General features: G+C 44.3%; 61 protein-coding genes and 2 riboswitches (1 of these 63 cut by a window edge). Of the genes, 55 read left to right on the forward strand and 6 right to left on the reverse strand.

Translation table 11 applies throughout. The features are described from left to right. Positions 1-155 precede the first annotated feature (155 nt). Positions 156-1,121, reverse strand: a complete 966-nt coding sequence (locus tag J2Z34_RS13470; protein WP_209460386.1) for an aldo/keto reductase — start codon at positions 1,119-1,121, stop codon at positions 156-158. Positions 1,122-1,391: 270 nt separating this feature from the next. Between J2Z34_RS13470 and J2Z34_RS13475 the strand changes: the two genes are divergently transcribed. After that, entirely contained in the window at positions 1,392-2,288 is an 897-nt protein-coding gene (locus tag J2Z34_RS13475) for a hypothetical protein (protein ID WP_209460387.1), read from the forward strand. 246 nt (positions 2,289-2,534) lie between these two features. After that, a complete protein-coding gene (locus J2Z34_RS13480) occupies positions 2,535-2,693 on the forward strand; it encodes a zinc-ribbon domain-containing protein (RefSeq protein ID WP_209460445.1) in 159 nt (52 codons plus the stop codon). Between the two features lie 259 nt (positions 2,694-2,952). On the opposite strand, the gene J2Z34_RS13485 is transcribed toward J2Z34_RS13480, so the two are convergent. Further along, on the reverse strand, positions 2,953-3,729 hold the full coding sequence (locus J2Z34_RS13485; RefSeq protein ID WP_209460388.1) for a DeoR/GlpR family DNA-binding transcription regulator: 777 nt from the start codon (positions 3,727-3,729) through the stop codon (positions 2,953-2,955). 534 nt (positions 3,730-4,263) lie between these two features. Between J2Z34_RS13485 and ulaG the strand changes: the two genes are divergently transcribed. From ulaG to J2Z34_RS13610, 25 genes are all read left to right on the forward strand, one after another. Further along, a complete protein-coding gene (gene ulaG / locus J2Z34_RS13490; protein WP_209460389.1) occupies positions 4,264-5,328 on the forward strand; it encodes an L-ascorbate 6-phosphate lactonase in 1,065 nt (354 codons plus the stop codon). Positions 5,329-5,402: 74 nt separating this feature from the next. Beyond that, positions 5,403-5,843, forward strand: a complete 441-nt coding sequence (locus J2Z34_RS13495) for a PTS sugar transporter subunit IIA (protein WP_209460390.1) — start codon at positions 5,403-5,405, stop codon at positions 5,841-5,843. Positions 5,844-5,855: 12 nt separating this feature from the next. Continuing rightward, positions 5,856-7,337, forward strand: a complete 1,482-nt coding sequence (locus J2Z34_RS13500; RefSeq protein WP_209460391.1) for a PTS ascorbate transporter subunit IIC — start codon at positions 5,856-5,858, stop codon at positions 7,335-7,337. Between the two features lie 17 nt (positions 7,338-7,354). Next, positions 7,355-7,648: a PTS sugar transporter subunit IIB gene (locus J2Z34_RS13505; protein WP_209460392.1), complete on the forward strand. Its 294-nt coding sequence runs from the start codon at positions 7,355-7,357 to the stop codon at positions 7,646-7,648. Between the two features lie 88 nt (positions 7,649-7,736). Then, positions 7,737-8,774, forward strand: coding sequence for a hypothetical protein (locus J2Z34_RS13510; RefSeq protein WP_209460393.1), 1,038 nt, complete (start codon positions 7,737-7,739; stop codon positions 8,772-8,774). A 14-nt stretch (positions 8,775-8,788) separates the two neighbouring features. Next, positions 8,789-9,490 carry an L-ribulose-5-phosphate 4-epimerase gene (locus J2Z34_RS13515; protein WP_209460394.1) on the forward strand — a complete coding sequence of 234 codons (702 nt, stop codon included), beginning with the start codon at positions 8,789-8,791 and terminating at the stop codon, positions 9,488-9,490. Beyond that, the gene (locus J2Z34_RS13520; RefSeq protein ID WP_209460395.1) at positions 9,491-10,327 is read left to right on the forward strand and encodes an L-ribulose-5-phosphate 3-epimerase; all 837 of its coding nucleotides are present in this window, start codon (positions 9,491-9,493) and stop codon (positions 10,325-10,327) included. Positions 10,328-10,515: 188 nt separating this feature from the next. After that, positions 10,516-10,707, forward strand: coding sequence for a YwbE family protein (locus J2Z34_RS13525; protein ID WP_209460396.1), 192 nt, complete (start codon positions 10,516-10,518; stop codon positions 10,705-10,707). Between the two features lie 209 nt (positions 10,708-10,916). After that, positions 10,917-11,333 (forward strand): universal stress protein, encoded by a 417-nt coding sequence (locus J2Z34_RS13530; protein WP_209460397.1) that lies wholly within the window; start codon positions 10,917-10,919, stop codon positions 11,331-11,333. 203 nt (positions 11,334-11,536) lie between these two features. Beyond that, the gene (locus J2Z34_RS13535; protein WP_209460398.1) at positions 11,537-11,923 is read left to right on the forward strand and encodes a DUF302 domain-containing protein; all 387 of its coding nucleotides are present in this window, start codon (positions 11,537-11,539) and stop codon (positions 11,921-11,923) included. 163 nt (positions 11,924-12,086) lie between these two features. Further along, a complete protein-coding gene (locus J2Z34_RS13540; RefSeq protein WP_209460399.1) occupies positions 12,087-13,259 on the forward strand; it encodes an MFS transporter in 1,173 nt (390 codons plus the stop codon). Between the two features lie 463 nt (positions 13,260-13,722). Next, complete coding sequence (gene tnpB, locus J2Z34_RS13545; protein ID WP_209460400.1) at positions 13,723-14,871, forward strand: IS200/IS605 family element RNA-guided endonuclease TnpB; 1,149 nt, start codon at positions 13,723-13,725, stop codon at positions 14,869-14,871. 319 nt (positions 14,872-15,190) lie between these two features. Beyond that, entirely contained in the window at positions 15,191-16,093 is a 903-nt protein-coding gene (locus J2Z34_RS13550) for a metallophosphoesterase (protein ID WP_209460401.1), read from the forward strand. Positions 16,094-16,177: 84 nt separating this feature from the next. Further along, the gene (locus tag J2Z34_RS13555) at positions 16,178-17,296 is read left to right on the forward strand and encodes a M20 metallopeptidase family protein (protein ID WP_209460402.1); all 1,119 of its coding nucleotides are present in this window, start codon (positions 16,178-16,180) and stop codon (positions 17,294-17,296) included. Positions 17,297-17,580: 284 nt separating this feature from the next. Beyond that, positions 17,581-18,567 (forward strand): phosphate ABC transporter substrate-binding protein PstS family protein, encoded by a 987-nt coding sequence (locus tag J2Z34_RS13560; RefSeq protein ID WP_209460403.1) that lies wholly within the window; start codon positions 17,581-17,583, stop codon positions 18,565-18,567. A gap of 89 nt (positions 18,568-18,656) precedes the next feature. After that, a complete protein-coding gene (gene pstC / locus J2Z34_RS13565) occupies positions 18,657-19,583 on the forward strand; it encodes a phosphate ABC transporter permease subunit PstC (protein WP_209460404.1) in 927 nt (308 codons plus the stop codon). 20 nt (positions 19,584-19,603) lie between these two features. Beyond that, a complete protein-coding gene (pstA, locus tag J2Z34_RS13570) occupies positions 19,604-20,524 on the forward strand; it encodes a phosphate ABC transporter permease PstA (RefSeq protein ID WP_245250770.1) in 921 nt (306 codons plus the stop codon). Positions 20,525-20,539: 15 nt separating this feature from the next. After that, on the forward strand, positions 20,540-21,319 hold the full coding sequence (gene pstB, locus J2Z34_RS13575; protein WP_209460406.1) for a phosphate ABC transporter ATP-binding protein PstB: 780 nt from the start codon (positions 20,540-20,542) through the stop codon (positions 21,317-21,319). 10 nt (positions 21,320-21,329) lie between these two features. Then, positions 21,330-21,983 (forward strand): phosphate signaling complex protein PhoU, encoded by a 654-nt coding sequence (gene phoU / locus J2Z34_RS13580; protein WP_209460407.1) that lies wholly within the window; start codon positions 21,330-21,332, stop codon positions 21,981-21,983. A gap of 153 nt (positions 21,984-22,136) precedes the next feature. Next, positions 22,137-22,787, forward strand: coding sequence for a phosphate signaling complex protein PhoU (gene phoU / locus J2Z34_RS13585; protein WP_209460408.1), 651 nt, complete (start codon positions 22,137-22,139; stop codon positions 22,785-22,787). A 156-nt stretch (positions 22,788-22,943) separates the two neighbouring features. After that, positions 22,944-23,441, forward strand: coding sequence for a flavodoxin family protein (locus tag J2Z34_RS13590; protein ID WP_209460409.1), 498 nt, complete (start codon positions 22,944-22,946; stop codon positions 23,439-23,441). 119 nt (positions 23,442-23,560) lie between these two features. Beyond that, the gene (locus J2Z34_RS13595; protein ID WP_209460410.1) at positions 23,561-24,190 is read left to right on the forward strand and encodes an MBL fold metallo-hydrolase; all 630 of its coding nucleotides are present in this window, start codon (positions 23,561-23,563) and stop codon (positions 24,188-24,190) included. A 16-nt stretch (positions 24,191-24,206) separates the two neighbouring features. Beyond that, on the forward strand, positions 24,207-24,539 hold the full coding sequence (locus J2Z34_RS13600) for a DUF2568 domain-containing protein (RefSeq protein ID WP_209460411.1): 333 nt from the start codon (positions 24,207-24,209) through the stop codon (positions 24,537-24,539). Between the two features lie 34 nt (positions 24,540-24,573). Further along, complete coding sequence (locus J2Z34_RS13605; protein WP_209460412.1) at positions 24,574-24,960, forward strand: metallopeptidase family protein; 387 nt, start codon at positions 24,574-24,576, stop codon at positions 24,958-24,960. A 179-nt stretch (positions 24,961-25,139) separates the two neighbouring features. Continuing rightward, complete coding sequence (locus J2Z34_RS13610) at positions 25,140-26,789, forward strand: Na/Pi cotransporter family protein (protein ID WP_209460413.1); 1,650 nt, start codon at positions 25,140-25,142, stop codon at positions 26,787-26,789. An 88-nt stretch (positions 26,790-26,877) separates the two neighbouring features. On the opposite strand, the gene J2Z34_RS13615 is transcribed toward J2Z34_RS13610, so the two are convergent. Then, entirely contained in the window at positions 26,878-28,248 is a 1,371-nt protein-coding gene (locus J2Z34_RS13615) for an alanine/glycine:cation symporter family protein (protein ID WP_209460414.1), read from the reverse strand. 100 nt (positions 28,249-28,348) lie between these two features. Further along, positions 28,349-28,424, reverse strand: a riboswitch (glycine riboswitch). Between the two features lie 3 nt (positions 28,425-28,427). Beyond that, a riboswitch (glycine riboswitch) is annotated at positions 28,428-28,503 on the reverse strand. Between the two features lie 371 nt (positions 28,504-28,874). Between J2Z34_RS13615 and J2Z34_RS13620 the strand changes: the two genes are divergently transcribed. Next, complete coding sequence (locus J2Z34_RS13620; RefSeq protein ID WP_209460415.1) at positions 28,875-29,447, forward strand: xanthine phosphoribosyltransferase; 573 nt, start codon at positions 28,875-28,877, stop codon at positions 29,445-29,447. A gap of 91 nt (positions 29,448-29,538) precedes the next feature. Here the strand turns inward: J2Z34_RS13620 and J2Z34_RS13625 are convergent, their stop codons facing one another. Then, positions 29,539-30,420 (reverse strand): helix-turn-helix domain-containing protein, encoded by an 882-nt coding sequence (locus J2Z34_RS13625; protein ID WP_209460416.1) that lies wholly within the window; start codon positions 30,418-30,420, stop codon positions 29,539-29,541. 157 nt (positions 30,421-30,577) lie between these two features. On the opposite strand from J2Z34_RS13625, the gene J2Z34_RS13630 reads away from it, so the two are divergent. The 23 genes from J2Z34_RS13630 to J2Z34_RS13740 all read left to right on the forward strand — a co-directional run bounded on the left by J2Z34_RS13630 (position 30,578) and on the right by J2Z34_RS13740 (position 51,402). Then, positions 30,578-31,966: a deoxyribodipyrimidine photo-lyase gene (locus J2Z34_RS13630; RefSeq protein WP_209460417.1), complete on the forward strand. Its 1,389-nt coding sequence runs from the start codon at positions 30,578-30,580 to the stop codon at positions 31,964-31,966. Then, positions 31,941-32,540 (forward strand): hypothetical protein, encoded by a 600-nt coding sequence (locus J2Z34_RS13635; protein WP_209460418.1) that lies wholly within the window; start codon positions 31,941-31,943, stop codon positions 32,538-32,540. The genes J2Z34_RS13630 and J2Z34_RS13635 overlap by 26 nt, the downstream gene beginning before the upstream one ends. A 131-nt stretch (positions 32,541-32,671) precedes the next feature. After that, on the forward strand, positions 32,672-33,478 hold the full coding sequence (locus J2Z34_RS13640) for a tryptophan-rich sensory protein (RefSeq protein ID WP_209460419.1): 807 nt from the start codon (positions 32,672-32,674) through the stop codon (positions 33,476-33,478). Continuing rightward, complete coding sequence (locus J2Z34_RS13645; protein ID WP_209460420.1) at positions 33,475-33,876, forward strand: DUF2177 family protein; 402 nt, start codon at positions 33,475-33,477, stop codon at positions 33,874-33,876. Before J2Z34_RS13640 ends, J2Z34_RS13645 begins: the two co-directional genes overlap by 4 nt. A 10-nt stretch (positions 33,877-33,886) precedes the next feature. Beyond that, positions 33,887-35,680, forward strand: a complete 1,794-nt coding sequence (locus J2Z34_RS13650; RefSeq protein ID WP_209460421.1) for a DAK2 domain-containing protein — start codon at positions 33,887-33,889, stop codon at positions 35,678-35,680. Further along, a complete protein-coding gene (locus tag J2Z34_RS13655; protein WP_209460422.1) occupies positions 35,680-36,456 on the forward strand; it encodes a DUF1295 domain-containing protein in 777 nt (258 codons plus the stop codon). The genes J2Z34_RS13650 and J2Z34_RS13655 overlap by 1 nt, the downstream gene beginning before the upstream one ends. A gap of 210 nt (positions 36,457-36,666) precedes the next feature. Further along, on the forward strand, positions 36,667-37,356 hold the full coding sequence (locus tag J2Z34_RS13660) for an N-acetylmuramoyl-L-alanine amidase (RefSeq protein WP_209460446.1): 690 nt from the start codon (positions 36,667-36,669) through the stop codon (positions 37,354-37,356). Between the two features lie 417 nt (positions 37,357-37,773). Further along, the gene (locus tag J2Z34_RS13665; protein WP_209460423.1) at positions 37,774-39,426 is read left to right on the forward strand and encodes a peptide ABC transporter substrate-binding protein; all 1,653 of its coding nucleotides are present in this window, start codon (positions 37,774-37,776) and stop codon (positions 39,424-39,426) included. Between the two features lie 102 nt (positions 39,427-39,528). Next, the gene (locus tag J2Z34_RS13670; RefSeq protein WP_209460424.1) at positions 39,529-40,470 is read left to right on the forward strand and encodes an ABC transporter permease; all 942 of its coding nucleotides are present in this window, start codon (positions 39,529-39,531) and stop codon (positions 40,468-40,470) included. Beyond that, complete coding sequence (opp3C, locus tag J2Z34_RS13675; protein WP_209460425.1) at positions 40,463-41,503, forward strand: oligopeptide ABC transporter permease; 1,041 nt, start codon at positions 40,463-40,465, stop codon at positions 41,501-41,503. The genes J2Z34_RS13670 and opp3C overlap by 8 nt, the downstream gene beginning before the upstream one ends. 8 nt (positions 41,504-41,511) lie before the next feature. After that, positions 41,512-42,591 carry an ABC transporter ATP-binding protein gene (locus J2Z34_RS13680; protein ID WP_209460426.1) on the forward strand — a complete coding sequence of 360 codons (1,080 nt, stop codon included), beginning with the start codon at positions 41,512-41,514 and terminating at the stop codon, positions 42,589-42,591. After that, entirely contained in the window at positions 42,581-43,510 is a 930-nt protein-coding gene (locus tag J2Z34_RS13685; protein ID WP_209460427.1) for an ABC transporter ATP-binding protein, read from the forward strand. Before J2Z34_RS13680 ends, J2Z34_RS13685 begins: the two co-directional genes overlap by 11 nt. Before the next feature lie 63 nt (positions 43,511-43,573). Continuing rightward, positions 43,574-43,900, forward strand: a complete 327-nt coding sequence (locus J2Z34_RS13690) for a DUF1904 family protein (RefSeq protein WP_209460428.1) — start codon at positions 43,574-43,576, stop codon at positions 43,898-43,900. A 166-nt stretch (positions 43,901-44,066) separates the two neighbouring features. Beyond that, positions 44,067-44,741: a molybdopterin-dependent oxidoreductase gene (locus J2Z34_RS13695; protein WP_209460429.1), complete on the forward strand. Its 675-nt coding sequence runs from the start codon at positions 44,067-44,069 to the stop codon at positions 44,739-44,741. Positions 44,742-44,757: 16 nt separating this feature from the next. Then, positions 44,758-45,204, forward strand: coding sequence for a SoxR reducing system RseC family protein (locus tag J2Z34_RS13700; protein WP_209460430.1), 447 nt, complete (start codon positions 44,758-44,760; stop codon positions 45,202-45,204). A 3-nt stretch (positions 45,205-45,207) separates the two neighbouring features. After that, entirely contained in the window at positions 45,208-46,182 is a 975-nt protein-coding gene (locus J2Z34_RS13705) for a hypothetical protein (protein ID WP_209460431.1), read from the forward strand. Further along, a complete protein-coding gene (locus J2Z34_RS13710) occupies positions 46,179-47,012 on the forward strand; it encodes a nitroreductase family protein (protein WP_209460432.1) in 834 nt (277 codons plus the stop codon). Before J2Z34_RS13705 ends, J2Z34_RS13710 begins: the two co-directional genes overlap by 4 nt. A gap of 105 nt (positions 47,013-47,117) precedes the next feature. Beyond that, positions 47,118-48,497, forward strand: coding sequence for a radical SAM protein (locus J2Z34_RS13715; RefSeq protein ID WP_209460433.1), 1,380 nt, complete (start codon positions 47,118-47,120; stop codon positions 48,495-48,497). After that, positions 48,481-49,071 (forward strand): methyltransferase family protein, encoded by a 591-nt coding sequence (locus J2Z34_RS13720; RefSeq protein WP_209460434.1) that lies wholly within the window; start codon positions 48,481-48,483, stop codon positions 49,069-49,071. The genes J2Z34_RS13715 and J2Z34_RS13720 overlap by 17 nt, the downstream gene beginning before the upstream one ends. A gap of 3 nt (positions 49,072-49,074) precedes the next feature. Continuing rightward, positions 49,075-49,536, forward strand: a complete 462-nt coding sequence (locus J2Z34_RS13725) for a DUF4395 family protein (protein ID WP_209460435.1) — start codon at positions 49,075-49,077, stop codon at positions 49,534-49,536. After that, positions 49,529-50,260 carry a prolipoprotein diacylglyceryl transferase gene (locus J2Z34_RS13730; RefSeq protein ID WP_209460436.1) on the forward strand — a complete coding sequence of 244 codons (732 nt, stop codon included), beginning with the start codon at positions 49,529-49,531 and terminating at the stop codon, positions 50,258-50,260. Before J2Z34_RS13725 ends, J2Z34_RS13730 begins: the two co-directional genes overlap by 8 nt. Then, positions 50,250-50,552 (forward strand): hypothetical protein, encoded by a 303-nt coding sequence (locus J2Z34_RS13735; protein ID WP_209460437.1) that lies wholly within the window; start codon positions 50,250-50,252, stop codon positions 50,550-50,552. Before J2Z34_RS13730 ends, J2Z34_RS13735 begins: the two co-directional genes overlap by 11 nt. Before the next feature lie 235 nt (positions 50,553-50,787). Continuing rightward, complete coding sequence (locus J2Z34_RS13740; protein WP_209460438.1) at positions 50,788-51,402, forward strand: TetR/AcrR family transcriptional regulator; 615 nt, start codon at positions 50,788-50,790, stop codon at positions 51,400-51,402. A 76-nt stretch (positions 51,403-51,478) separates the two neighbouring features. On the opposite strand, the gene J2Z34_RS13745 is transcribed toward J2Z34_RS13740, so the two are convergent. Continuing rightward, positions 51,479-51,805: a cupin domain-containing protein gene (locus J2Z34_RS13745; RefSeq protein WP_209460439.1), complete on the reverse strand. Its 327-nt coding sequence runs from the start codon at positions 51,803-51,805 to the stop codon at positions 51,479-51,481. A 91-nt stretch (positions 51,806-51,896) separates the two neighbouring features. On the opposite strand from J2Z34_RS13745, the gene J2Z34_RS13750 reads away from it, so the two are divergent. From J2Z34_RS13750 to J2Z34_RS13765, 4 genes are all read left to right on the forward strand, one after another. Beyond that, positions 51,897-52,595, forward strand: coding sequence for a Crp/Fnr family transcriptional regulator (locus tag J2Z34_RS13750; protein WP_209460440.1), 699 nt, complete (start codon positions 51,897-51,899; stop codon positions 52,593-52,595). Between the two features lie 44 nt (positions 52,596-52,639). Next, positions 52,640-53,449 (forward strand): MerR family transcriptional regulator, encoded by an 810-nt coding sequence (locus J2Z34_RS13755; RefSeq protein ID WP_209460441.1) that lies wholly within the window; start codon positions 52,640-52,642, stop codon positions 53,447-53,449. Between the two features lie 149 nt (positions 53,450-53,598). Continuing rightward, positions 53,599-56,049: a Lon protease family protein gene (locus J2Z34_RS13760; RefSeq protein WP_209460442.1), complete on the forward strand. Its 2,451-nt coding sequence runs from the start codon at positions 53,599-53,601 to the stop codon at positions 56,047-56,049. A 73-nt stretch (positions 56,050-56,122) separates the two neighbouring features. Next, positions 56,123-56,830: a hypothetical protein gene (locus J2Z34_RS13765; RefSeq protein WP_209460443.1), complete on the forward strand. Its 708-nt coding sequence runs from the start codon at positions 56,123-56,125 to the stop codon at positions 56,828-56,830. Between the two features lie 68 nt (positions 56,831-56,898). Here the strand turns inward: J2Z34_RS13765 and J2Z34_RS13770 are convergent, their stop codons facing one another. Continuing rightward, positions 56,899-57,346: the 3' portion of a DNA alkylation repair protein gene (locus J2Z34_RS13770; protein ID WP_209460444.1), read on the reverse strand. Its footprint extends 236 nt past the window's final position; 448 of the gene's 684 nt are visible here — the last part of the coding sequence; its start codon lies off the right edge, out of view — the gene reads right to left on this strand; the stop codon is at positions 56,899-56,901.

The following is a 57,346-nucleotide window of genomic DNA, read 5'->3' on the forward strand; positions in this document are numbered from 1 at the left end:
GTGCCTGAGCTTGTCTCAGCTCTCCTGTCCTGTTCCTATTCCCACTCTTGTTAGTATCTTAAGTCATGTATAAACACAAATTAAAATACACTACCACGAGCAGAGCTCTTCAACATAATATGACCTGATTGAAATGGAAAGTCACTACGACCAGCTTATCTGATTTTTGAGTTTATTGTCTCAAAAAGTCCATCTGGTGCCTTCCATTCTATAGCTTCAACAGCATCGGTGACATGATAAGGCTTGCTTGCGCCTATTATCGCGGATGACACCTGCGGATGGCTTACCACCCATGACATGGCAAGCTTTGGAAGAGTCACATCATTGGCCTTTGCAATTTCTGCATATGCTTCTACAAGTTTGTAGTCACGTTCTGTAAAATAGTTCTTCAGCAGCTGTTCACCATGTGCACCACGACTGTTCTCTGGAAGTTCGGAACCCATTCTGTATTTTCCAGTCAGCATTCCCCGGCCAAGCGGACTGTATACCATTATTCCTACTTCCTCAGACTTGCAGAACGGCATGATCTCATTTTCAATTTCTCTTCGAAGCAGGTTATACTGGGACTGCACTGCGATATACTTTTCAAGGTTCATCTTGTCACATATTGAATTGCTCTTGGCTATCTGCCATGCAGCGTAGTTGGAGCAGCCGATATATCTGACCTTACCCTGTCTGACCAGGTCATTTAGCGTGCGAAGCGTTTCCTCAAGAGGAGTATCTGTTCCGAACCGGTGGACCTGGTAATAGTCGATGTAGTCAGTCTGCAGCCTTTTCAGCTGATGCTCCACTTCCCGCATGAAATGGATTCGTGAATATCCATAGTCATTCTGACCTCTTCCCATTGGATTGCCGACCTTTGTGGCGAGGACTACCTTGTCTCTTCTTCCCTTCAGTGCACGTCCAATAATTTCCTCAGACTCTCCAGTTCCATATTTGAATTCCTCGTCCTGTCCCTTTCCGTAGAAATTCGCCGTATCAATGAAATTTATGCCTGCATCAAGTGCAATATCGATTATTTCACTTGATGCTGCCTCATCAATCCATCTCCCGAATGCCATAGTTCCAAGGCAAAGCTCTGATACATTAAGGCCTGACTTTCCAAGTCTTTTATACTTCACCGGTATCCCTCCCTGTATTCTGGTTTCATTTCATCACATATTCTGTTTTTGACTCTCTAAGTTAATCTTGTCATTCATGGGAGACACAGTCAACAGATATCGTAATATGATGTGCAGCGTTAGGTTTAGACACCAGAGGTGATTTCAGAAATTCAATTATTTTGGATATCAGGCGATATAATTATGTTTACTTGTGTGATATGATGACAATGGTGAAAAGTAACATATATCATTGCTGCAAGCATTGTGACTGATTATGTGAGGTGTCGAATGAAGAAACCATCCATTGTAATCCCACTAGCATTACTAATACTGCTTCAGGCTATTTCACTCTTCCGGATAGGCAGTCTGCAGTCTCAGATAACCGATTTGAACAATCAGATATCTGGTGTACAGACAAGCCAGTCAAGTCTGGCCAATTCAATTTATACAAATGTTGAAAACCTGATGAAGAAACAGGCAAGCATAATTGATACTTACGATTTTACATTTGGCGATGTCGATAAGACCAATTATGCGGTACCTGTAACGTTTATTGTCACACCTAAAGTATCCAGTGCTGATACTATGGCTAAACTTGTGCTCCCGAATGAAACTGTCACCATGGAACGTACTGGAACAACTTATAAAGCGACAAGCACTGTAAGCATTTTTGAAGCCCTCTCCGCTACAGTGATACTTTCCGACAATGGTGTGGACAAGACCGAAAAGCTGGGCGAGTTTGGATTGCTGATGGAAAAGTTCATACCGTCATACTTTGTTACCTTCGATGGCTACAGCGGTTATAATAAGAAAAATGGAGAAGCGGCGGGAACGTACGAAAGAAAAGGTAACATTACACTTGATTTACATAATTCAGGAGATGCTTTATTTAAGAAAGCTTCTTTGATAACAGAAATTGACGGAGTGGCTGTATCTGAGCATCCCCTGGCTGATCGGCAGGTTTTTAAAGTAGACGAGAAATTTGACCTATCAGCTGGACAGACTATAGTGATGTATGTCAGGGCAATCGATTCCCTTGGCTTGGTCCATAAGAGAATCACAAATGAATTCTCAATAGATTCAGAGGGGAATCCCTACGACGAGGAAAACTGGAACTGGAATAACAAGGAAACCATACTCGATGAAAATGGCAAAATACTTCACACTTCAACAGATGGTCATTAAGAATACCAGCGAATATATTTGAATCCTGGAGGCAAAGATGACTGGAATTTAATTTTTCAAATTAGGCTTCAAAAAATAATATAAATAATTCTGGATTTGCTCTATCTTTAATCTGGGTTATCTGTTATTATAAGAATTGTCCGTAAGGAACAAAATAAATAAGTGCAGTTTATCATATGTATTTGTCTGAAATCTTTGGCTTCAGTAAACACAAAAGAAACTGTAGCTAAGGAGGATGTCATTATGATGGCAGATAAGAACATAATTTGCAGAGATTGCAACAACGAATTCACTTTCACAGTAGGTGAGCAGGAATTCTACAAAGAGAAAGGCTTCGAAAATGAGCCGGTAAGATGCCCTGATTGCAGAAGAGCTAAGAAAGCTCAGAGCGGCAACAGAAGATAGTATCAATTGAGCAGAAGGAAACTTCTGCTCTTTTATTTTTCGCAGAATTTCGGGTTAAGGCTATTCATCGCCATTGGAATATCCAGTGAAGCAAATCGTCAACTTCAATCTGATTATTACTGATAAAAACCTGTAAGGGTTTGATCAAGTCTTAATTAATTGAGTGAACCTATTATTCTAGTATTTTAAGATTCAAGATTGAAGATGACAAAACCAGGTGTAACTGCACCTGGTTTTGTCATCTAATGAGTTCAGAAGACTATTCTTCTACTTGTATTACCTTGATTCCTTTTGCTTCGAGCCGTTTCACTGCGTCAGGATTGGCGGAGCTGTCGGTTATCAGATGCGTAATAAGAGGAAGCTCCGCTGTGAGGAAATTATGTTCGATTCCTACCTTAGGTCCTTGAGCTACAATTATCCTCTGCCCTTTGCACCTCTCGAGCATCACTCTGTTTACTGCCACTTCCTGAATGACTGAAGTGGTGATACCTCTTTCGTTGATGCCGGAAACTCCGATTATGCATTTTGTAGCTGAAATCTTGTTGAATATCGAGATTGCATAATCACCTACCATGGACTGTTTGCGTTCGTATACCTCGCCGCCGGTAAGTATCAGGTCGATATTGGGATTCTTTGGGATGCTCAGTGCCTTTCCGTTGTTTGTAATGACAGTAGCCCTGTTTTCGATGTTTGACATGGCAAGCAGTGCGGTGCTTGAGGAGTTTATGAATACAGTATCACCAGCTTCTATCAGGCTTGCAGCTGCTTTGGCGATTGCGATCTTTTTATGGTCCAGTTCTTCATTTGTTGGAAGATAAGTCGGATCTTCTCCGAGAGCATCCTGAATAAGTGTAGCTCCGCCGTAGAATCTTTCTACAAGTCCTCTTTCTTCAAAGCTCTGAAGATCCCTCCTTATTGTAAGAGGAGATACGCTGAAAATCTTCGAGGCATCATCAACTTGAATAGACCCGTTCTCCTTCAGATATTGGATTAGCTTTTCCTGTCTCTTGGTTACAATCCCGATACTTGATTTCATAAAAATCCCACCATTCTTTTCACGAGTTCGCTAATACCAGTGTAAATCATCACGGGTCATATTTCAATCAAAACATTCAAAAAGTTCATAAAATCCCTGTCTTTCATTTGCTTCTCAGGTTGAAAGGGCATTTGTATGTTTTGAACCTTTCATATTGATGAGATGATAATGATTGAATCGATTCAAATTGTATGTACCAGCAGATCCACTTCACATGCTGTCGCTGATACACTTCTGATCTTTTTACTATCTAGATTCGATAACTCGGTGTCCCAATATGACTTTAAGAGAACACTCATTGTGAGTGCTATAATATATGCTGTTTTTTATATTTTTATCAAAGAATTCAAAACGTTCATTTAGTATGATTCATGAACAATGTCAGGGTAAAAACTGGGAAAACCATTGATAGACAAGAGGTTTAACGATTTCAAAGCACAACGGCAGACTCTTGCCAAATGATCATTAATCGAATAATATTAGGTTAAACAAATTTGTTTAAGAATGTTATGAATGATTTAACAGGAGGAGAAAATGGCAAGCATCGATAAGATAACTAGAGAGTCCTGGATCCTAAGTACTTTTCCCGAGTGGGGAACATGGCTGAATGAAGAGATAGAACAGACTGTTGTAAAGAAGGGTACATTCTCAATGTGGTGGCTGGGATGCACAGGCATCTGGATCAAGTCCGAAGGCAATGCCAACCTTTGCATAGACTTCTGGGTAGGTTCAGGAAAGAATACGATGAAGAACCCGTATATCAAGCCTGAGCATCAGATGGCCAGAATGGCAGGTGGAAAGAACCTTCAGCCGAATTTGAGAAATGCTGTTTTCGTAATGGATCCTTTTGAAATAAGGGAAGTCGACGCAATACTTTCAACTCATGACCACAATGACCACATCGATGTCAATGTTGCTGCAGCAGTCATGAAGAACTGCAAGGAAGATGTTCCGTTCATCGGCCCGAAGACATGTGTTGAAAAGTGGATAGAATGGGGAGTGCCTGAAGAGAGATGCAGGGTTGTAAAGCCCGGAGATGTTGTTAGAATTAAAGATACCGAGATAGTGGTACTTGATTCATTCGACAGGACAGCACTGATAACAGTACCGAAGGGTGTTACCCTTGAAGGGAACATGCCTGGTGAAATGGACGTCAGAGCGGTCAACTACCTGATAAAGACACCAGGTGGAAGCCTCTATCATAGTGGTGATTCACACTACTCGAATTATTACGCTAAGCACGGCAACGACCATGAGATAGATGTATGTCTTGGCTCCTACGGTGAGAATCCAAGAGGAATAACAGACAAGATGACTGAGACAGACATTCTCAGAATGGCAGAAGCTCTTAAAGCTAAAGTAGTCATTCCTTTCCATCACGACATATGGACTAATTTCCAGGCTGACCCCCAGACGATAGTTGCGCTCTGGGAAATGAAGAGATACAGGCTTCAGTACGGATTTACTCCATATATATGGCAGGTAGGCGGAAAGTTCACATTCCCGGATGACAAGGACAAGAGGGAATACCATTATCCGAGAGGCTTTGATGATGCTTTCACAGGTGACATCGACCTTCCGTTCAGATCATTCCTGTAACAAAATTCCTTCCTGGAAACAGGAAGGAAAAAAATAAAAGCGAAGTAAACGATTGAAAACTGGAGATGACGAGTTTGATAAAGGAAATCATAGAAAAGAAGAGATTTTCATTCCATGAAGGTTTCGACAGCTGGGAGGAGGCAATACGGGCAGCGTGCGTACCTCTTGTGTCGGATGGTTCGATCGAGGATTTCTATCCTGACGAGATAATAGCAAATGTCCACAAGTTTGGACCGTATATTGTGATAGCTCCCGATGTCTGCATCCCGCATGCGCAGGAAGGAAACGGAGTCAACGAAACAGCGATATGCTTCATGAAAACTGAGAGACCTGTTGACTTCGGACCGGAAGCAGAATATGATGCAACGATTTTCTTTGTACTTGCATCAACTGACAATGATGAACACATGAAGAATCTTGTAGCTCTGGTAGAGCTGCTGGAAGATGAAGAAAAGTTCGAAATACTCAAGGGTTCAAAAAAAATCGAGGATCTGTATCCTCTAATTAAAGAATAAGGATGTGTAATAATGGATCAGGTATTCAATTTTATGATTGGGATATGGAAATTCTTTCAAATCAACATTCTCACTAACCCTGCATTCTTTGTCGGTTTCATAGTATTCATAGGTTATTTGCTTCTACAGAAGCCCATATATGATGCATTTGCTGGATTCATAAAGGCCACTGTCGGTTACCTTATATTGAATGTCGCAGCAGGTGGACTTGTTTCGAACTTCAGACCGATACTTGCAGGACTCAAGGACAGGTTCAACCTGACAGCTGCGGTCATCGACCCCTATTTCGGACAGGCTGCAGCCCAGAAGGCCATAGAGAATATAGGCAGGTCTTTCGGCATGATGATGTTGGTCCTCCTGGTGGCGTTCATCTTCAACATCATCCTTGTAATATTCAGGAAGATCACGAAGGTAAGGACTGTATTCATAACAGGACATATCATGGTACAGCAGAGTTCAACGGCACTTTGGCTCATACTGTTCGCATTCCCGGCACTTCAGGATACGAGCATAGTGCTTATGCTAGGATTGCTGCTCGGCGCTTACTGGTCAGTCTCATCAAACCTGACTGTGGAATGCACACAGGAGCTTACTGACGGCGGCGGATTTGCAATAGGACATCAGCAGATGTTTGGAATATGGGCAGTTGACAAGCTTGCCAAGAAGATGGGCAAGAAGGGAAGGTCCATTGAAGAACTTAAGCTTCCCGGATTCCTCTCCATATTCAATGACAATGTTGTAGCAACCGGAACACTGATGATCCTTTTCTTCGGAGCTATCATGCTGATACTCGGAAAAGACCTTATGATCAAAATAGACCCAGCAGGACTTACAGCTGAAAAGAGCTTCCTGTTCTACATAATGGGTAAGGCACTGATGTTCTCGGTATACCTCAGCATACTCCAGCTTGGTGTAAGGATGTTCGTTTCAGAACTTTCAATATCCTTCCAGGGAATATCCAACAAGCTTCTGCCTGGATCAATGCCTGCAGTAGACTGTGCAGCAGTATACGGCTTCGGACACCCTAATGCTGTAACCTTTGGATTCCTCTTCGGAGCACTTGGACAGCTGCTGGCGATTCTTGGACTGATAGTCTTCAAGAGTCCGGTTCTCATAATTACAGGATTCGTACCTGTATTCTTCGACAACGCCACCTTCGCGGTATATGCGAACAAGAGGGCAGGACTTAGAGGCGCCATGCTGTTCCCATTCCTCTCAGGAATCATACAGGTACTTGGTGGAGCATTCGCAGCATTCTTCTTCGGTCTGTCGCAGTATGGCGGATGGCACGGAAATTTCGACTGGGCAACTGTATGGCCGGTAATAGGAGTCATGATGAAATATTCAGGATACTTAGGTTTCGGAGTAGCATTTGTTCTCCTTATGGCAATTCCACAATTACAGTATCTGAAAAACAAAAAGAATTACTTTACAATAGCTGAGGATTACGACAAGTACAAGGAAGATTTGGAGCTTGAAAAGAAAGCGGTCTAAATGACAGGGAGGTCAACATGTTAAAGGTATTAGCAGCCTGCGGAAGCGGGATGGGTTCAAGTCAGATAATAAAGATGAAGATAGAGAAGGTCTTCAAGAAGCACAACATTCCTGTGACTATACACCACTGCAGCGTTAGCGAGGCCAAGTCACTCATAAGGGACTATGACGTAGTGATCAGTTCTCTGGCTCTTATCGATAATTTCAAGGATGCGGAAAAGTATAACACGATAGTTATCGGACTCAGAAATCTTCTGTCAGAGCAGGAAATCGAAGAGAAGATCTTAGAAAAGATAGTCAATAAAAAATAGTCCAGCATAGGATGAGGGGATACTGAGAAATACAGTATCCCCTCAGTGAAAGCGGAACACGTTCAAGTGATGATAGGAGATGGTATAGATGAGATTCGAGAAGAAACATCTGACAGACATGTTCAGATGCTATTCGACACAATATGTTACGGTCGACGGTGAAGAGAGAGTTCTTTTGGCAACCGAAGGTGAAGGCCAGGCGCTGAGCTTTTCGGGCAAGGACTATGAAAAGATGGAAACCGTATGGGATGCACCAGGCGGAACCATGTCAATGGTCCCGATTCCGGGGAGAAATGGTGCATTCCTGGCAGTCCAGAATTTCTTTCCAACATTCCAGGCGGAAAAATCCATTGTAGTCACAGCAGTCCCAAAGGAAGACAGGTCATGGGAAGTAACAAAATTCCTGGATCTTCCTTATCTGCACAGATTTGACATATTGACCGGGGGAGACAAGCTGTACTTCATCGGCTGCACGCTTTGCACATCAAAGTCCAGCAAGGAAGACTGGAGCGATCCGGGAAAGATATATGTCGGTGAGCTTAAGGTCGATACGGATACTCCAATCGAGCTTAAGGTAATCGCAGAGGGTCTTGTCAGAAACCATGGGTATTCCAGAGTAAACTGGAATGGCACAGAGTGCGGATTCGTTACCTCAGACCAGGGCGTTCTTGTAGTCACACCACCACAGAAGGACGGAGACGACTGGAGTGTTGAAAAACTTCTTGATGTGCCTGTAAGTGACATTGCAGTCATCGACATCGATGGTGATGGAGAGGACGAGCTGGTTACGATTGAAGCATTCCATGGAGGGAACTTCCTCATAAGGAAAAAGATTGACGGCGAGTACAAGATAGTCTTCAAATACCACAAGCCAATGGATTTTGGACATGTGGTGTGGGGCGGCAAGCTCAGGGGAGTACCGACAATTATCGGAGGCTACAGGAGAGAGGCAAAGGAGCTGTTCTGGATACAGGCGGATCAAAATGAACCTCTTACCTTCAGGACAGGAACAATCGATGAAGGCACCGGTCCAAGCAATGTTGCAGTAATCAACCATGAGGACAGGGATATAATAATAGCTGCTAACCGGGAGATCGGTGAAGCTGCACTGTACTTTGTATACTAGTAGGAGGTATGGACATGTACGAAGATATGAAAAAAAGGGTGCTGGAGGCGAACCTCCTGCTTCCAAAATATGAGCTTGTAAAATTCACCTGGGGAAACGTATCAGAGATTGACAGGGAGCGTGGAGTCGTAGCCATAAAGCCCTCAGGAGTAGAATACGATGTAATGAAGGCTGAAGATATAGTAATAGTCGATATGGAGGGTAACAGAATTGAAGGTGACCTTAATCCGTCATCGGACCTTCCTACTCATCTGGCACTTTACAAGGCATTCAAGAACATCGGTGCAGTGACGCATACACATTCAAGGTGGGCGACTATCTGGGCTCAGGCCGGGAAATCGATACCCGCACTTGGAACTACCCATGGAGATTATTTCTATGGAGAAATACCTTGCACGAGACTGATGACACCTGCGGAGATAGCAGAACAGTACGAGCTTGAAACAGGAAATGTCATAATTGAGACCTTCAGCGGGAAAAATCCTGATTACATGCCAGGCGTGCTTGTACATTCCCACGGTCCTTTCACCTGGGGAAAGGATGCAATGGAAGCCGTCCACAATTCTGCTGTTCTGGATGAACTTGCAATGATGTCATGGCACAACAACATGTTAGACCCTAAATTGCCGCAGATGCAGCAGGAGCTTCTTGACAAGCACTATCTCAGAAAGCATGGCCCGGATTCCTATTATGGCCAGAAGAAGAAAGTGGTTTAGATGGACAGTGTAAGAATCGGGCTTTACGAGAAAGCCATTCCAAACCATGTGCCGATGAAGGAAAAGCTGAGGCTTGCCAGGAAGCATGGATACGATTTTCTTGAAATGAGCATAGATGAAACACAGGATAAGCTATCCAGGCTGGATATGACAATGGATGAGAGAGCCAGAATGGTCAGTGACATGTTTGAAGAAGGGCTTTTCATCAGGTCCATATGCCTCAGCGGTCACAGGAAGTATCCTCTTGGATCGGAAGATCCGAAGACAAGGGATTTATCCCTTGAAATCATGAGAAAAGCCATAATCCTTGCATATGACCTTGGTGTAAGGATCATCATGATAGCCGGATATGATGAGTATTACAAAGAATCAAATGAAGCGACAAGATCCAATTTTCTTGTAAATCTCAGAAAGAGCGTTGAAATGGCAGCGAGATACGGAGTTATCCTTGCATTCGAGACCATGGAGACAGAGTTCATGAATACAATCGAAAAGGCCATGTATTATGTGAATGAAATCAATTCGCCGTACCTACAGGTTTATCCGGATCTGGGCAACATAACCAATGCAGCAGTGATGTATGGCAAGTCAGTGACAGACGACATCAGTCTTGGAAAAGGGAACATCGTTGCCTTCCACCTGAAGGAGACTGTTCCAGGAGTATTCAGAGAAGTTCCTTATGGAACTGGACATGTGGATTTCAAGAATAGCCTTAAGACTATTTTGGATTCAGGGATCAACCTGTTCGTATGCGAGTTCTGGGACACAGGGAAAAGTGATTTTGAAGAAGACCTGAAGTTTGCACGTGAATTCATCCTGGAAAACCTGAAAAGCTAGTGAAAAACACAGAAGACTTGAGAAGGAAATCAAGTCTTCTGTGTTTTTATCATATTCTTGGGTCAAAGGCATTTGAAAGGCATTTGGAATTTACATATAGGTCATCGTATCTGTCTCGTTTTTTGAAGTGTGGTATAATGTTCCGGGACAGAATGTTCTTTAAATAATATGAAGGCTAAAGGTGGATCATGGACGGTAAAAAGCGCGCAGACATAAAACCGGGGATAAAGGTTCAGATAGTAAAGAAAGAGGACCAGAGATCCGGGAAGCTCACAGAGGGAATCGTGAAGGATATCCTTACAAATTCCTCGAACCATCCCCATGGAATTAAGGTCAGGCTTGAGGATGGTACAGTGGGTCGAGTCCAAAGCATAGTTTGAGAATTAAACGTCTGAGCTGAAAATGCAGTAATTCCAAAGCAATAGAATAGTTCACTCATAGTTTACAAAGTATTCAGGGCAGTTGTTTGATTACTTGCTTCTTGTGTGTTTTAATGAAGTCAAAGAAGGGATTTTTTTAATCCAGGTATTTGTATTAATCTTCAAATCGGTTATCTGATTCCATTTGAACATGATGGGGGAGATGAATCATGTACAAGAAGATATTGGTAGCTACTGATGGTTCGGATTATTCGAGACGGGCGTTTGAGGTTGCGCTGGAGATGGCGAAGCATTTTCAGTCTGAATTGGAGATCCTTCACGTAATTCAAGATTATATGAAGGGTGAGTCAAATGTTGAGGTTAAGATAACAAAGGAGCAGGTAGAGGCTGTAAGCAAGGAAATTATGGAGAAGACGAAGGGTGAAACAGATACCGGTGAGGTCCGCATAACAACGAAGACAGCATTCGGATACCCTGCCTCTGTGATCATAGAGGAAGCCAATGCAGGCTTTGATTTGATTGTGATGGGTACGAAGGGACACGGGCCATGGGGCGGAGCTATAATGGGAAGTGTTACTCAAAGGGTAGCAGGTGCCGTTAATTGTCCTGTGCTGGTTGTAAAATAGGTTCCAATTTTGATTTATGAAGCAGGCTTTCGCTTAAGATGCGGCAGCCTGCTTTTTTTGGTGTTTGGAATCGGAGAGAAGAAAAGTGTAATTGTATGGAGACTATGTATTAACACTCAATGAACAATGAGAGATACAATTGATATTAAAATTCAAAATGTTATGATTCAATTATAAGTAAAAACTACAACAGGAGGTTTAAAATGGATTTCGTATATGAGATGAAGACAGGAAAGGACTTTGAAACTGCTGTCGAGGATATCAGGAAGGCACTTGGTGCCAGGGGCTTCGGAGTACTTTGGGAAATGAACTTCAAGGACAAGCTCAGAGAGAAGGGGCTTGAATTTGATATCAACTTCAAGGTCATGGAGGTCTGCAATCCTCCCAAGGCCAAGATAGTATTGGACAGGGACATAGAGGCAGGTTATATGCTTCCATGTAAAATGGCAGTCTATGAGAAGGATGGAGAAGTAAGGATTGGCATGCTTAAGCCCATGTCCCTTGTGGGACTTCTAGGGAAAGAAGGTCTTCAGGATATAGCTGAAGAGGTTGAAGGTATACTGAAATCAGCTATTCTGGAAGCTGTATAGAAAAGAAGGTATAGGCCGTCATTGTAAATGCAAGTGACGGCCGTATCACTTAATTCCATATTTGGTGCATTTCAATTTTCAAGAAATGCAAATTACAACAGATCTCTAAAAAGAGGTGTATACTTTATAAAGGTTCAAGAAACTTGATATTCGGGAGGCAGCAATGAAGAAAAAGGATGTTCTGACAACAAATTTGAAGCTATCATATTTTCTTATTTTCGGATCCTTTGCATGCTTCTTTCCATTCCTTACATATTATATGCAATCCAGGGGATTGAGCTTTACGCAAATTGGAATACTCTTTGCGGTATATTCCATTACTGGCGTATTCACTCAGCCTATCTGGGGATTCTTAACGGACAAGTATCTCAACAAGAGAATTACCATAATGATACTTATAATTGGAAGTGCGATACTCATAACAAGCTTCATATTCGCCAATTCATTCATAGCCATACTCCTCAGCATTGTATTGTTCCTAACTTTCCAAAGCCCGATAATTCCTGTTTCTGATGCGTTCACATATGAGATCATGGAGAAAAAGCGTGAGATCCAGTATGGAAGGATCCGCCTCATGGGCTCAGCAGGATATGCGTTCATGGCCCTTATTTCAGGCCAGGTAGTATCCAGGGTAGGGATAAACGTTGCATTCATAATGTACTCGGTGATGATAATGGTTGGCTTGATTTTCATATACAGGATCGATTTTCAGGGCAAGAAGACAAAGGTGAAGATCAACGTCAAGGACATCTCCAAGCTTTTCAGGAACCGGAGGTTCCTGATATTCATGCTTGCGGTATATACGATCAACATAGCAATCGGCAGCAACAATTCGTACATTTCGCTTCTGATACAGAAGACCGGCGGAACTGTGGCACATATTGGAGTATATGGGTTCATGGTTGCAATAAGTGAGCTTCCTTCAATGTTTTCAGGGCATAAGCTGATGAAGCGATTCGGTGAGCTTAACCTATTCGCCATAGGAATATTCTTCTTTGTGCTCAGATACCTGCTGGACTCACTAAGTGTTTCCTATCAGATGGTACTTGTTGTGCAGGTTCTTCAGGGAGTATCCTTTGCATTGTTTTTCATGGCAGCTCTTCAGTATTTGAACGGAATAGTCCCATCAGCCATGAAGACTACAGCTATGACAATATTTGCTGCTGTCTGCGGACTCGGGAACTTCACAGGAAATATTGGCGGAGGAATTCTTCTGGAACACATCGATATATTTACATTGTTCAGGATACTGGCAGCAGTTTCATTTGTTGCGCTTCTTATAATACTGGGACTTAAGGTGTATGAGAAATCTCTGAAGGAAAAGCTTGTCAGCTGATGCAAATTGATGAAAAAGCTTGCGCAAACTCGTGACTTCAGACGTGAGTTAGCAAGCGAAGTCAAAAACTAAACGGCACTTAGAATATTTGCATATATCAAGTAATAATTACCGCAAAGCACTTTGAATAATTGTTTGCATTAATTAAATGTTAATAGGACATGAAGTGTTCTTATGTCTAAAATACGGTATGGACGCGGATATTTCTATACAATCCAGTATCATATTGTCTGCTACGTAGTTTATCGGCACGATAGCCTTATTGGGCAGATGGATAAAGATTAGAAGGATTTGTTAAATCTGATTGCAGATGACAAAGTTTTGTATATTTTGGATATGGGAACGCATAATGATTATGTGTATCTGCAGATTGAAAACACCGTGGAGCAAATTCGCTGGTACATACAGAGTCAGAAAAAGAAATGAGACAGTTCAAGCTTTGACATCTCTGGAGGTGAGTGCAGTGCTGCAGCATAAAGCCTATGAATACCGTATCTATCCAGATAAAAAACAGGAAACGCTTATTGCAAGGACAATCGGCAGTTCAAGGTATGTATACAACCATTTCCTGGAACTTTGGAACAAGGAATATGAGGAGACCGGAAAAGGTCTGACTTATTTCGCATGCTCCAAACTTCTGACAAAGATGAAGAGGGACCCGGAAACAGTATGGCTTTGTGAAGTGGATAAGTTCTCGCTCCAGAATTCCCTTCGTAACCTGTCGGACGCCTTCTCCCGATTTTTCAAAGGACAGAATGAGCATCCCCAGTTCAAGAGCAAGAAGAGCCCGAGGCAAAGCTATACTACACAATTAACGAACAACAACATCGCAGTATCCGGAAATTACCTGAAGCTGCCTAAGCTGGGCCTGGTCAAGTTTGCAGAAAGCCAGGAGATGAAAGGGCGTATACTGAATGTCACAGTACGAAGGAAACCGAGCGGGAAATTCTTCGTATCAATCCTTTGTGAAGAGGAAATCTGTGAATTGCCTAAGACTGACTCTGCTATCGGAATTGACCTCGGAATCACTGACTTTGCGGTTATGTCAGATGGCACTAGGAATGACAACAATCATTTCACCAGACAAATGGAAGAGAGGCTTAGACGTGAACAGCGAAAGCTTGCAAGGCGTGCACTTATAGCGGAGAAAATAGGCATACGCTTGTCTGAAGCCAGGAACTATCAGAAGCAGAGAAGGAAGGTAGCCAGGCTCTATGAAAAGGTTGCTAACCAGCGAAATGGATTTCTGAACAAACTCAGTACAGAGATAGTCAAAAACCACGATATCATCTGTATCGAGGACCTTAACGTGAAGGGCATGATGCGCAACCACAAACTGGCAAAAAGCATTTCTGATGTATCGTGGACGAGCCTTGTATCGAAACTGCAGTATAAAGCTGCCTGGTATGGAAAAGAAGTCATCAGGATAAGCAGGTGGTTTCCGTCAAGTCAGATATGCTCAGAGTGCGGCCACAAGGACGGGAAGAAGCCACTCCATGTGAGGGAGTGGACCTGTCCAGTTTGCCATGCCCATCATGACCGCGATGTCAATGCAGCAAGAAATATACTGGCTGAAGGACTCAGGATAAGAGCTCTGACTCTAGGGTCTTAGTAATACAGAAGCAAACAGGAACCGCAGGAAATGCGGGGATAGCTTGGTAAACAAGAGAAACCTCTGTCGGTAAAGAAATATGCCGGTAAGTATGCTCTGTTCCCAAGAATCTCGTGACTTTAGTCATGAGAGTTTCAAATGCTATTTTGTCATGACACCTTTAAGGGTGTCTTTTTCATTTCTCAAACCTAAATGTAAAAATTCGAAAATAGTTAATAATGTATTTGGATTGTTAATGTGGATACGGTGCTTCGGTTATTCTATGTGTGCTCAATTAGATTTATACTTAAGGTAAGTCAAATATTGTGAGGTGAATGGCATGCGTACGGACCAAAGACTGACGGAAGCTTATCTCAAGGCAAGGGTTGCTCATTTTGACGAAAACTCAAGGTATGTGTTCATGAGCGACTGCCACCGCGGAAATGGTAACAGCGCAGACGAGTTTACGAAGAACCAGAATGCATACCTGCATGCGATGGACTATTACTATAACAATGGCTTTGTCTATGTTGAAGCAGGTGATGGAGACGAACTTTGGGAGCATCCGAGGTTCGTAGACATAAAGAACGCCCATTATGAAGTTTATGAGTCCATCAGAAGGTTCCATGATGAAAAGAGACTTTTCATGCTTTATGGAAATCACAATATCTATCTGAAGAATAAGGATTATGTGAGGAATAACTACTATACATACTATAATGACTTCAAGCAGCAGGCTCACGATTTCCTCAATGAATTGGATCCATGTGAATCACTGCTTCTTGTAAACAGAAAGACAGGTCAGGAAATTCTGACACTGCATGGACATCAGGGAGACCTCAGCAACGACCAGTTCTGGTTCTTTTCAATGCTGTCGCTTAAGTACTTCTGGAGACACCTTCACTCATTTGGCTTCACTAACCCTTCAAGCCCGGTGAGAAATATCAGCAAAAGACACAGGATTGAGAAGAATTATGTGAAGTGGATAGATAAGCATAAAAGGATGCTGATATGCGGCCATACCCACAGGTTCAAGTTTCCAAGGCCGGATGAGCTTCCATACTTCAACACCGGATGCTGCATCTATCCGACAAGCATGACTGCAATAGAGCTTATTGATGGCAACATTCAGATTGCCAGGTGGAGAGTCGTGGTCAACAGTGAAGGTATGCTTCAGGTTACAAGGTTCGTGCTTAGGGGACCCGAGCCGATTGAAAAGTTCAACCTGCGTCTGGAACAATAAGCATTTGAATATCCATGTCAGAATAGTATAATCATTTTCATGGGAAAATTTACGATAGATATGATGATGCAAGGGGAATGATGAATGGAACTTTATAACCTGGAACTGGTAAGGCGTCTTAGACATGAACTGCATATGCATCCCGAGCTTTCAAACCAAGAGGTCTGGACGAAAAAGCACCTCATCGAATTCCTGAGAATGAATACTAGCCTCGAAATCGTGGATCGCGGAAGGTGGTTCTACGCAACTTTCAGAGCAGGACAAGGATGCAGGAACATAGCCTTTCGTGCTGATTTTGATGCGATCCATATGGATGAGACAATTGAACTTCCGTACTCATCACTTGAAGCAGGAGTTTCCCATAAATGCGGACATGACGGGCATTCGGCTACCCTTGCCGGATTTGCATTGGAAATCGACCAGAAGGGCAGCAATAATAACATATTCTTCCTGTTCCAGCATGCTGAGGAGACCGGAGACGGTGCTGCAGAATGCAAGGTGTTCATTGAAGAGAACGGAATCGACGAGATATTTGCATTCCACAACATGAGCAGTATGGAGCTGAAATCAGTGAATGTTATAGATGGAGTAAGCAATTTCGGCTCAAAAGGCATGATAATCCATATGGAGGGAACCCCTTCCCATGCCAGCCATCCTGAAAAGGGAGTCAATCCTGCATTCGCCATTGCTAAGATCATAGATGCGATACCTGAGCTGACATCTCCTGACTATAACAAGGGAATTGTGCTATGCACAGTGGTCCAGGTAGCCATCGGTGAGCGGGCTTTTGGTGTTTCGGCTGGAAAAGGAGAACTGCTGCTTACTATCAGAGCATATTATGAGCCGGAAATGGACAGGCTGCAGAAAAACCTTGAAGAACTTGCATATGCTCAGGCTGAAAGGTATGGGCTTAGAGTAAGCTTTAGATATGAAGACTACTTCCCGGAGGTCTTTAACCATAAGGAAAGCTCTGACAAGATCAGGCAGGTCTGCAGAGATAAGGGACTTCATCTTGTTGAGATGGAGGAAGCATTCAGGGCTTCCGAGGATTTCGGACACTATCTTAAGCTAACCAAGGGAGCCATCTGCTATATCGGCAACGGTGTGGACCATCCACATATCCATAACCAGGAATATGATTTTCCTGATGAGATAATTGAAACTGGAGTTGAACTGTTTAAGGGTCTAGCTGAAACAAAATGACAGGATAATACTTTTTTGAGGCCAGGGATTTAGTCCCTGGTCTTTTGCTTGGCAAATTCGCTACTAAACCTATGGTGAAATTTCCGTGAATTTTATATTCTCGCTGGTTTGCACCCGAAAGTATTTGGGTGCAAATGATTTCATGAAAATGTAATTGTTTACCTCATTCCGATTTAACGTGGACATAACAAACCGGCAATGTGGAATAAACATTGACTCCGTATAATTCATTTTGTAGGTTGCAAATAGGCAGCTGGTTGAACTCGAATTTTAGGAGGATATCAATGAATAAGAAAATACTCGGTCTAGTATCATCACTTGCACTTGTATCAGTACTCGCGGGCTGTGGAGCGACAGCAACACCAACTACAGCACCATCAGCTACAGAACCAAAGCTCAGCGGTGCCGTAATAGTTGACGGATCAGGAACAGTTTACCCGCTTATGGCTAACATCGCTGAAAACTACATGACTGACGTACAGGATGAAGTAAGCGTTCAGGTCGGCAGAGCAGGATCAAGCGCAGGCCTCAAGAAGTTCATCGCAGGGGAACTTGATTTCGCAGATGCATCAAGAAAGATCAAGGATACCGAGGTTGCTGAGCTTGTTGCAGCCGGCAAGAAGATGGATGCAAACATAATGGAGATAAAGCTTGCATATGACGGACTAACTCTTGTCATAAACAAGGAAAACACCTGGGCTACAGAGATGAAGGCTGAAGAGATACTTAACATGTACACTTCAGGCAAGATAAAGAGTGATGACAAGGTTCTCTGGTCAGACATCAGATCCACATGGCCTGCAGAAGAAGTAAAGTTCTATGGTCCTAATGAGAACCATGGCACATATGAGTTCTTCTATGAAGGACTTCTCAAGAAGGAAAACCTTGTTTCAACAGTAAACCTTCAGCAGGAATATTCAACCCTTGTTGACCTGGTTTCAAAGGATAAGAATGCAATCGCCTTCTTCGGATATGGATACTATGAGTCAAATATGGATAAGCTCAATGCGGTAAAGGTTGACTTCGGAAGCGGAGCAGTAGAGCCTAAGCTTGAGACAATCGGTGAAGCTCTTCCTTATGCAGGATTCACAAGACTTGTATACACATACCTTGACCTTGACAAGGCTAAAGCTAATCCACAGGTTCTTGACTATGCGAAGTTCGTAGTATCAGCTGACGGTGCTGCAAAGCTTGCTGGCGAGAATGGATTTGCACCACTGCCAGACAGCGTCTACAGCGGATATGCTGCAACACTTGATGCTGTAAAGTAATCAGAATCAACTTGACAGTTAAGAGATGAGGGACAAAAGTCTCTCATCTCATACTGCTGTATGAAGATATCCCAGGAGGAACAGCTTCAATGGAAAATCAGACCAAAGTAAGAGAAATGATACACGACCATATGGTGAAAAAGAATTATGTGATGGATAAGATCGTACCGAGCTTTCTATTCCTCATGTCGTTCATTTCAGTACTCACTACATTCGGGATTGTCCTTACACTCGTCCTAGACGCATACAACTTCTTCTCAAGGGTTCCTTTGGCAGAGGTGTTCAGCACAAAGCTTGCTCCCTTGAATGCAACTGCTCCTAGTTTCGGCTTTATACCTCTTATAACAGGAACCATATTCACTACTCTGATAGCCATGTCAGTAGCTGTGCCGGTAGGACTGGCAGCTGCAATATATATGAGCCAGTTTGCAACAGCAAATGTCCGCAAGACTGTAAAGCCTATTATGGAAGTTCTTGCGGGAATCCCGACAATAGTATATGGATTCTTTGCATACTCGACTGTAACTCCTCTTCTGATGAAGATAATTCCGGCTCTGGAGTCTAAAAATGTGCTGAGTCCCGGAATAGTAATGGGAATCATGATCATTCCTATGGTTGCCTCGTTATCCGAGGATGCCATGAATGCAGTTCCTGAAATAATGAGAGAAGGAGCTTTGGGTCTGGGATCGACAAGACTCGAAGTAGCATTTAAGGTCGTTACTCCTGCTGCAATTTCGGGAATCCTGTCATCCATCGTACTGGCAATTTCCAGAGCAATCGGAGAGACAATGATTGTAACGATCGCCAGCGGAAGCTCGAAAGCATTCACTTTGGACATAACAAAATCCATGCAGACGATGACTGGATATATTGTCGAGTTTACAAGCGGTGATGCGGCAAGCGGATCAACAGGCTATTACAGCCTGTATGCAGTGGGCTTGATGCTGTTCCTGTTCACTATGCTCATGAACCACATTGCGCACAGGATATCGAAAAGATACAGGGAGGCATACTGATGGAAAGCAAAGAACTCAATATGGAGAATAATAGAACCACATTTGAGAATAAGAAAAAGCTTCCTTACAAGGTGCCAATAGACAGTGCCAAGATCCATGGAAGAGTGAGGCTCAGCAACTTTGCCAAGCACCTGTTTTCATCCTCTGTGCTGTTAGCTGTAGTTGTACTGGCATTTCTGCTTTTCCAGGTAATAAGAGACAGCATAGGCTGGCTTGATATTGACTTTCTTACAAAGACACTTTCCATATTCCCGGAGAAGGCAGGCATCAAGGGTGCCATAATGGGTACGGTCTGGCTGATGCTCATAGTGATTCCCGTTACGATGGTGCTGGGAGTTTCAACCGCCATTTATCTTGAGGAATATGCTGCTCCTGGTGCGATTAAGGATTTCATAAACATAAACATATCAAACCTGGCAAGCGTTCCTTCCGTAATTTTCGGACTGCTTGGTCTGACTGTGTTTGGTAGAATGATGAACCTTGGAGGCAGCCTGCTGGCAGGCGGACTTACCATGTCACTTCTGGTATTGCCGATTGTCGTGGTATCAAGTCAGGAAGCGCTTAAGGCTGTTCCTGGATTCCTCAGAGAAGCATCTTACGCCATGGGAGCTGACAAATGGACCACAATCAGCAAGGTTGTGCTTCCGGTTGCCATACCTGGCATACTCACTGGATTCATTCTCTCACTTTCAAGGGCCATAGGAGAGACAGCTCCTCTTGTAGTGCTTGGTATCCCCACCCTGATATTGAAGCTCCCGAACAGCATACTTGATGACTTTACCGCTCTTCCTATCCAGATATACTACTGGACTCTGGACACGGTACTTACACCAGAGTATGCGAATCTTGCTGCAGCAACCATCGTGGTGCTTCTGGCAATCCTGTTCCTTATGAATTCGGTGGCGATCGTAATAAGAAACAAATTCCAGAAGCGATTTTAGTGGAGGTTAATTATTTTGTCAGAAAAGATTAATGAAAACAAAGAGGCAATATACGAGGTCAGGAACCTGAATCTTTGGTATGGAAAAGACAGTGCCTTGAAGAACATAAACATAGATATAATGAAGAATGAAGTGACTGCCATAATAGGGCCTTCAGGCTGCGGCAAATCAACATTCATAAAGACTCTCAACAGGATGGTTGAGAATATTCCTTCAGTTAAGGTTGAGGGAGAGATACTCTATCACGGCAAGAACATATTTGACAAGGACCTGAGGGTAGAGGAACTGAGGACAAAGGTTGGGATGGTATTCCAGAAGCCTAATCCGTTTCCCAAATCAATTATGGAAAATGTTGTCTATGGTCCTAGGATACATGGCTTAACTGACAAGAAGCTTCTGATGGAGATAACCGAAACAAGCCTCAGAAGTGCAGCGCTTTGGGATGAGGTCAAGGACAGGCTGAATGACAACGCATACGGACTGTCAGGAGGCCAGCAGCAGAGGCTTTGCATAGCGAGGGCATTGGCGGTTCAGCCTGATGTAATACTTATGGATGAGCCTACGTCTGCTCTTGACCCGATAGCAACCTATAAGATAGAAGAGCTGCTTGATTCCCTGAAGAAGGAATATACCATAAGCATAGTCACGCATTCCATGCAGCAGGCTGCAAGGATATCGGACAGGACAGCTTTCTTCCTGCTTGGCGAGATGATAGAATATGGCAACACCAAATCACTGTTTACAACTCCGATGGATAAGCGAACTGAAGATTATATAACCGGAAGATTCGGCTAAGGAGGAAAATATGGCACGTGATAATTACGAAAAGACGATCCTAGTACTTAGAAACAAGGTAGTTGAGATGATGGACATTTCAAGCGAAATCCTGGATGAATGCATAAGGTCATTTGTCGAAAAGGACATTGAAGCGGCCAAGCTGATCACCAATCAGGATGATGCTGTCGATGACCTGCTCAACCAGGTCGAGGATATATGCACTGAGCTGATAGCTCTGCAGCAGCCTACTGCCAAGGATATGAGACTTGTCTTTTCGATAATCAAGATGGTTACTGACATTGAAAGAATCGGAGACTACTGTGTAAACATATCAAGAGAGGTCATAGTCATCGGTGATGAACCTCACTATATGGAAGCCAAGGACGTACTCAAGATGAGAGACATTATTCAGGGTATGCTTGCTGACACCAGGAAGAGCTTCATTGAAGGTGATGCTTATCTTGCCCTCAAAGTCGGAAAGCAGGATGACCTTGTAGATGAGATCTACAGGGATTTCTATAACGACGTACTGCTAAAGATAAGCGACAACCGTGAATTCATAAGGCAGGGAACAAAGCTTCTCTTCATAGGCAGGCATCTGGAAAGAATCGCAGACCACATAACCAACATATGTGAAAAGGTAGTTTATATTATTCGCGGTGAAAGAATACAGATAAACTAGAACCAAGGAAGCATGCTGAGAAAATCAAGCTGATATTGTGCATGCTTTTTTCATTGGATTCAAGGACATTCGCATACTGCAAATGTGATTCGCACTACGCGGAAGTAATTGGATCACAAGGATAGATATTTTAAAAGAGAGGTGCCAGTGCATATGACGAAAAGCATTGAGGTAAGTATAAACCACATGAACAATGGACTCCTGAGGATGGGATTCCTGGTTGAGACTCAGATGAAGAGGGCAATCAAGGCCCTTGTCCTGAAGGATGAGAAGCTTGCAGAATTCTTGATCGGCGAAGACAGGGAAATCAACGAACTGATGAGGAACATTGAAGACGAGGCTATCAAGCTTATTGCAACTCAGGGTCCTGTAGCATCAGATCTGAGATATATCTTCACTGTGATTAAAATTGTAACTGACCTTGAGAGAATGGGAGACCATGCTAAGGACATCGCGATAATCGCTTTGGAATGCAAGGATAACTATACTGACATGATTGACGATGAACTTAAGGAAATTAATGATGATGTTACAAAATTCATCAATGAATCCCTGGATTCATTTGTAGCCAAGGACAGGAGCCATGCTATAGACCTGGCCCGAACCGACGATATCATCGATGAAAAGTCAAAAAGAGCCATCGCTAAGCTCTATGAGGTTGCTTCAGGCAACAATGACCTCATGAAATTGGCTGGTCAGCTGCAGTTCGTAGTAAAGTATCTGGAGAGAAACGGCGACCATGCCACTAACATCTGCGAATGGACAAACTACATAGTTACTGGTCAGTTCAAGGAACTGAACTGATAAAAGACACGGAATCTGTCAATAGACGGATCCGTGTCTTTTTCATCAGTGAATAACTCAATTCAATACTAAAGCCTGAATTTATGCTATAAAATGAAAGTGTGGAATTGATACAGAGCTAGTTATTCAAGCAATACAAGCATACAGGAGGACAATATGGAAGGCAGGACATTAATCACTTACTATTCCTGGACCGGAAATACAGAATCTGTGGCGAAGGAGATTCAGGCACTTACCGGGTATGATTCAATAGCTATCGTGGAGAAAAAGGAAAGGAAGAAAAACAACATGCCGCTGTCCGCACTTACTGCACTCCTTGGACTGAGGAGCGGACTTAAGCCTATGGATTTCAAGCTTGAGGGTTATGACAGGATCATATTGGGAGGTCAGGTATGGGCATGGCATACTACTCCTGCAATCAATGCATTCATTAGCAGAGCGAATTTCAAAGGAAAAAAGGTCTTCCTGTTCATAACCAAGGCAGATGACAAGGTGCCTCAAAAGGTAATTGACAGTATTTCTACTAAGATACGTTCCAAAGGTGGAGAGGTTGCAGACAGTCTGTCTATCACTACAACAATGGAAAAGGTAATTGAAGCTAACGAATTCAGGGAAGAGCTCAGCTCCTGGCTTAAAAATAACGGGCTCATATAGATCGGTTGCATGTATGCTCTTGTTGTGAACACTTAAAGTTTCTTTTTTGTACAGAGATTTGTAACATCGAGCCTATATAATATTTGGTGAATAGTTTCTTTTCAAGGGAGGAATTAAGGATGGATGAAAAGCTCAGGATCAAATGGCTGGGACATTCCTGCTTCAAAATAGAATATGGTGAGTATTCGATGGTAATTGACCCGTATAAGGAAGGAATGATTCCGGGGCTTTCGCCGCTTCACGAGGAAGCCTGTGAGGTGTTTGCAAGCCACGGTCATAATGACCATAACTGGTTTCAGGCTGTAAAGATAATTGATGGAGGTGCAAAGTCGCCCTTCAATGTAAGTAAGATAATCAGCACACATGATGACGATGGCGGAAGAAAAAGAGGGATGAACACAATCCATGTATTTGAGGGAGAAGGATACAGGTTCGCTCATTTTGGAGACCTTGGTGAATCCCTTGATGATAAGAGGCTTGGAGAAATCGGCCAGCTTGATGTAGCGATGATACCTGTCGGTGGCTACTATACCATTGATGCTTCTGTAGCCTCCGAGATAGTCAAAAAGCTTATGCCAAAGGTTGTGATTCCCATGCATTACAGCTCAGAGAGCTTCGGATTTGATGTGATAAAGGGAGTCGGGGAATTCCTTGAACTGACAGGCAGCGTTGTAGAGTATGACGACAACCTTATCGAGGTGACACATGATACAAAACGCCAGACAGCGGTTCTGAAGTACAAGGGCTGATTGGATGATAGATGTTGTGAAAATCATTAACCTCGGACTTTCCTTCATTGTTGAATTGGTCGCTCTATTCATTTATGGCTGGTATGGATACAATACAGGGACCCAAGGGTGGCAGAGGATACTCCTCGCAGTAATCCTGCCAGCTACAGCGGCTGTTTTCTGGGGAAAATACCTGGCTCCGAATGCAATCGGAAGATTTGAAATGCCGGGACTTCTTATAGCAAAAATCGCTATCATGGCTGTTGCTGCAGTAATGCTGTTCCGCATGTGGAGGACAATGCCTGGAATCCTCTTTTTGGCTGTAGCTGCTGTAAACCTTCTGCTTGCAGTTCTTTTAGGACAAGAATAAGCCTGTAATCTGATTGACTGGAGCGTGATGAGAGATGGTTACTTTTGAAGAGATGGGCAGGATTCTTGATGAAATCGCAGACGGATTTCCTGAAGAGCTGTTTAAGGAGCTCAGCGGCGGAATAGTCCTCGCGCCTGAATTGAAGCTGAATCAGATGAGTATGAACAACGACCTGTACATACTGGGTGAATATCACAGGGGTTTCAATTCCGGAAGGTATATAGTCATATATTACGGTTCATTCATGAAGGTATATGGGTATCTTGAGGATACGGAGCTTAAAGAAAGGCTGGAGCATACCCTTAAGCATGAGTTCATACATCATCTTGAGTCCTTAGCTGGAGAAAAGGGGTTAGAGAAGGAAGACGCAAAGAATCTATTTGACTACATAATGCTGAGAGACTGGAAAAGGCGGAAATGATTGTACTCTGAGACCGTATCTTAAGATATTACAAAAAATCCAGTAATAATTATTCCGGAAAATTAGTTGATCCGGTAGTATTACTTAATAATGGTTAATGATATATTAATTATAGAGAATGTCTAATTTCCTGAGCAAAAAGTGGGGATATGATTCAGGACTGGGGGATAGGTTGTCAAATGAGTGATTTTCTGTTTGGTATCTTTGGCGGCACTGCACTATTGATGTACGGTGTGGATATGATGGGTGAAGGTCTGGAACACCTGTCAGGAGGGGTCATGAAGAAAGCGCTTCAGAAGCTTACAGGTAAGCTTTGGAAGGCTTTTCTTGCAGGCATTTTTTTAACTGCTCTTGTCCAGAGTAGTACCGCCATATCAGTATTGAGCGTTGGATTTGTCAATTCAGGGATAATTGAGCTGACTCAGGCAATCGGTATAATTTATGGTGCAAATATCGGGACGACCATAACAGCCCAATTCATGGCGCTAAGCTTCAGTTTCAAGCTCACAGCATTCGCATTGCCCATAATTGCCTTGGGATTCGTCCTGAAGATTTTCTCGCGGAAACTTCAGCTTCAGAATGTAGGGCATGCAATAATGGGAATTGGCTTCATGCTACTGGGGCTGACAATTCTTAACAGCGGAATTCCTTATATGGAGCAGAATGAGACTATCAGATACTTTTTCCAGAAGTATGCATCAAATACATTCATAGGCATATTTCTTGGAATTGTGACAACCGCTCTGGTACACAGCAGTGCAGCAACCGTGGGCATAGTCATGCTTCTGGGGAACGCCGGACTTCTGACGCTTCCTGCTGCTATAGCGCTTATGTTCGGAGATAATATTGGCACATCAGTCACTGCCCTGCTAGCGAGCGTGAACGGAAACATCAATGCCAAGAGGACTGCATGGGGGCATGCGCTGCACAATGTAATCGGAGTACTGATATTTCTTCCTTTTGTCGGAATCTTTTCTGATTTCATACAATCATTCACAATGATGATTCAGGGAAGCAACAATATTCAGCTGCAGATTGCAAATTCCCATACGATTTTCAACATTATGGTAGCCTTGATATTCCTTCCGCTGAATAATTATTTCGTTTCTCTTTTGAAGACAATCGTCAAGGAGAAAAAACCTTCAGGTATAACAGAGGAAGTCTATATCGACAAATTGCTGCTTGATACGCCTGCTGCTGCAATTGAAGGATCCATGAAGGAAATACTACGGGCTATGGATACGAACAGGGAGATGCTCGGTGCTGCAGTGGATTCTGTAATAGGCAATAACCTTGATAATCGTGATGCTGTCTATGACCGCGAAAAATCCGTAAGCTGTATCCACAAGGATCTCACTGACTACATGGTCGAGCTGTCCAGGAGGGGTGTCTCACAATCTGATTCCATTGTAATACCCGGCATAATTAAATGTGCCAATTACCTGGAAAGGATCGCAGACCATACTATAACAACAATGAAGCTCCAGGAGAAGCGATATAACGGGGGACTTGATTTCACTGATGAAGCTCTGGGAGAACTTGAACAGCTTAATGTAGAGCTTTCAAGCATGTCAAAGCTCGTATCTGAAAACATTACCGGCTTTACAGAAGAGAGGCATTCAAAGATAAAACAAATGGATGAAAATATGGACATCCTTACTGCAAAGTATTCCGAAGCCCATGTAAAGAGGCTTGAGGATGGCAAATGCACAATTGAGGAGAGTCTGGTATATCTGGATATAATCACGAATCTTGAGAGAATAGCAAATTACCTATACAAGATATCAAGGCTTTGCAGGTACGAACTGCAGGGAATAAGCTTTGTCTGAAAAACTCGATTGAAGGTTCAAACAAAGAGGAGGTAAGGAACGCACTAAGCATTCCTTACCTCCTCACTTACATTACAAATATATATAATTAAGCAATCTTGTCTGATTTTGATGACTCCAATGCTTCTCCCTTGAAGAAGAGATTGGTCTCTGCAATTATAACGCCGCTGAGTCCAACAAGTGCGATTAGATTCGGGATCGCCATGAGGCCGTTCACGATATCAGCAAGTATCCAGATCATGTCAAGCTTAAGGAATGCACCTATGGCCACAAGACCTATGAAAATGAGCCTGTATGGCTTTATGCCCTTCACTCCGAAAAGGTATTCCGTACATCTTTCACCGTAGTAGTTCCATCCAAGGATGGTTGTGAATGCAAAGAATACGAGACCTATGGTCACGATATATGATCCGATGCCGGGAAGTCCTGATTCAAATGCAGAATTGGTCATAGCTGCACCTGAAAGGTCGCCTTTCCATGCTCCTGTCATAATAAGCATGATGCCTGTCATCGTGCATATTATGATGGTGTCGAAGAAGGTTCCGGTCATTGATATGAGACCCTGCTTGACACAGGAATTGGATTTCGCTGCAGCGGTAGCTATCGGTGCGCTTCCGAGACCTGACTCGTTAGAAAACACACCTCGTGCAACTCCGTTTCTCATTGCAAACATTACGCTTGCACCAAGGAATCCGCCTGCGGCTGCTGCAGGCGTGAATGCGCTCCTTATTACCAGTGCAAATGTCTCAGGCAGCAGTGTGTAGTTCCTGACCATTATGAACAATGCTCCCAGCACGTAAAAAACAGCCATGAAAGGTACGACTATCTCTGATACCTTAGCGATGCTTTTGATTCCACCAAGTGTCACCAAAGCAACAATAATTGTAAGTGCAATTGATGTTACAATTATTGGAACCTTGAAGGTCAGGTCGATTGCATTCGATATCGCATTTATCTGTGGGAAAGTACCTATTCCGAAGAAGGCCACGCCTATGCCAAAGAATGCGAATGCCTTGGCCAGAAACTTGTTTCCAAGTCCTCTTTCAATATAGTACATCGGACCTCCGGACATCTGGCCGTTCTCATCAACTACCCTGTATTTTATTGAAAGAAGGCATTCCCCGTATTTTGTCGCCATTCCGAAGAATGCTGCGACCCACATCCAGAAAAGTGCACCTGGGCCGCCTGCCTTTATTGCAGTGGCCACTCCGACGATATTGCCGGTTCCGATAGTAGCGGCAAGTGCGGTACAAAGAGCACCGAAGCTTGATACGTCACCCTGGGCACCCTCTTCAGAGTCTTTGGAGAATACAAGCTTTAGAGCCAGCGGCAGCCGCGATATCTGTAGAAGTCCGAGCCTAGCTGTTAGGTAAACTCCCGTTCCTACAAGAAGTATGAGAAGCGGCGGTCCCCATACCAACGAGTCGATTTTTTCCAGGAAACTGATTGTGTTTTGCATTTTTATGACCTCCTGTTTTTTTAGGAAGCCCAATCAAACAAAAAAGGCCAAATCAAAAAGACTTGGCCTCACAAAAGCTAAAGAAAGATCTAAAGATCTGCTCTGTCCTTTTACCTGAGAGATTGACCGGAATTTCCCGGCTTGCTCCTTCGGTGCTCAATTGAGGCTCTCCAGAGTTTCGTCCAACAACGGTCCTTTTGCCTGAAAGTGCAACTCCTTCGGCGGATCAGAAGATCTCTCTCCCATTGTCTTCATACGAACTTGATATTTTATTCCTGACAATGCAAAATTATACCATCATAAGCCTGATATTGCAAAAAGAAATTACGGTACCTTAATATTATTGAGGTGAATTATGGGATTTCATCAGAAATTTGGCGTGTATATTAATGAACAGGAAATTGAAAGGATTGGATTCAAGCATATGAAAAAAACCCGAAAAATCAACGTATGTTAGGGTAAACGTTTGAATTACAAAGGGTTTGGACTATGCCTCCATTTTCTGTTATTATATTGTAAACCGGAACGTAAGCAGCACGATTTTAATTGCCTTTGTCTGATGAATAAGACACGGCTAAGGCTCTGATAACAACGCAGTGAAGACAACATATGATAAGGAGTGTTCTATGGAAAAGCTTAAGAAAATGATCCTTGAAAGAGGGGAAATAAGAAACGGAAACATACTGAAGGTTGACAGCTTTCTGAACCATCAGCTTGATGTGGAATTTCTGTACGAAGCAGGGGAAGAATTCTATAATTTATTCAAGGACCAGGGCGTAACGAAGATACTTACTATAGAGGTTAGCGGTATCGCAATAGCTTCCATGGCAGCGCTTTTCTTCAAGGTCCCTGTAGTGTTCGCCAAGAAGAGCCAGAGCCTGAATCTGGACAAGGATGTATACAAGGGAAGGGTCTTTTCATATACAAAGAACAAGATCTACGACGTCATGGTAAGTAAAAGCTATCTGAAGCCTGAAGACAGGCTCCTTATACTCGATGATTTCCTTGCGGAAGGAAATGCGATGAAGGGACTTATAGACATGGTAGAGCAGAGCGGTGCAACTATCGTCGGAATTGGTGCAGTAATTGAGAAGGGCTTCCAGGAAGGCGGAAGCTATCTCAGGGAGAAAGGCTACAACCTTAAGAGCCTAGCCATTATCGATGAGATGGGTGAGGGCTACGTAAAGTTCAGGGATTGAATAAAGAGTTCATGCATTTATTGTGATGCATGAACTCTTTTTAGTTGAATAGCAATTTTGCCAGCATATTACATGATCCTGTTTTTTTATGTCAGTCTTCCTCACCGTCTGCCTTGAATCTCTTTGTAAGGTAGAGCGCAAGCTCTTCAGGTGACATGAAGATCCTTCCTGCAGCGGATTTCATTTCTGACTTTTCCATTTTCCTGAATATCGATCCTCCGAGGATTATCTCCGGAGAACTATCACCAAAGGTTTCCCTTATGGATCCGGCAATTATCTCTGCTGAATCCAGGTGGGAGGACATAGTTACGGACATTAGGACAGCCGAGGGCTGTCTTTCCCTTATAGCATCCAAAATGCTAGATGTTGGCATGCTTGAACCAAGGAAATCGACATGTATACCTGATTCTTCAAGAATATCTGAAACCATCCTGAGACCTATCAGGTGGCTTTCAGCTCCAGGGGTGAATGCCAATACTCCGGGCTGCTTTTTCTCATACCTTAATTCCTTCCTGAGGAAGCTCATGATATCAAGGGATATTGCAGACACAAGGTGTTCCCTCCAGACATCCAGCTTGCCCTTTTCCCATTCGATTCCTGTCTCAATCAATGCTCTTTCAATATAGTCATGGAGTATTGAGCCAATGGGAGTACCAGATGCCCTCAGTCCGCTTATGATTTCCAGAGCCGCTGATTTGTCACCTTCCTTTATGCTTGAAAGGTATGAGAGGAATATCTCCTCCGAAGGGGAGGTCATTTCTTCCGTATCAACACTGCGTCCGAGCAGATAATCAACAGTAACACCGTATAGGTCCGCGAGAGCGGATATTGTCTTCAGGTCAGGTACTCTGGTTCCATTCTCATAGTTGGCGACAGTTGTCTGACCCAGCTCTAGCCTGTCCGCTGCATCCTTCTGAGTGAGTCCCATAAGTTTTCTTAAAGCTCTAAGTCTGTTCTTGAGCTCGTTATCCATCTGCATCAATCCTTCATATGTTTCTACCTATAAATTAACACGTAAAGAAGTATATTTCAAGAAAATTCAAGAAAAATACATTGCAATATTTCAAAACGGGTTATATGATGTAATTAATGGATAATGATTATCAAATAGAACTAATCGGGGTGAAGACATGATACCGCAGGGGAGAATAAAAGTTCTTAGCGAGAAGGAAATACAGGACAAGCCTTATGTTGTCTACTGGATGCAGGCATCACAGAGGACATATATGAACCATGCGCTTGAGTATGCGATAGGTGTTGCCAATTCCCTCGATAAGAAGCTTCTTGTATATTTCGGCCTCACTGACGGTTATCCTGAGGCAGACAGAAGGCACTACAGCTTTATGCTTCAGGGGCTTGCCGATGTAAAGAGAAGCCTTGCACTAAGGGGCATAAGGATGGTTGTGCTGAAGGGCAGACCTGATGAAGGACTTGAAGCTCTCAGGCACATGACATCAATAATCGTTACCGATAGGGGATACCTAAAGGTGCAGCGGGAGTGGAGAAAGATAGCTGCAGAAAATTCATGCTGCAGCATGGTGGAGATTGAGAGTGATGTAATCGTACCTGTTGAGATTACTTCCGAGAAGGAGGAGTTCTCAGCCGCCACTATAAGAAGAAAACTTGAAAGGGAAATGTCTGAATATTCTGTCCTGCTATATGAAAGTGAGTGCAATTTAAAGTCAATAGATGATAAACTTGATTTAGATGAGTTAGATATCACGGATGAATCCATTCTTGATTCACTGAATCTTCCGGGAATCTCAATAGAGGTAAAGGGAGTAACCGGTGGCCAGGAGAGGGCACTGAAGCTGCTGGAGGAATTCGTGGAAGAAAAACTGGATACCTACGGAGAAGGCAGGAACGAACCGGGAAGCGGGAACACATCGGGTCTGTCACCATACATGCATTTCGGCCAGATTTCGCCGCTTCAGATATATACAAGGATATTTGATTCCAATTCTCCGGGCAAAGCCAAGTTCATAGATGAGCTTGTAATCAGGAGAGAGCTTGCAATAAACTTCGTTTTCTACAACAAGTATTATGACAGTTTCCAATCATTGCCTGACTGGGCAAGGGAAACACTAAACAAGCATCTTCAGGATGACAGGGAGTACCTTTATGATATGTCGGAGCTTGAAGCCGGACTCACCCACGACATCTACTGGAACGCAGCACAGAATGAAATGGTCCTTACCGGAAAGATGGATGGATACATGAGGATGTACTGGGGAAAGAAGATACTCGAATGGAGCAAGACTCCGGAAGAGGCATTCAATATTGCAATTGAGCTGAACAACAGATACAGCTTAGATGGAAGGGATCCTTCAAGCTATGCCGGTGTAGCATGGTGCTTCGGAAAGCATGACAGACCATGGGGAGAAAGAAGCATATTCGGAAACGTAAGATACATGAATGACAAGGGACTCAGGAGGAAATTTGACATGGCGAGGTACATTGAAAAGGTAGATAACGACAAGAGGGTGCATGGGAATGGAAAAGAAGAACATACTCCTTAAGGACAGACAGACAGCTTATATTAGAGAAGAGGATGAATGGATGAAGGACATTCTTATTCCGATGGGTTTCGATCCGGTTTACGGGGAAGAGCCTTATGGGATTCCATATCCTGACTCGGAAGATCCTGTCGCATGGTGGGACTGGTCTAGAAGGACACTTGCAAGGAGATGGCTGATCAATGAAAAGCTGTCTGATGCAGGTGGCATATACAAGACCTGGTATCTCCTGAAGTTCATATGCCAGGAGCTTGACAACACCTGGGCCAGACGATACGGAAGATATCTTGCTGACATGAGGGAGGGCAGGGACTTCGTGGATGCTGAAGACTTCAAGGCGGAAATTGAGAAGGTTCTGAGAAAGCCATCTGATTTTGCCAGGATTGACGGGAGCCTGTGGAAGCATTACTCCCATTTCAGGAAGTGGACAGGAGTGTCCATTGAGAAAATAAGCCTTCCAGGCACTGAAAGGTCATCAAAAAGACTTGTTGATGAGCTGAGACTCATGGAAGACAATGCCCTTAAGCATGGTATATTCTTCGGTACGACTCCTGTGATATTAAGGTCAGAAGAATAGATACAATTAGTACAGATGAAGCCAAAATATTTTATTTGGTCAGGCATTATTATTTAGTTGAATTAACGATCAATCAAAGTAAATAACAAGTAAATAACAAATAAATAAACTTACCCATGGAGGGGAAGAAAATGGAAGAAAGAAGTAACAATCTGGGAGTAAGGCTTGCAGCCTTGGCAGCGTTCATATTCATGGTCGCACTCAATGCACTCGCAAATATACTTCCAATTAACGGAGTTGATACAGGAGCTGTCTCCGATTCATATCCTAACCTGTTCGCTCCGGCAGGAGTAACCTTTGCAATCTGGGGTGTAATATACCTTTTGCTCGGAGTATATACAATTTACCAGCTGGTGCCCAAAGATGAGGACATGAGGGAACTTACCAGAAAGCTTGCATTACCATATATAGTGACATCCTTAGCCAATGGTGCATGGATACTTGCGTGGCATTATGGCATGATTCCAGTTTCGATGATTCTCATGCTTGTCATTCTGGCAAGCCTCATATACATAAGCGGAGCTATATTCAGCAGAAACCTGACCAAAGTTCAGATGTTTCTTGTATCAGTGCCGTTTTCCGTATACTTCGGATGGATATCAGTTGCCACGATAGCCAATGCAACTGTACTTTTTGTAGATATGGGATGGAACGGGTTTGGAATACCGGAAGCAATTTGGACAGCGACGGTCATGGCAGTTGGAGCGTTAGCAGCATCCGTAATAATGATAACAAGAAGGGATGCTGCTTACGGCCTCGTATTCATATGGGCCTACGGCGGAATACTTCTGAAGCATACTTCTGAAGCTGGCTTCAATGGACAGCATGTCCTTGTAGTACTATCTGCCGCTGCATTCATCGCACTGTTCGTAATGCTTGAGATATCGATAGGCCTTAATAGAAGGTCAGGCCTGCAGAAAAGGAGTAACAGAAAATGAACTATATAAAACTATATCTGATCAGCATAGCGGTATTTTTTCTGATCGACATGGTCTGGCTGGGGCTTATTGCCAAGAACTTATATGCAGCTCAGCTGGGGCACCTTATGTCACCAAAGGTCAACTGGCTTGCGGCAATGGTTTTCTATGCAATGTTCATTGCAGGACTAGTATTTTTTGTTGTTGAGCCTGCTGTCGCAAAGAACAGCCTTCAGTATGCTGTATTTGCAGGAGCCTTTTTTGGGCTGATATGCTATGCGACATATGACCTCACAAACCTTGCGACACTTAAGGACTGGCCAGTATCGATCACACTTATAGACCTTGCCTGGGGTACCTTCCTAAACGGTGCGGTTTCAGGCGCAGCATTCATGATTGCTGCCAAATTTTTCAGGTAGGAGGCACAACATGGCAATTAATTATCTCGACAGTGAAAAGCTGTATTATTCATTCGTTTCAGGAGCACGTGAAGTTATTCGCAACAGGAAGGTTCTGAATGACATAAACGTTTTTCCTGTTGCTGACGGAGACACAGGCAGCAACATGGCCTCAACTATGAACTCGATAATCGAAGAAGCAAGGGTTGAGAGCTCGGTCAAGGGAACAATGAGCTCCATTGCAGATGCGGCAATATCAGGAGCAAGGGGAAATTCAGGAATCATAATTGCACAGTACATAAACGGAATATTCATGAGCCTTAGAGATGAGGCGAAGGTTTCGGTATCCTCATTCGCTCAGTCCGTTTGGGATGCGGTTCCTCATGCCTACAACGCAATATCCGATCCTGTCGAGGGTACGATAATCACAGTCATAAGGGATTGGGCGGAAGCTGTTTACAGGCACAAGGACCATGCAGAGGATTTCCATGATCTTCTGTCCAAGCCGATGGAAACAGCTGCAGAGTCACTTAAGGCCACGACCGGAAAGCTTAAGGTACTTGAGGATGCTAGAGTAGTGGATTCTGGTGCCAAGGGATTCGTGTACTTCGTAGAGGGACTCACAGAATTCATAAGGACTGGGCTGCTTAAGGATGACTTCAAGGCTGAAGACATGACACTATCCTTTGACGAGTATCCTGAACATGACCATGGCAAGCCTGCATTCAGGTTTTGCACTGAAGCCATGATTTCCGGTGAAGGAATTGACCTTAGTGGAATAAAGAGCAGTCTTCATGAGCTTGGAGATTCTCTAATCGTAGCAGGAAGCGACAGAAGGGCGAGGATCCACATACATACTGACAAGCCAGATACAGTCATGCAGATGCTTAAGGACAAGGGAAGGATAATTCAGCAGAAGGCAGATGACATGATAAGACAGTATGAAGCTCTCCATGCTAGACGATCAAAGATAGCCATAGTCACTGATTCCATAGCCGACCTGCCGCAGGAATTCATAGACAGGCACCAGATACATGTTGTTCCTTTGAATCTTGAATTTGAGGGCACAAGCTATCTTGACAAGGTCACTATGACGCCTGAGATGTTCTATCCGCTTCTAGATACTGCAGCAGAATACCCGAAGTCCTCTCAGCCGGGATTAAAGGCCCTTGACGGCCATATGGCACTTCTTTCGTCAGTTTATGACTCAATCATTGTCATTGCAGTAGCGAAGGTACAAAGCGGAACCTATAACTCTTTCCTGAAGGCTTCTGAAAAGTTAGCTGGAAAAGGTGCCAGGATCCATGTCATTGACTCAAGACAGAACTCAGGGGCTGAAGGCTTGCTTGTAATGAAGGCTGCTGAGCTTATTGAAAGAGGCATGTCTTTCGAGGACATTGTAGCGGAAATTGAAAGACTCAGGTCCAATACAAGGATACTTGTGAGCGTGAATACGCTGAAATATATGGTTCGATCAGGAAGGCTAAGCAAAGCCGCAGGCTTTGCCGGCAAGATAGTCAACCTGAAGCCGGTAGTCTCACTTGATGAGGAAGGAAAGGGGACGATAGCAGGCAAGGCATTCAGTACTAAGGCGAACACCCAGGCTATAAGGGACATGATGAAAGAAGATAATACCACCAAGGGAATAACCAGATACGCGATTGTACATGCAAATGATGAAAGCCGGGCAGACGACTACAGGAGGATGTGTGTTGACCTGCTTGGCAGGGAGCCTGAATACATAATGAACATATCCACGATAGTCGGAATGAGTGCAGGTGCCGGAAGCGTAGCAGTTGCATACATGTGGGGGGAGGAAGCCTGATGGGTATTTATGTTTCCACCGCCCTCGTGATCCTGATATATTTTACACTGATCTTCATCTTGGCACAGGTGATGAAGAACAACTCCATAGTTGACAGCTTCTGGGGACCAAGCTTTCTGGTAGTTGCACTCTGGACATACTTCGCAACACCAGAAGCCGGACCGAGGTCAACTGCTGTAACTGTCCTTATTGCAATATATGCAATAAGGCTGTTCACACACATCACCCTCAGAAACTGGAACAAGCCTGAGGACTACAGATACGTTGCGATGAGGGAAAAGTGGGGTACGAAATCTCCTGTGCTCAAGGCATACCTGAATGTATTCCTGCTGCAGGGAGTCATAAGCTATATGGTTGCACTACCGATAATTTCAGTGAATTCGTCAGATTCGCAGAAGCTCGGAATAATCGGCTTTTTAGGAATATTGATATGGATGATTGGATTCCTTTTTGAATCCGTAGGAGATAGCCAGCTAAAGAGCTTCAAGGCAGATGCCAAGAACAAGGGCAAGCTCATGACCGAAGGCCTCTGGAGCTACACAAGGCACCCGAATTACTTTGGTGAGGCTGCCATGTGGTGGGGAATATTCATAATCTCTGTGAGTGGATTCTCAGACATACTGCTTATAATAAGCCCGCTCATAATGACTTATCTCCTCATTTATGTATCAGGAGTACCTCTTCTTGAAAAGAGGTATGAGGGCAGAGATGATTTCAAGGAATACGCCAAGAGGACAAATAAATTCTTTCCGTGGTTTCCCAAGAATAAAATTTAAGTATAATCAGGAAAAAGCTGTAAATAAAATGCTGTAAATAAAAAGTTGGAATAAAAAGCTGGAATAAAAAGCTGGAATTAAAAGCTGAAGATAATAAATGAGAGATAGAATTGAAGCAGAGGCTGCCGGAAAATCCGGCAGCCTCTGCCAATTCTGCCGCAACCGCATATTTAAGGTGAGAGAAGAGATTATGAATAATGGGGGGCTAACATGAAAATTTATCTGTCACCGAGCAACCAGGCATCAAATCTATATTCAGGGATCAAAACTAATGAAAAGGCAGAAATGGAGAAGCTTGCAATAGAACTGAGTGAAGCGCTCAAGGGCTACGATTGTGAGGTGATCATAGCGGACAAAAAGCTTTCCATAAACCCAGGAGGCAGAAGTGCTGAAGCTTCAAGAGCAGGCTGTATGCTGTACCTTGCGCTTCACTCCAATGCAGGTGGCGGCGGGCGCGCTTCAGGAGCTGTAGCGTTCTATCACCCTGGCAGCAGGCAAAGCAGAGAAGTTGCTGAAGCCTTGGTAAAAGAACTTGACCTTCTTTGTCCGGTTCCTTCAAACAGGGCTCAGCCTGTAGCTGATGGGATGGAGCAATTCGGAGGCTACGGTCTGGCTGAAATAAGGAATCCGTATGCAGCAAAGCTTGTTCCGGTACTTATTGAAGTCAACTTCCATGACAACCCTGATACGGCTGCATGGATAGCATCCAATACAAGGAGTATTGCAGAAGCTTGCGCCAAAGCTCTTGCAGGATCCCTTGGAATCAGCTCTAAAGACCCCTCAAATGGAAGTATAAGGCTTTATAAGGTTCAGGCTGGAGCATTTTCTAATCTGAAGAACGCGGAAGAACTTGCTGGAAGGTTGAAAAAATCTGGATTTGATGCCTGGATCACAGGGTAGGGAAGAGTAATTGACAATATATTAGCAAACAAAAAAGCTTTGATACTCAAAGGATTTAGAGCATTTACCGGCCTGGTTTTCTTAACCAGGCCGGTATTTTTGATTTAATTGACTTAGAATAATCTATATTTGTGTTAAAAAATGAAATTTGAATACAATTCCTGCGTAAAATGAATAATGATGAATGTTAGAATGCAAATTAGAACTGTAGTGCAATGTGCGAAATCTTAACTTATTTACAAAATATGCTTTTAAATGTTCATAAGTTCACAATAATATTGAGTAATAATTGATATAATGTTGGTTGACAACAATAGCATCTGCTGTATAATTATTACAAACAGCGCCGAAAAGGAGCTGAAACCACGTTTAGAAATAACCAAGACCTGCAAAATTTTCTAGAAGGGGATGAACAACTTGAAAAAGAAAAAGGTAATGCTTGCTCTTTCTGTAGCAATGGCTGCAATGTTTACATTTGCTGCCTGCGGTAGTACAGACAAGACACCTACGACTCCGAATACTCCGACGACTCCCGTTGCTGAAAAGAAGGTGCTAAGAGTCCAGTTCGATGTTGAAGTGGCTTCAATGGACCCTCAGATTGCAACTGACGGAACCTCGTTTGAGGTCATATCTGCCATTACCGAAGGTCTCTATTCAATTGATGCAGCTGGATCGCCAATATTGGCAATGGCTGAATCAGTTGACAAGAGTGCGGATGGAAAAACTTATACTTTCAAGCTTCGAAATGCCAAGTGGTCAGACGGAACTGCAGTGACAGCGAAGGATTTTGTATTTTCATGGAGAAGGCTTGTAGACCCGAAGGTTGCAAGCGAATATGCTTTCATCATGGAAATAGCTGGAGTCAAGAACGCAGTAGCTGCTACCACGGGTGACAAGCCTGTGACAGACCTTGGAGTGACTGCAAAGGACGACAAGACACTTGTAGTTGAACTTGATGTTCCAGTCCCATATTTTGAATCTCTGATGGCGTTTCCATCGTTCCTTCCTGTAAATGAAGCATTCTTCACAAAGGCAGGGGATAACTACGGAACATCACCAGCGACGCTCTTAAGCAACGGTCCGTTCAAGATAACTGCATACGAACCGGCAGCTACAACAATAACACTCGAGAAGAATGCAGATTACTGGGATGCAGGAAAGGTTGCCCTTGACGGCATACAGTATCAGGTAATAAAGGATTCTCAGCAGGCGATGCTTTCATACCAGAACGGGGACCTCGATGTTGCTACACTATCAGGTGAGCAGGTAGAGCAGTTCCAGGCAGACCCTGAATTCAAGAATATTGTAGCAGGATACCTCTGGTACATTTCTCCAAACCAGACTGTTAAGGGTCTTGAGAATGTAAACCTCAGAAAGGCACTTGCATTATCCTATGATAAGGAAGCCATCGTAAAAAATATACTTAAGGATGGATCCATAGTTGCTAACTTCGCAGTACCTACGCTCCTTGCAACAGGACCGGACGGCAAGGACTACAGAGAAACCGCTGATACTTACCTTTCGACAGACAAGGCAAAGGCTCTTGAATTCTGGAATACAGCAAAGAAAGAGCTTGGAGTAACTGAGCTGAAGTACACCATGATAGTTGAAGACACAGAATCTGCAATAAATGTGGCTCAGTTCATACAGTCTGAGATACAGACGACTCTGCCAGGCATAACGATAGAACTTCAGACAATGCCTAAGAAAAACCGTGTTGAAAGAATGCAGCAGGGCGATTTCGAGCTTGGTCTTACAAGATGGGGTCCTGACTACGCCGATCCGATGACCTATCTTGACATGTGGACAACAGGAAGCCCTAACAACTATGGTTTCTGGTCGAACAAGGACTATGACGAGATAATCGAATCTGCAAAGAAGGGCGAGCTTGCTCTCGACCTCAAAGCAAGATGGGAAGCACTTAAGGATGCTGAAGCGATAGTAATGGATGCAGCTGTAATACTGCCTGTTTACCAGAAGGGCGATGCCGTTATGGTAAAAGCTGGAGTTAAGGGAATCGAATTCCATTCTGTCGGAATAAACAGGATATACAAGAACGCATCAAAATAGGATCTAAATTAAGCAGAATAATGGCGCCGGTCGTATAACAGGTCTTTGCGGCGGCGTCATTATTTTTTGGTCGAAAGCAATCATCATCAGGGATGTGGTAATTTGAAAAAATACATTTTGAAACGAATTGGGGTCTCGGCCATTACTCTTTTGGTGATCCTGTTCATTCTTTTTGTCATGCTGGAGCTAATGCCTGGATCTCCATTTAATGATGAAAAGCTTACAGAAGCGCAAAGGGCGATAATAAACATGAAGTATGGGCTGGATAAGCCTGTTTTCATAAGGTTCTTCAATTATCTGAAAGCAATGATCACTGGTGATTTTGGAGTATCCTATACGATATCCAAGAACACGCCGATATCATCACTTCTGCAGTCAAGGCTTCCTATTTCCCTCAGGATCGGCGGTCAGGCTGTGTCCATCGGAACAATAATAGGTCTTTGCCTTGGAATAATTGCAGCCATCAAGCACAATACCATATTTGACACGATAACTACGGCTATTTCAGTTATAGGGGTCAGTCTGCCATCCTATGTTTTTGCAATGGCCCTGATATACTCACTTGGATTCAAGCTTAAGATGTTCCCTCTTCTATATCAGGCTTCGGCACCATTCGAGTCAACGATACTGCCGACTGTTGCACTCAGCATGTTTACGATAGCGACCGTCGCCAGGTTCACAAGAACAGAGATGCTGGAGGTCCTTGGCTCAGACTATATGCTGCTTGCTGAAAGCAAGGGGATAGACAGCTTCAGGCTCATATTCAAGCATGCTTTGAGGAATGCACTGATACCTATAATCACAGTTCTTGCACCGCTAGTGGTAGGTCTAATGACGGGAAGCCTGGTCATAGAGAAGCTGTTCTCGATACCTGGGATAGGAAGTCTTCTCGTTACTGCAATCCAGTCCAATGACTACAATGTGATAATAACCCTCGCGTTCATATACAGCGCCATGTATATCGGAATAATGCTTGTGGTCGACATACTCTACGGGGTTATAGATCCGAGGATAAGGCTGGCAAAGGAGGCAGGGCATGAATAATACAGAATATGAATACTCGCCTCAGGATTTTGAGCTGGCTGGAAATGACCATGAAAATTATATCGATGAAAATTATGCCAGCCAGTCTTACTGGAAAGACATTCTTTCAAGATTCAAAAAAAACAAGGGTGCCCTGGTGGGACTTGTGTTCATCGCGCTGATAGTTATTATGGCAGCAGTGGGACCGGGAATGAACGAGCATACCTATGACTCACAGATAATATCGCACCAGAACCTGGCTCCAAGGATACCAGGCATCGAAAGCTTTGGTGTATTCGATGGCACTGAGACAATGGGTACTTCGACAGGAACAATAGTCGTCAACAAGTATAAGTCCAACCCAAGTCTTGAGAAAACCTACTATTGGTTCGGAACAGATGTGCTTGGCAGGGACATATTCACCAGGACTTGGACAGGAACACAGATTTCACTCTATATTGCATTCATAGCTGTTGCTGTGGATATGCTCTTTGGAATGAGCTACGGTCTGATATCAGGTTACTTTGGTGGAACCGTGGACATGCTGATGCAGCGGTTCGTGGAGGTTCTTAATGGAATACCTACTCTTGTGCTGGTTACACTGCTTATTATCGTCCTTAAGCCAGGACTTGGAACGATAACACTTGCGCTGGCAATAACTGGATGGATAGGCATGAGCAGGATTGCAAGGGCTCAGGTGCTGAAGCTTAAGGAACAGGAATTCATCCTTGCCTCGAAGACACTGGGTGCAAGGGACTTTTTCATTATTTTCAAGGATATCCTGCCGAACATTTTCGGACAGCTTATCATAATGTCGATGTTTTCGATTCCGAATGCAATATTCACAGAGGCATTCCTTGCCTTTGTCGGACTTGGAGTTCCACAGCCAATGGCTTCCTTGGGCAGCCTTATCAGCGATGCATTCAAGTCGTTTACCACTCATCCGTACATGATAGTGTTTCCGGTAGTGGTGCTTGCTGTCATCATGCTCAGCTTCAATTTGCTTGCTGACGGCCTGAGAGATGCATTTGACCCGAAGATGAAGGAAATGTAGGTGAAGATATGGAAAAAGAAAAAATACTTGATATAAGGAATCTGTCCATATCATTCCAGACATCAGCGGGAGAGGTGAGGGCTATAAGGGGAGTCGACCTAACCCTCTGCAAGGGAGAGACGCTTGCGATAGTTGGTGAAAGCGGAAGCGGGAAATCGGTGACGGTAAAAGCTGTCATGGGAATACTCAGCGGAAATGAGACTATAAACAGCGGTACCATCATGTTCACGCACACTGACGAGACCGGACAGGTAACTGAGGATCTTCTTAAGCTCAAGAAAAAGGAGATGAGAAGAAGGATCAACGGCAGACATATTGCGATGGTTTTTCAGGATCCAATGACATCTCTTAATCCAACCATGTCAGTCGGAGCCCAGATAATGGAGGGCATGATCTATCATTTCAACACTCCCAGGAAAGAAGCTCACGAGAAGGCTTTGAATCTTCTGAAGCTTGTCGGAATTTCAGATCCTGAGAAGAGGATGAAGAATTATCCGCATCAGCTGTCCGGCGGCATGAGGCAGAGAGTTGTTATAGCAATAGCCCTGGCCTGCGATCCGGAGCTCCTGATCTGCGATGAGCCTACAACTGCTCTTGATGTAACAATACAAGCCAAGATACTGGAACTTATCAAGGACATACAGAAGAAGATGGGAATTTCCGTAATTTACATAACACATGACCTTGGAGTTGTTGCGAAGGTCGCTGACAACGTATCGGTCATGTATGCGGGTAAAATAATCGAAAGTGGTACGACAGAAGAGATTTTTTATGATCCCAGGCATCCGTATACCTGGGGACTGCTCTCGGCAATGCCTGACCTTGAGGTTCATGATGACTTGCTCTATACGATTCCCGGAAGTCCTCCGAATCTTCTAAAGAAGGTTGAGGGGGATGCATTTGCTCCAAGGAACATCTATGCACTGAACATAGACTTCAAGAAGGAGCCTCCGATGTTTAAAGTTACAGATACGCATTATGCCGCCACCTGGCTGCTTCATGAGTCAGCGCCCAAGGTAGAGATGCCAGTCCAGTTGAAGACAAGGATCAGGGCGATGCTTGAGGAGGGGGAAAAGAATGGAAAATAGGAGGCCTCTGCTGGAGGTTGTCGACCTCAAGCAGCATTTCAGGGTCAGCAGAAAATTCACCGTAAAGGCAGTGGACGGAGTATCTTTCGAGATATATCCCGGCGAGACCTATGGTCTTGTAGGTGAATCAGGCAGCGGCAAGTCGACAATCGGAAGGTCAATAATAAGGCTGTATGAACCGACAAATGGCAAGGTATTTTTTAACGGGATGGACATTTCAGGAAAGCTTGGCACAAATGACTGGAGCAATCTCAGGATGAAGATGCAGATGATATTCCAGGATCCTATGGCGTCGTTAAATCCAAGGAAAAAAGTAGTGGATATCATTGCCCAGGGTCTCGACATTCACAAGCAGTATGATTCCATGGAAGACAGAAAGCAGAAGGTATACAGGATACTTGAAATGGTTGGCCTGTCTCACGAGCATGCAAACAGGTATCCTCATCAGTTCTCTGGTGGACAAAGGCAGAGGATAGGAATAGCACGAGCCCTCATAATGAATCCGGACCTGATCATAGCTGATGAGGCAATTAGCGCACTGGACGTATCAATTCAGGCTCAGGTTGTAAACCTGATGAAGGATATACAGAAGAAGACAAACATAGCGTACCTCTTCATTGCACACGACTTGTCCATGGTTAAGTATATTTCTGACAGGATTGGCGTTCTTCACTACGGACACCTGCTCGAGACCGGAACCACTGAGGAAATATTTTCAAATCCGGTCCATCCCTACACAAGGTCTCTGCTATCCGCCATTCCAAAACCGAATCCAGATGCAGAGAAGAAGAGGATCGCACTTGCTTATGATTATGGCACCAGCGGTATTGATTACAACAAGGGCGAAATGAGAAGCCTTGGTGGAACCCATAGGGTGCTTGCAACAGAAACTGAACTGGTAGAATGGACTAAAGCCTGAATCAGGTGGTATATTTCTTGTAGAAAGTCATGCATTTTGTTCAGCATGGAATGGAGTTGGAATATGCCGATATTGAAATTCAACGCAATAAGATCAAGTGATGTAAAAACATTCAGCAAGGCTCTTGTTGATGAACTACAGATGATTACAGGAAGTCCGAGGGAATATTTCACACTTGAGGTTATAAGCTCGGTCTACATAACAGATGGAACCGAAGCTGAAGGCCCTCCTATTGTTGAAGTGGGATGGTTTGACAGAGGTCAGGAGCTGCAGGACATGGCTGCCAAGGCAATAACTCAGCATGTCCAGTCAGCGGGCTATCCTAACGTCGATGTCATATTCACCATATTCAATGAAGCCTCTTACTACGAGAACGGGAATCATTTTTGAGAATGCGCTGATACTGCAAATTGCGGTATTGGCGCATTTTTCATTATTTTAACGAATGTAACAAATTATTAGCAATTGCACAAGACTTCGTCAATGATTGGACTTACTATTGAGTGTATAATCCAAGTATAGGGATGCTTTTGCTTTTCTTCCCAGGAGGTTTGAGATGAAAAGGATCAGGATAGCCGCAGCTGCTGCAGCCGTATTCCTTCTACTTTCTGCTTGCACTAATAAGAGTCAGGAACCGCAGGAGCCGGATGTTATGTCAAAGCCTACTGAAGAAAGGTATGTAGCCAATGAAATCAAGGAGTACAAGGGAGCGAGGCTGGATCCTGCCATAGGTCCAAGGGACAACTCTATAAAGGGTATCCAGAAAGTCCCTGTTGAGGGTTATTCCCTGAAGATCAAGGGACTTGTAAACCAGGAGGTTGCAATCAGCTATGATGACGTACTTGAGATGGAAGCCTTTGAGAAGCTTATAATACTTAACTGCGTGGAGGGCTGGAACGCTACAGTCCTGTGGAAGGGTGTAAGGATAAAGTCACTGATAGACCTTGCAATTGCAAAGAACAGCGCAAATACGGTTATCTTCAGATGTTATGACGGATATACCACATCAATGCCGTTAAGCACGATTCTGGAAAGGGATATGATCCTTGCGTATTCATCAAATGGTGTCGAGCTTCCGCCATCGCTTGGATTCCCGTTCATAGTGGTTGCAGAAGACAAGCTTGGGTACAAATGGGCGAGATGGGTAACGGAGATTGAGCTCTCAGACAACAATACTTATAAGGGATATTGGGAGAACTACGGGTACGACAATAATGCAGATATCAAATGATTTTAGGAGTGATAGGATGGCTGGACACTGGGGAAAGGTACTGAAGATTGAAAAGGGGCATGCTGAGATACTGGTGAAGAGAGTACTCCCCTGTGGGGACGCCTGCAGGAAATGCTCAGCAGGCTGCTATATAGAGTCCGACGTCATAAAGGTAAAGGCTCATGAGGAAATGAAGGCAGGAGACCTGCTTGAAATACTTGTGGAGAAGGGAAAAGGATCAATAAACGAGATCCAGAGGTATGGTATCTCATTTGCAGCAATGCTTCTTTCAGTTGTTATCGCATATATTGCTGCTCCTTCGGAGTATAAGGCGCAGGTATCAGGCGCAGCTCTTTTTGCAGGAATAATTCTGTCCCATTTTGCGGTGAAGGAAGCTGAGAAGATTGCAGTAAGAAGAGGCTCGGTCAAGCATACTATAATCGGCTCTCTTCCTGAGGGATCAGTTAGAAAATATATGAGGTAGAATATGTGCGATATAGATTATCTCCTGAATTCAAATGAGCCCTGGACAGTGTACAGGACCATGGAAGACATCCTTGGAATGGGCACAGATGATCCTGATGCAAAAGCAGCGAGAAAGAGGATGGTTCATGACCCTTTGGTCAGGGGGCTTGTAGAAGAGCTTTCAGGTTGGCCAGGTGAAGTGCTGTCCAGCCATAAAAGCGCAGGACAGGCATACCACAGGCTGTCATTCCTTGCTGAAATCGGAATGGACAAGGAAGATCCGGGGATGAAGGAGATAGTTGATAAAGTTGCTCTATACATTCATCCGGATGGAATTCCGAGGCTTCCATCCCTAATACCTGAAAGGTATGGAGGCACAGGAGAGGTAAAGGAAGCATGGGCTCTCTGCGATGCACCAACTACGCTGTATTCTCTTGCTAGGATAGTGTCTCCTGAGGACAAGCTGGTAAGGGCAGGATTCATGAAGCTTCTTGCCATTGCAAGGACGAGCGGTTGGCCATGCACTGTTTCCGAGGAGCTTGGAGGCTTCAGAGGACCTGGAAGGAAGGATGATCCATGTCCGTATGCAACAATAATCATGCTGAAGCTTATTTCCGCATTCGACGACTATAAGGATAGTGATGAGGCGAAAAATGGCGTGGAATGTATCCTTGACCTGTGGGAAAATAGCAGGGTGAAGCACCCATACATATTTTATATGGGCGATGACTTCAGAAAGCTGAAGGCACCATTTGTATGGTATGACATCATGAATGTCGCCGACATACTTTCAAGGTTTGAATTTGCAAGAAAAGATCAAAGGTTATTGGAAATGGTTGATCTGATCAGGAGCAAGCGGGGAGAAGACGGCCGCTACAGGCCGGAATCAGAGTGGAAGGCATGGAAAGGCTGGGACTTCGGTCAGAAAAAAGGGCCTTCAAGCTGGATCGAGTTTCTGGTTTGCAGAATTGAGAAAAGAATGGAGGGTTTGGCTTGAGAGTATTCAACACAGATATAGAAGATATCATAAGGAAAAGAAAGTCCTGCAGGTCTTATTCGGACAGGAAAATAGAGAGTGATGCTATGGCTGAAATCATTGCAATGTTGAGGGATGTGGAGAGAATCGCCACTTCAGCATTTCAGCTTAAATATATCGGAGGAGAAGGACCCAGGGGGAGCGAAAGGGTTGGGACCTACGGGATGATAAGCGGAGCAACTGATTACATAGCAGTAATTGCCAGAAGAGAAGGAAACGATCCGGTTGAAATCGGCAGACTTTTCGAGACAGCTGTACTTCATCTCGGGGACCTGGGACTTGATACCTGCTGGCTTGGAGGATCGTTCAACAGGAAAGACTTCGAAGTAAGACTTGACCTTGGATCATCTGAGTACATACCGATCGTCTCGCCAGTGGGATATGGAAAGGATAGGTTCAGCTTACTTGATTCCTCTATAAGGGTAATGGTTGGAGCTGATACCAGAAAGCCCTGGAATGAGTTGTTCTTCCACGAGAGTACATTGAATCCGCTCGAGAAGGATAAGGCTGGAGATTTCAGGATACCTCTTGAAATGGTCAGACTTGGACCTTCTGCCTCAAACAAGCAGCCTTGGAGAGTCATCACTGATCCAAAAGGCTGTCATTTTTATCTTTCAAGGGACAAAGGCTATGGTCTTAAAACCTATGACCTGCAGCTGAACGACATCGGTATAGCAATGTGCCACTTCGAACTCACTGCCACGCAGTGGGGTATGGCTGGGAACTGGAAAAACGAATCGCACCCTATAGCCCCATCTGAATGGGAGTATGTAAAGTCCTATATAATATAGATAAATATCGAAAAATTCTGAATATGTTTGCGAATTCGTTTTTGCTTTTGTATAATTTTTGTAAGGAATGCAAATTGCAGTGAACATGCGGAAGGCGGCCAATCTATGGGGAAAAAGAGGGATTACGTCTATGATAGCTACACCAGGACCATGTGTCCTGAGTGCATGGAGCTTGTAGACGGAAAGATAGTATATGACGCAAACGGTGCATATATATTAAGGCAATGTCCCACTCACGGGGAAAGTCTTGAACTTCTTGAAGAGGATGTGAACTGGCATATCCATAAGAGTGACTACGACAAGCCAGGAACAGCAAGCACCTGTCAGACAAAGGCCGACAAGGGGTGTCCGTATGACTGCGGACTGTGCCCGTCCCATGACCAGCATACCTGCATAGGGCTAATGGAGATCACTAGGCGCTGCGACATGAGCTGCCCCACATGCTTTGCTGAGGCAGGGAAAGGCAGAGACCTTGACCTTGGAACAATAGAAAAAATGATGGACTTCTACATGGCATCAGAGGATGGGAAGGCAGAGATACTCCAGATAAGCGGAGGGGAACCAACCATGCATCCTGAGATCCTCAGGATAATATCCATGGCCAAAGGCAAGGGCTTCAAGTATGTCATGCTGAATACGAACGGCCTGAGGATAGCTGAGGATGAGAAATTCGTCGAGGCTTTGGGAGCCTTCAAGGGAGGCTTCGAGGTATACCTTCAGTTCGATGGCCTTGATGACGAGGTATACAGGCGAATGAGAGGCAGGCCGCTTCTTGATGTAAAGAAAAGAGCCATAGCCAATCTTGGAAAGCATGGAGTGCCTGCGACACTCGTGTGTACAGTGGATAAGGGTATCAATGCTGGCATCATAGGTCAGCTTCTGTTATATGGAATGGATGAAAAATATGTAAGGGGAGTCAATTTCCAGCCAGTGGCATATTTCGGAAGGTATTCAGGCGAAAGGAACAGGATCACTTTGTCTGGCATATTAAAGAGGATAGAGGAGCAGACCGGAGGTCTACTTAAGATGGCGGACTTCATGCCACTGCCCTGCGATGTTGATAGGGTTGCCCTTACGTACCTCTTCAAGGAAAATGGGTCATTCATACCGATAACGAGAGGCAAGGATATGAGCCAGTACAGGAACCTCATAGGCAATACCTTCGTATTCACTCTTGAGGACACTCTTAAGTCTTTAAAGGATGAAGACGCAACCTTCGGACTGACCGATTGCTGCGACCTTCTTGCTGACATCAAAAGGCACATACCCAAAGGCTTCATATTCAAATCCAGGGAAAACAAGATGAAGTTCGTCGATGAGAATACATTCAGGATTAGTGTGAGCTCATTTGTAGATGCGTGGAACTTCGACATGAAGTCGATCCAGAAGGACTGCGTGCATGTAATAACCCCGGATCTAAGGAGAATGCCTTTCTCAGCCTTCAACATGCTTCACAGGGGGAGATACGATGAGTATTACCTTTGAGAACATAATGACAATGGCGATCTCCTCAAGTGTGACCATGCTGTTTGCAGCGATAGTCATGGATTTCATGCTTTTTGAAAAGAAGGGAGGCGTCAAGAAAGAGAAGAGGTCCATAGTGGCTACAGGAACAATGACCTTATTCTATTTAGTATATTTTATTGTCATATGGACACGGATAGGCGCCATTGATGTTCAGGGAACAACTGCTGTAAGGGCTTTGAGGATGACAGGAACTATCCTGGTTGCTCTGGGCTCGGCGATGAACATCCTTGGAAGGATATCCCTCAAAGGCAACTGGGCGGACCATGTAAGGATATACAAGGACCAGACCCTGGTGGAAACAGGTCTCTACGGAATCGTAAGGCATCCCCTTTACTCATCCCTTATGGTGATGATGTATGGAGGTTCCCTGGCCTATCTGAATTGGGCATCAGCGCTGCTCACCACATTTGTATTCATTCCGTTCATGTACTACAGGGCAAAGCAGGAGGAAATCTTCCTCATGCAGGAATTTGAAAGATATGCGAATTACAGTAAAAGAGTGGGGATGTTTTTCCCCAAGTTTTGGAGGTGAACCATGGCAGGCTTCAAACCGGTCTCCATATCAAACGGCGCATTTGCATTCTGCAGGTATACGGTAGCGGTGATTTTCTGGGCAGCAATAATTCTTGGCAGCCGTGAGCTGGTTCTTGCCGGGTTCATCATACTTGTGCTCTCGGCACTCCTCAAGGTAAGGAAGGCACCTCTCATAGTGCTTTACACAGCAACCGTAGAAAGGCTGTTTCCAACCGACCAGGTCATAGTAGACGAAAAGGGAATAAGGTTCGCACATATCGTAGGTGCTGTGGTAAGCGGGCTGTGTCTGCTTCTGCTATACTTCACCAAAGGGAACGCAGGCTGGATAATGACTGGATTCCTAGCTGTACTTAAGACCTCGGCAGCACTCGGATTCTGCTCGGCACTGAAGCTCTATAACTGTATGAACTCAGGGAGCTGCTGCAGGGTAGGGAAGCTTGTGAGGAAATTCAAAGATGCTTGATTCTCATTTCAGGCCAGATAACTTCGGGATACTTCCGAACATATACGGCTTCAGCTCATATGCCCTGTTTGTAGGGTTAGGCATAACCTTGGGACTTTCATACTACCTCCTGGATGCAAGGACAAGAAACGTCAAAGGAGAAGGTGTGATTGAGATCGTCTCAAGCGGACTGATTTTCGGTCTTATTGGTTCAAAGATACCGCTTATACTTGAAGGCGGAGACCTTGAGTCGATCCTGTTCGGTAAATCAATAGTCGGAGGACTTGTCGGTGGAATGCTCGGAGTGATGCTGGTAAAAAGGATCCTTGGCATAAAGCTGAGGATGGGCAATATCATAGCGCCTGCTGTAGCCCTCGGCATGGCTGTGGGAAGGATAGGGTGTTTCTTGAATGGATGCTGCTATGGAGTTGAATGTGCCTTTGGATTTGACTTCGGAGATGGTTTGACGAGGTTTCCTGCTCAGCTTGCTGAGTCCGGATTCCATTTCATAGCATTTATAATTCTGCACAAGCTCAGAGGAAAGGAGATGAGACCTGGAATACTTTTCAAGTGGTATGTGATCTCATACTTCATATTCAGATTTTTCATAGAGTTCGCAAGGGTTAATGAAAGGATCTGGGTTGGGCTTACAGTGTATCAGCTTGTAAGCCTTGCTGGAATAATGTTCGTAATTGGTAGAATGATGGTTGAACGAAGGAAAGGGGTTGAAACATATGGAAAATAACGGGAAGTTCAGTTTAGGCTTTTTACTCGGCGCAATCGGGCTCGTAGCCAGTTCCCTGCTTATCGCCCTGTTTCTTATGCTGCTCAGAAGAGATGTAGGGGAGTTCAGTGAGATCCTGGGAAGTATGCTTCTTGCAGGGCTTTTCATATGGATACCTCTGTCGATTGCAATAGGCAGTGTATCGAAAAGAAAAGGCTCGAGGTCGGCTCTGTGGTTTGCAGCGGCATCCTTTGCCATAAGCCTTCTGGTAACTGGCGGATGCTGGGGAATTATAACCGGAATGGGCGGTTAATGGCCGAAAAAACCAGCTGAGAATTTTTCTAGGCTGGTTTTTTGGCTCTATACGAGGAATTATTGATCATAATAAATATTTCACGTAAGGTATACAAGACCTGAGTTGCCAATTTACTAATATTTACGAAAATGCATCCCCTGTGTGTATACTAGTGATATCGCTTTTCCTTTGTAAAATTAGCTGGATAGGGTATAATGTGTTTAGTGAACGTTTGCAGTTTGAGGTGGCGTATATGGAAAAGAAGCTGAATATGAGACAGATGCAGCACAAGGCAACTCTTGAGGCCATTAGGTCCGCAGTGGACAAGATGGTTGACTCGGTTGGATTTGATGCAATGACAATAAGAGACATATGCAAAGAGGTCGATATAACAGTTGGTACCTTCTATCATTATTTCAGCTCAAAGAACGAGCTGCTTAAGGACAGGTACATCAGGTCTAATGAGCATTTTCAGACCTTCTATGAGGAAAATCTGGCTTCAATGGATGAGCTTGAAGCTCTCAGATTGTTTTTCGACCATTACTTTGAATACTCCTCAACCAGAGTCTATCAGCTATACAAGCGATTCATGCAGGTGAGGATCGACGAGTATGAAAAATGGGCCTCAACAGATCCTGACCTTATTAGAGGGATCATACTTGAGATCATCCAAAGCGGTCAAAAGCATGGAAGAATAAGGTCTGACAGAAGCGCTGAAGACATGGCGGAATTCATAAACATGTTGCTTCAGGGATTTACAACTACTTATGTCACGTACGACAGGGAAGCGCCTGGACGAACCGGAATCATCAGGATAATAACGGAATGCATAGATTCACTGGGAGCTGGAAACAGCAAGGGGAAGTGAAGATTCCTCGAATGGAAGTGTTTTGCGACATAATGAGTTAAGCCGGAGAATCACTTAGATTCTCCGGCTCTTGTGGTTATGACTCTTTGTATAGTCTTGGGCTTGGGGATTTAATCACGAACATGCTCAGAACTTCGTCGTCAGAATTTCCTACGTTCATCTTAATGTTGTTAGGTATGCTCACAATGCTTCCTGCAGGATATTTGTGGGTTTCCTGGTCGCCAAGCTGAAGAGACAATGTTCCGCTCACGATGATCATATACACATTAGAGTTGGAAAAATGTTCGGGCAGTCCTGCACCATTTGGAAACACAAAATGATTTATCAGGGCTGCATCGTCATCGATTATCTTCTCGATCTTCTTTTCATCGCCGAGTGCAAAGTTGTAGAGTTTTTCAATCATATTCTCATGCTCCTTTTCTTTATTGGAAATCAGTATACTTCAAAAAATCCGGAAAGAGTGTTGCATAGGCAACACTTGTTTGGAGGCATAAATGTCTACGGAAAGAATTGCAGATGCACTAAAGAGAATGCCGATGTTCAGCTCGTTCAGTGATGAGGATCTTGCTCCCATGATCAGGGGCATGAAGATACGGGAGTTAGGCAAAGGTCAGGTGGTTCACCTCCAGGGAGATGTTTGTACTTCAATGGATGTAGTCCTGGAAGGAAAGATTACAGTTGAAAGCATAGGTGCGGATGGAAGCCTGCTGAGAGTAGCTTCATTCAGCCCAGGTTCGATTCTTGGGATGAACCTTATTTTCTCTTCAAAAAACGAATACCCCATGACTGTTGTTGCAGATATCAGGTCTTCGCTGGTTTCAATACCACGCGAAACAATACTGGAAATGGGACGGGTAAGCTTTCATTTCATTGAATGGCTTCTCATGGAAATATCTGACAGGACGCTGCTTCTGACTGATAAGCTGGGAGCCATTTCCATGAAGACCATAAGGCAGAAGATCATGGAGTTTCTGGAAATAGAATATAAAAGGCAGAGGTCTGAGGTCATCAGGCTGGACCTTACAAAAAAGGAGCTTGCAGAGAGGCTGGGTGTAAACAGGACTTCGCTTAGCAGGGAACTGGATAAGATGAGAAGGGACAAGCTGATTGATTTTGGCAGGAGCAGCATCACGATCATGAGACTTGAAGCCATATCTGGAAGCAGCATAATGAATCCGCACATAAGGTATTGACTCTCCCGCTGGGGGAGGCTGTAGCATTATGACAGGAGGGAGAAATGTACAGGATAGGTGACTTTTCCAAACTGGCTAAGACAACTGTAAAGACTCTGAGGCACTATGACGAGCTGGGGTTGCTGATTCCTGCATCAGTAGACCGGGATACCGGATACAGGCTATACAGCACTGAACAGCTTGCAAGGCTCAGCAGGATCGTTGCGTACAGGCAGGCAGGCTTGTCACTCGAAGAGATAGGCCGAGCCCTCGAAGGTGATGACCTTCAGAGCATACTCAGAGGAAGGCTTGCAGAACTTTCGAAAGAGCAGGAGTCGGTCAGTGACAGGATAAAGAGGATCCAAACCCTCATTGCCCACCTGAAGGAGGAATATTTTATGGAATACCAGGCTGTAACAAAGGAGCTTCCAGAATGTATCGTCTATTCAAAGAGGATGGTGGTGCCTGACTACGATGCATATTTCAGCGTAATACCTAAGCTGGGAGAGGAAGTTAAGAAGTATAATCCTGACCTGAAGTGCGTGATTCCGGAATACAGCTTCATAATCTACCATGCCGGAGAATACAGGGAAAAGGACATCGATATTGAGTACTGCGAAGCGGTGGACAAGGTCGGAGTCGAGTTTGACGATGTGGTATTCAAAAAGATGGAAAGAGTACCTGCGGTATGCGTGATGCATAAAGGACCTTACAGCAGCCTTGGCAAGGCATATGCATACGCCTTCAGGTTCATTGAGGAAAACGGCTTTGAAGCTGCAGACAATCCGCGTGAAAGCTATATCGACGGAATATGGAACAGAGAAGACGAATCAGAATGGCTCACAGAGGTCCAGATACCGGTACGAAGGCGATAAATAGGGGAAAACTGCAGTTCATCAAAGTTTTACATTTCCGGAAACAGGCACAGGGGCTCTTTTGAGCCTCTTTTCTTTTTGACGTAGTTGAGAAATGGTTTTCAATAACTGATAATGGAATCAGGAAGAATTGATGTGAGGTGAAGGATATGGACAGCTTGGACAGATTCAGGGTGCCACAGGAAAAGTTGAGAAAAATCTGCGACTGCAGCGAGGAACTAAGTGCCTGCGGTTCACCCAAGGAGGCTCCGTCTTACGAGGGAGTCATAGGCCAGGACAGGGCAGTGGAATCGATGCATTTCGGACTGTCGATGGATGTGCCGGGCTACAACATATTTGTAGTTGGCCAGCATGGTACTGGAAGAAGCACATATACCCAGACCATACTCCAGCAGGCTGCAATCAAGAGACCTGCACCCAGGGACTGGTGCTACGTCAACAATTTCCTGGACAAGGACAGGCCTGTTGCAGTATCGCTTCCGGCAGGACATGGAAAGTCGTTCCAGAAGGACATGGACCTTCTTGTTGATGAGCTCAAATCATCAATGCCTAAAGCATTCGAACAGGGGGCCTATGAGCAGAAGCGAGATGCCATAGTGAGAAATCTTCAGGAGACCATGGAGGGGCTTTACGGAAATGTGGAGAAGGAGGCTGAAAGGGAAGGCTTCACCATGAAGCAGGTGCCTCCGAGGTTCGTGTTCATACCTGTAAAGGATGGCGTACCCATGCCGCAGGACCAGTATGAAAAGCTCACTCAGCAGGAGAGGGCAGTGCTCGATGAAAAGGGCAGAAAACTCATGAAGAGACTGGATGAGTCAATGAGGCAGGGACAGGAGCTCGAAAGGCAGGCCAGGGAAGAGATGACGGAGCTTGAAAGGCAAGTGGCCATGTCTGTTGCGGCCCAAAGCGTGGGAGTTCTAAAGATAAAATATGCTGATGTCCCGAAGATTGTGGAATATCTGTTCATGGTACTTAAAGATATTGTGGACAACTACAACATCTTCAGAGTGGGTGAAGCTCCAAAAGCACCGGAGATGCCTCAGACCCTCCAGGGCTTCAAGGAGGAGACCGACCCGTTCGTGAGGTACAAGGTCAATCTTTTCGTAAACAATGAGAGGTGCAAGGGAGCGCCAGTCATCATAGAATCCAATCCTACTTATTACAATCTGTTCGGAAAGCTTGAATACAGGAGTCAGATGCTGTCTGTAAGTACTGACTTCACAATGCTCAGGGCTGGAGCGATACATAGAGCCAATGGAGGATATCTGGTAGTACAGGCAAAGGACATCCTGACAGACCCATATGTATGGGAAGCTCTCAAGAAGGCCTTGAAGTACAGGGAGACTGCTGTCGAGAACATTGGCGAACAGTACAGGCTCATACCTGCAGGTACCCTGAGGCCTGAACCGCTGCCGCTTGACCTGAAGATAGTCGTCATAAGCAATCCTCAGCTGTATTATCTGCTTTATACCCTCGATGACGACTTCCAGAGGCTGTTCAAGGTTAAGGTGGATTTTGACGTGGATATGCCAAGGACCCAGACAAACATTTGCCAGTACGCCGATTTCATCGCGGCTACCTGCAATAAGGATGACCTGCTGCCGTTTGGCAAGGATGCTGTGGCAAAGATAATAGAATATGGTTCAAGGCTTGCCGGAAACCAGAACAAGCTTTCCACAAGATTCAATGAAGTGACTGAGATAATATATGAGGCAGCATCCTTTGCAAAGGGGGACAAGACTTCCGAAGTAAGTGCATCCCATGTTGACACTGCAATCAGGCATAAGAAATACAGGGCAGGGATCATTGAGGAAAAGATACAGGAGCATATACTTAAAGGGAAGATGCTTATCAGGACTGAAGGCTCAGAGGTCGGACAGATCAATGGATTATCTGTCATTTCGACCGGAGGCAACATGTTCGGAATGCCTTCAAGAATAACTGCAAGGACCTATTCCGGCAGAGGCGGAATAATCAATATCGAGAGAGAGACTCAGATGAGCGGTCAGATCCATACTAAGGGAGTTCTGACTCTGTCAGGCTACCTTGGCGGTAAGTTTGCTCAGAAGAAGCCTCTTGGCTTCACAGCACAGATCACATTCGAGCAGTCCTATGAGGGAGTTGACGGAGACAGCGCTTCAAGCACTGAGCTATATGCCATATTATCAAGCCTGTCTGGAATCCCGCTAAGGCAGGATATTGCAGTCACAGGATCAGTTGACCAGAGGGGCAAGATACAGCCGATAGGAGGAGCTACCGAAAAGATTGAGGGCTTCTTCGACATTTGTGCTTCAAGAGGCCTTACAGGAACACAGGGAGTCATGATACCGGTGCAGAATATTGATGACCTGATGCTAAAGGATGAAGTTCTCGATGCAGTAAAGAACGGGAAGTTTACCATTTATGCGGTCAAGGACATAGACGAGGGAATTGAAGTCCTGACTGGTATGCCTGCCGGTGAGCTTAAAGAGGATGGGACATATCCTGACGGGACAGTATTCCATGCGGCGGAGAGAAGGCTGCATGAATTTGGAAAAGCTCTTGAACCTCCGCATATCATTGGAATGAAGAATGACGTTAGAAGAAGGAACAGAAGGTAGTTAAGAAATCTCCATAATTCCTCCATAACCTCCGTTTAGAATACATAATGTATTCAAAAAACGGAGGTTATTCATGAAAAGAAAGATATTTGTAATAATTGCAGCAGCTGTCGCATCAGCTACGGTACTCGCTTCCTGCGGAAAGAAGGCTGAGCCTGTTAAAGAAAAGGCTCCAGGATTAGCGGCTTTTGAAAGAGTTCTAGCATCTGACTCCAAGAGCGTAGGCTTCCATGGTGAATTGTCCCATTATGGTTTTGCACTGAGCTCGGGTGAAAAGTTTGAGTGGTCCAAGGATATGGGAGCTAACAAGGCCGACCTTGCAATGGTAATGCCGGCAAAGGAATTCATTGATGCAGGACTTGATGTTACAAAGCTTGATCCGGCAGAATGGCTTTTCGTAGAGGCTGAGCCGGCTCACGGCACGCCAGCACTTCTGATCAAGACCTGGAATGTCGCTGATGAGAAGGGTGAAGCAAAGGATGAACCTGAAGCAATGGAAAAGATAGCTGCAGCTGACAAAGACATCCTGGCATACCATGAGGAGAAGGATCACTTCGCGCTATTCATGGGTGAAGGCTACGAGGTTGTCTGGGCGGATGATCTGAAGGCTCAGCCTGAGGACCTTGTATTCGTACTTAAAGCTGAACCGCTTGTAGATGCAGGACTTGATATCGCTAAGCTTGAAAGCTTTGGATGGTCATTCAAGGCAGCAAGCAATGACAATATGGGTATGGGAGCCAATCCAGACCAGATCGTCAAGTCATTCGACCTTGTAAAATAGAATCATGATAATATAAAATGCCTGCACTCCGGATTGGGGTGCAGGCATTTTGCTGATAGGTCCTATTTTTATTTCTTTCTGAGCATCCTTACCAATTCCTTCGCTGAATCGGGCACCTGCCTTGACTCGATAATCTTTCGGATTGCCATCCTGCGAAGCTGATCATCCATACTCTCATCTTTAATAACTGGAAGAGTCTTCTCGGGAAACCTGACATAGCAAATGGAAAGCGTCCAGGCTGCAGCAACAACAGCATAGTATCTGTTCGATGCAGGTCTTGATGCAGATAGCAGTACCTTGCCGATGTACTCCTCATTGACATAATAATTCAGCATCATCACGAAGGCAAAGCGGGATTCAAATTCTTCAGTTGAAGCCGCATATGGTAAAATGAAGTCCCAGACGAGTCCAAGGTTCTTTGAGGTGAATTTGAGACCGGAGCAGAAGCTGTCGCATACACCCCAGTTGTTTATCCTTGGTATGAATAGTCTGGCCAGCTCAAGCTTTTCTTCAGCT

Origin of the sequence: Youngiibacter multivorans, from assembly GCF_017873395.1 — a bacterium.
In the GTDB taxonomy this organism is placed as follows: domain Bacteria; phylum Bacillota; class Clostridia; order Clostridiales; family Clostridiaceae; genus Youngiibacter; species Youngiibacter multivorans.

Excerpts from the sequence above, each read along its gene's own strand:
- J2Z34_RS13615 (WP_209460414.1), bottom strand. The coding sequence starts at position 28,248 with ATGCAAAACACAATCAGTTTCCTGGAAAAAATCGACTCGTTGGTATGG.
- J2Z34_RS13755 (WP_209460441.1), top strand. The coding sequence starts at position 52,640 with ATGTACAGGATAGGTGACTTTTCCAAACTGGCTAAGACAACTGTAAAG.
- J2Z34_RS13735 (WP_209460437.1), top strand. The coding sequence starts at position 50,250 with ATGGAAAATAACGGGAAGTTCAGTTTAGGCTTTTTACTCGGCGCAATC.
- J2Z34_RS13720 (WP_209460434.1), top strand. The coding sequence starts at position 48,481 with ATGAGTATTACCTTTGAGAACATAATGACAATGGCGATCTCCTCAAGT.
- J2Z34_RS13655 (WP_209460422.1), top strand. The coding sequence starts at position 35,680 with ATGGGTATTTATGTTTCCACCGCCCTCGTGATCCTGATATATTTTACA.
- J2Z34_RS13730 (WP_209460436.1), top strand. The coding sequence starts at position 49,529 with ATGCTTGATTCTCATTTCAGGCCAGATAACTTCGGGATACTTCCGAAC.
- J2Z34_RS13620 (WP_209460415.1), top strand. The coding sequence starts at position 28,875 with ATGGAAAAGCTTAAGAAAATGATCCTTGAAAGAGGGGAAATAAGAAAC.
- J2Z34_RS13645 (WP_209460420.1), top strand. The coding sequence starts at position 33,475 with ATGAACTATATAAAACTATATCTGATCAGCATAGCGGTATTTTTTCTG.
- J2Z34_RS13505 (WP_209460392.1), top strand. The coding sequence starts at position 7,355 with ATGTTAAAGGTATTAGCAGCCTGCGGAAGCGGGATGGGTTCAAGTCAG.
- J2Z34_RS13625 (WP_209460416.1), bottom strand. The coding sequence starts at position 30,420 with ATGGATAACGAGCTCAAGAACAGACTTAGAGCTTTAAGAAAACTTATG.
- J2Z34_RS13560 (WP_209460403.1), top strand. The coding sequence starts at position 17,581 with ATGAATAAGAAAATACTCGGTCTAGTATCATCACTTGCACTTGTATCA.
- phoU (WP_209460407.1), top strand. The coding sequence starts at position 21,330 with ATGGCACGTGATAATTACGAAAAGACGATCCTAGTACTTAGAAACAAG.
- J2Z34_RS13700 (WP_209460430.1), top strand. The coding sequence starts at position 44,758 with ATGGCTGGACACTGGGGAAAGGTACTGAAGATTGAAAAGGGGCATGCT.
- J2Z34_RS13595 (WP_209460410.1), top strand. The coding sequence starts at position 23,561 with ATGGATGAAAAGCTCAGGATCAAATGGCTGGGACATTCCTGCTTCAAA.
- pstA (WP_245250770.1), top strand. The coding sequence starts at position 19,604 with ATGGAGAATAATAGAACCACATTTGAGAATAAGAAAAAGCTTCCTTAC.
- J2Z34_RS13740 (WP_209460438.1), top strand. The coding sequence starts at position 50,788 with ATGGAAAAGAAGCTGAATATGAGACAGATGCAGCACAAGGCAACTCTT.
- J2Z34_RS13605 (WP_209460412.1), top strand. The coding sequence starts at position 24,574 with ATGGTTACTTTTGAAGAGATGGGCAGGATTCTTGATGAAATCGCAGAC.
- J2Z34_RS13555 (WP_209460402.1), top strand. The coding sequence starts at position 16,178 with ATGGAACTTTATAACCTGGAACTGGTAAGGCGTCTTAGACATGAACTG.
- J2Z34_RS13680 (WP_209460426.1), top strand. The coding sequence starts at position 41,512 with ATGGAAAAAGAAAAAATACTTGATATAAGGAATCTGTCCATATCATTC.
- J2Z34_RS13485 (WP_209460388.1), bottom strand. The coding sequence starts at position 3,729 with ATGAAATCAAGTATCGGGATTGTAACCAAGAGACAGGAAAAGCTAATC.
- J2Z34_RS13750 (WP_209460440.1), top strand. The coding sequence starts at position 51,897 with ATGTCTACGGAAAGAATTGCAGATGCACTAAAGAGAATGCCGATGTTC.
- J2Z34_RS13765 (WP_209460443.1), top strand. The coding sequence starts at position 56,123 with ATGAAAAGAAAGATATTTGTAATAATTGCAGCAGCTGTCGCATCAGCT.
- J2Z34_RS13480 (WP_209460445.1), top strand. The coding sequence starts at position 2,535 with ATGGCAGATAAGAACATAATTTGCAGAGATTGCAACAACGAATTCACT.
- J2Z34_RS13725 (WP_209460435.1), top strand. The coding sequence starts at position 49,075 with ATGGCAGGCTTCAAACCGGTCTCCATATCAAACGGCGCATTTGCATTC.
- J2Z34_RS13535 (WP_209460398.1), top strand. The coding sequence starts at position 11,537 with ATGGATTTCGTATATGAGATGAAGACAGGAAAGGACTTTGAAACTGCT.
- J2Z34_RS13520 (WP_209460395.1), top strand. The coding sequence starts at position 9,491 with ATGGACAGTGTAAGAATCGGGCTTTACGAGAAAGCCATTCCAAACCAT.
- J2Z34_RS13695 (WP_209460429.1), top strand. The coding sequence starts at position 44,067 with ATGAAAAGGATCAGGATAGCCGCAGCTGCTGCAGCCGTATTCCTTCTA.
- J2Z34_RS13650 (WP_209460421.1), top strand. The coding sequence starts at position 33,887 with ATGGCAATTAATTATCTCGACAGTGAAAAGCTGTATTATTCATTCGTT.
- J2Z34_RS13515 (WP_209460394.1), top strand. The coding sequence starts at position 8,789 with ATGTACGAAGATATGAAAAAAAGGGTGCTGGAGGCGAACCTCCTGCTT.
- phoU (WP_209460408.1), top strand. The coding sequence starts at position 22,137 with ATGACGAAAAGCATTGAGGTAAGTATAAACCACATGAACAATGGACTC.
- J2Z34_RS13760 (WP_209460442.1), top strand. The coding sequence starts at position 53,599 with ATGGACAGCTTGGACAGATTCAGGGTGCCACAGGAAAAGTTGAGAAAA.
- J2Z34_RS13640 (WP_209460419.1), top strand. The coding sequence starts at position 32,672 with ATGGAAGAAAGAAGTAACAATCTGGGAGTAAGGCTTGCAGCCTTGGCA.
- J2Z34_RS13525 (WP_209460396.1), top strand. The coding sequence starts at position 10,516 with ATGGACGGTAAAAAGCGCGCAGACATAAAACCGGGGATAAAGGTTCAG.
- J2Z34_RS13500 (WP_209460391.1), top strand. The coding sequence starts at position 5,856 with ATGGATCAGGTATTCAATTTTATGATTGGGATATGGAAATTCTTTCAA.
- J2Z34_RS13510 (WP_209460393.1), top strand. The coding sequence starts at position 7,737 with ATGAGATTCGAGAAGAAACATCTGACAGACATGTTCAGATGCTATTCG.
- J2Z34_RS13475 (WP_209460387.1), top strand. The coding sequence starts at position 1,392 with ATGAAGAAACCATCCATTGTAATCCCACTAGCATTACTAATACTGCTT.
- opp3C (WP_209460425.1), top strand. The coding sequence starts at position 40,463 with ATGAATAATACAGAATATGAATACTCGCCTCAGGATTTTGAGCTGGCT.
- pstC (WP_209460404.1), top strand. The coding sequence starts at position 18,657 with ATGGAAAATCAGACCAAAGTAAGAGAAATGATACACGACCATATGGTG.
- J2Z34_RS13715 (WP_209460433.1), top strand. The coding sequence starts at position 47,118 with ATGGGGAAAAAGAGGGATTACGTCTATGATAGCTACACCAGGACCATG.
- J2Z34_RS13540 (WP_209460399.1), top strand. The coding sequence starts at position 12,087 with ATGAAGAAAAAGGATGTTCTGACAACAAATTTGAAGCTATCATATTTT.
- J2Z34_RS13745 (WP_209460439.1), bottom strand. The coding sequence starts at position 51,805 with ATGATTGAAAAACTCTACAACTTTGCACTCGGCGATGAAAAGAAGATC.
- J2Z34_RS13610 (WP_209460413.1), top strand. The coding sequence starts at position 25,140 with ATGAGTGATTTTCTGTTTGGTATCTTTGGCGGCACTGCACTATTGATG.
- J2Z34_RS13530 (WP_209460397.1), top strand. The coding sequence starts at position 10,917 with ATGTACAAGAAGATATTGGTAGCTACTGATGGTTCGGATTATTCGAGA.
- ulaG (WP_209460389.1), top strand. The coding sequence starts at position 4,264 with ATGGCAAGCATCGATAAGATAACTAGAGAGTCCTGGATCCTAAGTACT.
- J2Z34_RS13660 (WP_209460446.1), top strand. The coding sequence starts at position 36,667 with ATGAAAATTTATCTGTCACCGAGCAACCAGGCATCAAATCTATATTCA.
- J2Z34_RS13705 (WP_209460431.1), top strand. The coding sequence starts at position 45,208 with ATGTGCGATATAGATTATCTCCTGAATTCAAATGAGCCCTGGACAGTG.
- J2Z34_RS13550 (WP_209460401.1), top strand. The coding sequence starts at position 15,191 with ATGCGTACGGACCAAAGACTGACGGAAGCTTATCTCAAGGCAAGGGTT.
- J2Z34_RS13690 (WP_209460428.1), top strand. The coding sequence starts at position 43,574 with ATGCCGATATTGAAATTCAACGCAATAAGATCAAGTGATGTAAAAACA.
- J2Z34_RS13590 (WP_209460409.1), top strand. The coding sequence starts at position 22,944 with ATGGAAGGCAGGACATTAATCACTTACTATTCCTGGACCGGAAATACA.
- J2Z34_RS13685 (WP_209460427.1), top strand. The coding sequence starts at position 42,581 with ATGGAAAATAGGAGGCCTCTGCTGGAGGTTGTCGACCTCAAGCAGCAT.
- J2Z34_RS13635 (WP_209460418.1), top strand. The coding sequence starts at position 31,941 with ATGGAAAAGAAGAACATACTCCTTAAGGACAGACAGACAGCTTATATT.
- J2Z34_RS13630 (WP_209460417.1), top strand. The coding sequence starts at position 30,578 with ATGATACCGCAGGGGAGAATAAAAGTTCTTAGCGAGAAGGAAATACAG.